General features: G+C 71.6%; 57 protein-coding genes (2 of these 57 running past the window's edge). 22 read left to right on the top strand and 35 right to left on the bottom strand.

Going from position 1 to position 55,209, the window contains the following annotated elements; translation table 11 throughout:
- The 3 genes from IO33_RS0117945 to IO33_RS0117955 all read right to left on the bottom strand — a co-directional run.
- A protein-coding gene (locus IO33_RS0117945) for a hypothetical protein (RefSeq protein ID WP_031165975.1) crosses the window boundary here: on the bottom strand, window positions 1-101 show its start. It extends 169 nt beyond the left edge of the window; 101 of the gene's 270 nt are visible here — the first part of the coding sequence; it begins with the start codon at window positions 99-101; the stop codon falls past the left edge of the window.
- Window positions 102-164: 63 nt separating this feature from the next.
- Window positions 165-470, bottom strand: a complete 306-nt coding sequence (locus IO33_RS0117950) for an antibiotic biosynthesis monooxygenase (protein ID WP_031165979.1) — start codon at window positions 468-470, stop codon at window positions 165-167.
- Between the two features lie 120 nt (window positions 471-590).
- Window positions 591-1,172 (bottom strand): TIGR03086 family metal-binding protein, encoded by a 582-nt coding sequence (locus IO33_RS0117955; RefSeq protein ID WP_031165982.1) that lies wholly within the window; start codon window positions 1,170-1,172, stop codon window positions 591-593.
- Window positions 1,173-1,361: 189 nt separating this feature from the next.
- On the opposite strand from IO33_RS0117955, the gene IO33_RS0117960 reads away from it, so the two are divergent.
- The gene (locus tag IO33_RS0117960; RefSeq protein ID WP_031165984.1) at window positions 1,362-2,594 is read left to right on the top strand and encodes an MFS transporter; all 1,233 of its coding nucleotides are present in this window, start codon (window positions 1,362-1,364) and stop codon (window positions 2,592-2,594) included.
- On the opposite strand, the gene IO33_RS0117965 is transcribed toward IO33_RS0117960, so the two are convergent.
- Window positions 2,531-3,694, bottom strand: coding sequence for a hypothetical protein (locus IO33_RS0117965; protein ID WP_031165987.1), 1,164 nt, complete (start codon window positions 3,692-3,694; stop codon window positions 2,531-2,533). The two genes, IO33_RS0117960 and IO33_RS0117965, sit on opposite strands and share 64 nt — an antisense overlap.
- Window positions 3,691-4,632, bottom strand: coding sequence for a 5-dehydro-4-deoxyglucarate dehydratase (locus IO33_RS0117970; protein WP_031165990.1), 942 nt, complete (start codon window positions 4,630-4,632; stop codon window positions 3,691-3,693). Before IO33_RS0117970 ends, IO33_RS0117965 begins: the two co-directional genes overlap by 4 nt.
- 212 nt (window positions 4,633-4,844) lie before the next feature.
- On the opposite strand from IO33_RS0117970, the gene IO33_RS0117975 reads away from it, so the two are divergent.
- From IO33_RS0117975 to IO33_RS0118005, 7 genes are all read left to right on the top strand, one after another.
- Window positions 4,845-5,654 (top strand): NAD-dependent epimerase/dehydratase family protein, encoded by an 810-nt coding sequence (locus IO33_RS0117975; protein WP_031165993.1) that lies wholly within the window; start codon window positions 4,845-4,847, stop codon window positions 5,652-5,654.
- Between the two features lie 375 nt (window positions 5,655-6,029).
- Entirely contained in the window at window positions 6,030-6,800 is a 771-nt protein-coding gene (locus IO33_RS0117980; protein ID WP_031165995.1) for a DeoR/GlpR family DNA-binding transcription regulator, read from the top strand.
- A 114-nt stretch (window positions 6,801-6,914) separates the two neighbouring features.
- Window positions 6,915-8,285: an ABC transporter substrate-binding protein gene (locus tag IO33_RS0117985; protein ID WP_031165998.1), complete on the top strand. Its 1,371-nt coding sequence runs from the start codon at window positions 6,915-6,917 to the stop codon at window positions 8,283-8,285.
- Window positions 8,282-9,220, top strand: a complete 939-nt coding sequence (locus IO33_RS0117990) for a carbohydrate ABC transporter permease (protein ID WP_031166001.1) — start codon at window positions 8,282-8,284, stop codon at window positions 9,218-9,220. Before IO33_RS0117985 ends, IO33_RS0117990 begins: the two co-directional genes overlap by 4 nt.
- Complete coding sequence (locus IO33_RS0117995; protein WP_031166004.1) at window positions 9,217-10,041, top strand: carbohydrate ABC transporter permease; 825 nt, start codon at window positions 9,217-9,219, stop codon at window positions 10,039-10,041. Before IO33_RS0117990 ends, IO33_RS0117995 begins: the two co-directional genes overlap by 4 nt.
- Window positions 10,038-11,027: a zinc-dependent alcohol dehydrogenase family protein gene (locus IO33_RS0118000; protein WP_031166006.1), complete on the top strand. Its 990-nt coding sequence runs from the start codon at window positions 10,038-10,040 to the stop codon at window positions 11,025-11,027. The genes IO33_RS0117995 and IO33_RS0118000 overlap by 4 nt, the downstream gene beginning before the upstream one ends.
- 70 nt (window positions 11,028-11,097) lie before the next feature.
- Entirely contained in the window at window positions 11,098-12,345 is a 1,248-nt protein-coding gene (locus IO33_RS0118005) for a TerD family protein (RefSeq protein WP_031166008.1), read from the top strand.
- A gap of 83 nt (window positions 12,346-12,428) precedes the next feature.
- Here the strand turns inward: IO33_RS0118005 and IO33_RS0118010 are convergent, their stop codons facing one another.
- The 8 genes from IO33_RS0118010 to IO33_RS0118045 form a co-directional block, all read right to left on the bottom strand.
- Window positions 12,429-12,995: a TetR/AcrR family transcriptional regulator gene (locus IO33_RS0118010; RefSeq protein ID WP_031166010.1), complete on the bottom strand. Its 567-nt coding sequence runs from the start codon at window positions 12,993-12,995 to the stop codon at window positions 12,429-12,431.
- 129 nt (window positions 12,996-13,124) lie between these two features.
- Entirely contained in the window at window positions 13,125-13,763 is a 639-nt protein-coding gene (locus IO33_RS0118015) for a 2'-5' RNA ligase family protein (RefSeq protein ID WP_051926837.1), read from the bottom strand.
- 43 nt (window positions 13,764-13,806) lie between these two features.
- Entirely contained in the window at window positions 13,807-14,583 is a 777-nt protein-coding gene (locus IO33_RS0118020; protein WP_031166015.1) for a hypothetical protein, read from the bottom strand.
- A 144-nt stretch (window positions 14,584-14,727) separates the two neighbouring features.
- Entirely contained in the window at window positions 14,728-15,756 is a 1,029-nt protein-coding gene (locus IO33_RS0118025) for a 1-aminocyclopropane-1-carboxylate deaminase (protein ID WP_031166018.1), read from the bottom strand.
- 13 nt (window positions 15,757-15,769) lie between these two features.
- On the bottom strand, window positions 15,770-16,417 hold the full coding sequence (locus tag IO33_RS0118030; RefSeq protein ID WP_031166020.1) for a GntR family transcriptional regulator: 648 nt from the start codon (window positions 16,415-16,417) through the stop codon (window positions 15,770-15,772).
- Window positions 16,418-16,538: 121 nt separating this feature from the next.
- The gene (locus IO33_RS0118035; protein WP_031166023.1) at window positions 16,539-18,119 is read right to left on the bottom strand and encodes a TROVE domain-containing protein; all 1,581 of its coding nucleotides are present in this window, start codon (window positions 18,117-18,119) and stop codon (window positions 16,539-16,541) included.
- 461 nt (window positions 18,120-18,580) lie between these two features.
- Window positions 18,581-20,032, bottom strand: a complete 1,452-nt coding sequence (locus IO33_RS0118040; protein ID WP_031166026.1) for an alkaline phosphatase PhoX — start codon at window positions 20,030-20,032, stop codon at window positions 18,581-18,583.
- Between the two features lie 551 nt (window positions 20,033-20,583).
- Window positions 20,584-22,011: a hypothetical protein gene (locus tag IO33_RS0118045; RefSeq protein WP_031166028.1), complete on the bottom strand. Its 1,428-nt coding sequence runs from the start codon at window positions 22,009-22,011 to the stop codon at window positions 20,584-20,586.
- A 266-nt stretch (window positions 22,012-22,277) separates the two neighbouring features.
- Between IO33_RS0118045 and IO33_RS0118050 the strand changes: the two genes are divergently transcribed.
- The gene (locus IO33_RS0118050) at window positions 22,278-24,104 is read left to right on the top strand and encodes an endonuclease/exonuclease/phosphatase family protein (protein WP_031166031.1); all 1,827 of its coding nucleotides are present in this window, start codon (window positions 22,278-22,280) and stop codon (window positions 24,102-24,104) included.
- Window positions 24,105-24,113: 9 nt separating this feature from the next.
- On the opposite strand, the gene IO33_RS0118055 is transcribed toward IO33_RS0118050, so the two are convergent.
- The 5 genes from IO33_RS0118055 to IO33_RS51225 form a co-directional block, all read right to left on the bottom strand.
- Entirely contained in the window at window positions 24,114-24,851 is a 738-nt protein-coding gene (locus tag IO33_RS0118055) for an SRPBCC family protein (RefSeq protein ID WP_031166033.1), read from the bottom strand.
- A 14-nt stretch (window positions 24,852-24,865) separates the two neighbouring features.
- Window positions 24,866-25,474 (bottom strand): ArsR/SmtB family transcription factor, encoded by a 609-nt coding sequence (locus IO33_RS0118060; RefSeq protein ID WP_031166035.1) that lies wholly within the window; start codon window positions 25,472-25,474, stop codon window positions 24,866-24,868.
- A gap of 78 nt (window positions 25,475-25,552) precedes the next feature.
- Window positions 25,553-26,044, bottom strand: coding sequence for a DUF3618 domain-containing protein (locus tag IO33_RS0118065; RefSeq protein WP_031166038.1), 492 nt, complete (start codon window positions 26,042-26,044; stop codon window positions 25,553-25,555).
- Window positions 26,045-26,361: 317 nt separating this feature from the next.
- A complete protein-coding gene (locus IO33_RS0118070; RefSeq protein WP_031166040.1) occupies window positions 26,362-27,057 on the bottom strand; it encodes a hypothetical protein in 696 nt (231 codons plus the stop codon).
- On the bottom strand, window positions 27,054-27,206 hold the full coding sequence (locus IO33_RS51225) for a hypothetical protein (RefSeq protein ID WP_167349456.1): 153 nt from the start codon (window positions 27,204-27,206) through the stop codon (window positions 27,054-27,056). Before IO33_RS51225 ends, IO33_RS0118070 begins: the two co-directional genes overlap by 4 nt.
- Before the next feature lie 157 nt (window positions 27,207-27,363).
- Between IO33_RS51225 and dapA the strand changes: the two genes are divergently transcribed.
- Window positions 27,364-28,269 (top strand): 4-hydroxy-tetrahydrodipicolinate synthase, encoded by a 906-nt coding sequence (gene dapA / locus IO33_RS0118080; RefSeq protein WP_031166043.1) that lies wholly within the window; start codon window positions 27,364-27,366, stop codon window positions 28,267-28,269.
- Here the strand turns inward: dapA and IO33_RS0118085 are convergent, their stop codons facing one another.
- Entirely contained in the window at window positions 28,270-29,517 is a 1,248-nt protein-coding gene (locus IO33_RS0118085) for a YncE family protein (protein ID WP_031166046.1), read from the bottom strand.
- Window positions 29,514-30,071, bottom strand: coding sequence for a SigE family RNA polymerase sigma factor (locus IO33_RS0118090; RefSeq protein WP_031166048.1), 558 nt, complete (start codon window positions 30,069-30,071; stop codon window positions 29,514-29,516). Before IO33_RS0118090 ends, IO33_RS0118085 begins: the two co-directional genes overlap by 4 nt.
- A 139-nt stretch (window positions 30,072-30,210) precedes the next feature.
- On the opposite strand from IO33_RS0118090, the gene IO33_RS0118095 reads away from it, so the two are divergent.
- Together IO33_RS0118095 and IO33_RS0118100 are read left to right on the top strand one after the other, a co-directional pair.
- Window positions 30,211-30,714, top strand: coding sequence for a hypothetical protein (locus IO33_RS0118095; protein ID WP_037685631.1), 504 nt, complete (start codon window positions 30,211-30,213; stop codon window positions 30,712-30,714).
- A gap of 93 nt (window positions 30,715-30,807) precedes the next feature.
- Complete coding sequence (locus IO33_RS0118100) at window positions 30,808-31,986, top strand: CapA family protein (protein WP_051926840.1); 1,179 nt, start codon at window positions 30,808-30,810, stop codon at window positions 31,984-31,986.
- A 118-nt stretch (window positions 31,987-32,104) separates the two neighbouring features.
- Here IO33_RS0118100 and dapD read toward each other — a convergent pair whose 3' ends face one another.
- The 11 genes from dapD to IO33_RS0118155 form a co-directional block, all read right to left on the bottom strand.
- Window positions 32,105-33,091, bottom strand: a complete 987-nt coding sequence (gene dapD / locus IO33_RS0118105) for a 2,3,4,5-tetrahydropyridine-2,6-dicarboxylate N-succinyltransferase (protein WP_031166054.1) — start codon at window positions 33,089-33,091, stop codon at window positions 32,105-32,107.
- Between the two features lie 64 nt (window positions 33,092-33,155).
- Window positions 33,156-33,692 carry a TetR/AcrR family transcriptional regulator gene (locus IO33_RS0118110; protein ID WP_031166057.1) on the bottom strand — a complete coding sequence of 179 codons (537 nt, stop codon included), beginning with the start codon at window positions 33,690-33,692 and terminating at the stop codon, window positions 33,156-33,158.
- Window positions 33,692-34,015, bottom strand: coding sequence for a DMT family transporter (locus IO33_RS0118115; RefSeq protein WP_031166060.1), 324 nt, complete (start codon window positions 34,013-34,015; stop codon window positions 33,692-33,694). The genes IO33_RS0118110 and IO33_RS0118115 overlap by 1 nt, the downstream gene beginning before the upstream one ends.
- A 132-nt stretch (window positions 34,016-34,147) precedes the next feature.
- Window positions 34,148-34,480: a metal-sulfur cluster assembly factor gene (locus tag IO33_RS0118120; RefSeq protein ID WP_031166063.1), complete on the bottom strand. Its 333-nt coding sequence runs from the start codon at window positions 34,478-34,480 to the stop codon at window positions 34,148-34,150.
- Window positions 34,477-34,944, bottom strand: a complete 468-nt coding sequence (sufU, locus tag IO33_RS0118125) for a Fe-S cluster assembly sulfur transfer protein SufU (protein WP_031166065.1) — start codon at window positions 34,942-34,944, stop codon at window positions 34,477-34,479. Before sufU ends, IO33_RS0118120 begins: the two co-directional genes overlap by 4 nt.
- An 18-nt stretch (window positions 34,945-34,962) precedes the next feature.
- Complete coding sequence (locus IO33_RS0118130) at window positions 34,963-36,219, bottom strand: cysteine desulfurase (protein ID WP_031166068.1); 1,257 nt, start codon at window positions 36,217-36,219, stop codon at window positions 34,963-34,965.
- Complete coding sequence (gene sufC / locus IO33_RS0118135) at window positions 36,216-36,980, bottom strand: Fe-S cluster assembly ATPase SufC (RefSeq protein ID WP_031166070.1); 765 nt, start codon at window positions 36,978-36,980, stop codon at window positions 36,216-36,218. Before sufC ends, IO33_RS0118130 begins: the two co-directional genes overlap by 4 nt.
- Window positions 36,981-36,987: 7 nt before the next feature.
- On the bottom strand, window positions 36,988-37,305 hold the full coding sequence (locus IO33_RS0118140; RefSeq protein WP_031166073.1) for a non-heme iron oxygenase ferredoxin subunit: 318 nt from the start codon (window positions 37,303-37,305) through the stop codon (window positions 36,988-36,990).
- Window positions 37,302-38,486 (bottom strand): Fe-S cluster assembly protein SufD, encoded by a 1,185-nt coding sequence (sufD, locus tag IO33_RS0118145; protein WP_031166075.1) that lies wholly within the window; start codon window positions 38,484-38,486, stop codon window positions 37,302-37,304. Before sufD ends, IO33_RS0118140 begins: the two co-directional genes overlap by 4 nt.
- A gap of 55 nt (window positions 38,487-38,541) precedes the next feature.
- Complete coding sequence (gene sufB / locus IO33_RS0118150) at window positions 38,542-39,963, bottom strand: Fe-S cluster assembly protein SufB (protein WP_031166078.1); 1,422 nt, start codon at window positions 39,961-39,963, stop codon at window positions 38,542-38,544.
- On the bottom strand, window positions 39,960-40,694 hold the full coding sequence (locus tag IO33_RS0118155; RefSeq protein WP_031166080.1) for a helix-turn-helix transcriptional regulator: 735 nt from the start codon (window positions 40,692-40,694) through the stop codon (window positions 39,960-39,962). The genes sufB and IO33_RS0118155 overlap by 4 nt, the downstream gene beginning before the upstream one ends.
- A gap of 172 nt (window positions 40,695-40,866) precedes the next feature.
- On the opposite strand from IO33_RS0118155, the gene IO33_RS0118160 reads away from it, so the two are divergent.
- The 4 genes from IO33_RS0118160 (at window position 40,867) to IO33_RS0118175 (ending at window position 44,620) form a co-directional block, all read left to right on the top strand.
- Window positions 40,867-41,679, top strand: a complete 813-nt coding sequence (locus IO33_RS0118160) for an AAC(3) family N-acetyltransferase (RefSeq protein ID WP_031166082.1) — start codon at window positions 40,867-40,869, stop codon at window positions 41,677-41,679.
- A 31-nt stretch (window positions 41,680-41,710) separates the two neighbouring features.
- Window positions 41,711-42,688, top strand: coding sequence for an ABC transporter ATP-binding protein (locus IO33_RS0118165; protein WP_425347968.1), 978 nt, complete (start codon window positions 41,711-41,713; stop codon window positions 42,686-42,688).
- An 88-nt stretch (window positions 42,689-42,776) separates the two neighbouring features.
- Window positions 42,777-43,550 carry an ABC transporter permease gene (locus IO33_RS0118170; RefSeq protein ID WP_031166087.1) on the top strand — a complete coding sequence of 258 codons (774 nt, stop codon included), beginning with the start codon at window positions 42,777-42,779 and terminating at the stop codon, window positions 43,548-43,550.
- A 59-nt stretch (window positions 43,551-43,609) separates the two neighbouring features.
- On the top strand, window positions 43,610-44,620 hold the full coding sequence (locus tag IO33_RS0118175; RefSeq protein WP_031166089.1) for a COX15/CtaA family protein: 1,011 nt from the start codon (window positions 43,610-43,612) through the stop codon (window positions 44,618-44,620).
- Window positions 44,621-44,629: 9 nt separating this feature from the next.
- On the opposite strand, the gene IO33_RS0118180 is transcribed toward IO33_RS0118175, so the two are convergent.
- The 4 genes from IO33_RS0118180 to IO33_RS0118195 form a co-directional block, all read right to left on the bottom strand.
- The gene (locus IO33_RS0118180; protein WP_031166091.1) at window positions 44,630-45,370 is read right to left on the bottom strand and encodes a nucleotidyltransferase domain-containing protein; all 741 of its coding nucleotides are present in this window, start codon (window positions 45,368-45,370) and stop codon (window positions 44,630-44,632) included.
- A gap of 18 nt (window positions 45,371-45,388) precedes the next feature.
- A complete protein-coding gene (locus IO33_RS0118185; RefSeq protein ID WP_031166093.1) occupies window positions 45,389-46,495 on the bottom strand; it encodes an amidohydrolase family protein in 1,107 nt (368 codons plus the stop codon).
- A gap of 175 nt (window positions 46,496-46,670) precedes the next feature.
- Window positions 46,671-46,991 (bottom strand): hypothetical protein, encoded by a 321-nt coding sequence (locus tag IO33_RS0118190; protein WP_031166095.1) that lies wholly within the window; start codon window positions 46,989-46,991, stop codon window positions 46,671-46,673.
- A gap of 58 nt (window positions 46,992-47,049) precedes the next feature.
- Window positions 47,050-48,006, bottom strand: a complete 957-nt coding sequence (locus tag IO33_RS0118195) for a heme o synthase (protein ID WP_031166097.1) — start codon at window positions 48,004-48,006, stop codon at window positions 47,050-47,052.
- Between the two features lie 379 nt (window positions 48,007-48,385).
- On the opposite strand from IO33_RS0118195, the gene tkt reads away from it, so the two are divergent.
- The 6 genes from tkt to IO33_RS0118225 form a co-directional block, all read left to right on the top strand.
- The gene (gene tkt, locus IO33_RS0118200) at window positions 48,386-50,473 is read left to right on the top strand and encodes a transketolase (RefSeq protein ID WP_031166099.1); all 2,088 of its coding nucleotides are present in this window, start codon (window positions 48,386-48,388) and stop codon (window positions 50,471-50,473) included.
- Window positions 50,474-50,506: 33 nt separating this feature from the next.
- Entirely contained in the window at window positions 50,507-51,625 is a 1,119-nt protein-coding gene (tal, locus tag IO33_RS0118205; RefSeq protein ID WP_031166101.1) for a transaldolase, read from the top strand.
- Between the two features lies 1 nt (window position 51,626).
- The gene (zwf, locus tag IO33_RS0118210) at window positions 51,627-53,162 is read left to right on the top strand and encodes a glucose-6-phosphate dehydrogenase (RefSeq protein WP_031166103.1); all 1,536 of its coding nucleotides are present in this window, start codon (window positions 51,627-51,629) and stop codon (window positions 53,160-53,162) included.
- Window positions 53,159-54,241 carry a glucose-6-phosphate dehydrogenase assembly protein OpcA gene (opcA, locus tag IO33_RS0118215; protein ID WP_031166106.1) on the top strand — a complete coding sequence of 361 codons (1,083 nt, stop codon included), beginning with the start codon at window positions 53,159-53,161 and terminating at the stop codon, window positions 54,239-54,241. The genes zwf and opcA overlap by 4 nt, the downstream gene beginning before the upstream one ends.
- Complete coding sequence (pgl, locus tag IO33_RS0118220; RefSeq protein WP_031166108.1) at window positions 54,238-55,020, top strand: 6-phosphogluconolactonase; 783 nt, start codon at window positions 54,238-54,240, stop codon at window positions 55,018-55,020. The genes opcA and pgl overlap by 4 nt, the downstream gene beginning before the upstream one ends.
- 175 nt (window positions 55,021-55,195) lie before the next feature.
- Window positions 55,196-55,209, top strand: the 5' portion of a protein-coding gene (locus tag IO33_RS0118225) for a lamin tail domain-containing protein (protein WP_031166111.1). 478 nt of this gene lie beyond the right edge of the window; only the first 14 of its 492 coding nucleotides appear in the window; the start codon lies at window positions 55,196-55,198; its stop codon lies off the right edge, out of view.

Consider the following 55,209-nt stretch of genomic DNA (forward strand, 5'->3'; position numbering starts at 1 on the left):
GTGGGCGCCGCGTGCACCCGGCGGGGGAGCCGTTTCGCGCCGGGCGGGCCGTGCGCGGCCATCGGCTTGTCGAGCTCGTACACGACGACGATCCCGCTCATGTCTCCACCGTAGGCCTCGCGTGTGCGGGCCGTGGGGATCGCGGCGGCGTGCGGCGGCCGCGTTCACCCGCTGGCAGCACTCGGGAGGGTGAGTTCACGGCCGCGGTAGAAGCCTTCCCGTTCCTCGACGACGTACGGGGCCATGGCCGCCCTCCGCTGCGCCTCGGCCTCGGAGCCCCGCCACGCGTCACACGCCTCCCGGGACTCCCAGAGCGAGACGCCGGTGATCTCCTGTCCGTCCTCGGACCAGTACGCATAGGCCCGGTGCAGGCCGTCCGGGGCGGGGGCCGGGCGCCATGCCCGCTCGAACTCCTCCCGTGTGCCGGGCTGAAGGCGGCGCGTCGTCACCCACACGTGGTGCTCCCGCATTGCGGCTCCCTCCGTACCTGTTCCGCTGCCCCCTCTCAGGTTCACCGTAGCCGCGCCACGCCGCTTCCGCCGCCCGGCGGCCCAGGCCCCCGGCGCCGGCGGGATCAGGGGGAGAGGCCCTCAGGGCCGCCACCCCGGCTCCCGTCCGCTCAGGCCCACCGCCCGGTCCAGCAGGGGCGCCTCGGGCGGGACCGGGACGACCGGGCCGAAGATGCCGTCACCGCGGTCCGGGTCCGCGGCGGCCGCCAGCAGGAAGCCGTGGACCGAGTCCAGGGCCGCCGGGTCGGGGGCATAGGGCCGGCCGGTGGCGCGGGCCAGGTCCCAGCCGTGGATGACCAGCTCGTCGGCGACGACGGCGCCGGCGACCTCGCCCGGCAGGTCCACCCCGCCCGCGCGGGTCATACCGGTCCAGGCGGCCGGGTCGCGCCAGGCGTCGGCGAGTTCGTCCAGGGCCTTGGGCAGGTCCGCGCGCCAGCCGGGTGCGATGTCCGGGACGAACGCGTCCGGGCTGGTGTCGGTCGTCGCGCCGAGGTCCTTGCGGGCCGCGTCGCGGAAGGCCACGGAGAGCATGTGGAGATGGCCCAGCAGCTGCCGCACCGCGTACTCGGGGCACGGTGTGGGGGCGGACAGCTGCTCGTCGGTCACGGACTCGGCGAGCCGCGCCACGATCCGGGCCTGCGGGCCGAGGTCGACGATGGTCATGCCGTACTCCTTCAGGGTCGCGCTTCCGGTACACAGGGGTGACCGGCCGGCGGACGGAAACTCATCGGTGCGGGGCGGGTGCGCCCTCGCCGTCCGCGGCGACGGCGCCCTCCGGAAGGGGCCCCGACCCCGGAGACAGGGCACCTTACCGATTCGCGCCCACCCCCCTTAGTCCCACGATGACCAGGCATGACGACTTCCTGGAAGCTGCTTCGCGTGCTGCGGGACCGCAACGCGGGGCTGTACCTCACGGGCCTGTCGGTGTCCGCCTTCGGCACCTCCTCGCTGTCACTGGCGGCGGGGGTGTGGGTCAGGGACCTGACCGGATCCGACGCCCTGCCCGCCCTGTGCGTGCTCGCCGCGTGGGCGCCCACGCTCGCCGGCCCTGCGCTGGGCACGATCGCGGACCGCGTGCGCCGGGTGCCCCTGCTCATCGCCCTGAACCTGACGCTGGCCGCCGCCCTCCCGGCCCTCCTCGCCGTCCGCTCGGCCGACGGCCTGTGGCTGCTGTTCACCGTCCTGTTCCTCTACGGAACCGTCGGCGTCGTCGCCGAGGCCGCCGAGTCGGCCCTGGTCACCGCCGTCGTCGCCGCGGACCTCCGCGGCGACTTCAACGGTCTGCGGATGAGCGTGACGGAGGGCATGAAACTCGTCGCCCCGCTGACCGGGGCGGGCCTGTACGCGGCCTTCGGCGGTCCTGCCGTGGCCTGTCTGGACTCGGCGACCTTCGTGCTCGCCGGCGGACTGTGCGCCCTGCTGGGGGTGCGCGAGGAGCGGCCCGTCCGGTCCGGCGGCGGCTGGCGGCAGGAGACCGCGGAGGGCGTCCGGCACCTGTGGGGACACCCGGGGCTGCGCCCGCTGGTCCGGGCGGGCGGTACGACGATGCTCCTCGCCTCGCTGAGCAGCACGACGGTGTACGCCGTCGTGGACCGGCTCGGCCACTCCCCCGCCTACACGGGCGTGCTCTACGCCGTCCAGGGCGCCGGATCGGTGACGGCCGGCCTCGTCTCGGGATCCGCGCTGCGCCGGCTCGGCGCCCGCCGGTTCGGTGCGGCGGGCATCGCGCTGACGGCGCTCGCGGTGGCCGCGCGTGCGGTGCCGTCGGACGCGGTGGCCCTCGCGTCCAGCGCGGCGATCGGACTCGGCCTGCCCTGTGTGCTCGTCGCGGCGTTCACCGCCGTCCAGCAGCAGACGCCCGGCCCGCTGCTCGGCCGGGCGACGGCCACCGCCAACACCCTGGTGTTCACGCCGAACGTCATCGGACTCGGCGCCGGCGCCGGTCTGCTCGCGATCGCCTCCCCCGGGCTGCTGCTGCCGCTGTACGGCCTCGCGCTGCTCGGGACGGCGGCCTCGCTGGTTCAGCGCGCGGACAGCCCCGCGCGCACCGCGGCGAGGTCCGAGTCGGACGCCAACCCGGCGTGATACAGGCGCAGTTCCGTCGCGCCCCGCGCCCGCGCGCGTGCCGCGTCCGCCGCGAGCGTGCCGGGGCTGCCGCCCATCCCCGAGACGACGGTGAGGTTGGCGGCCAGCACCGTCCGCTCCCCGGCCCGTTCGGCGAACGGCGCCAGCAGGGCCGTACCGCCCGCGCAGGGCACCACCACGCCGTCGGCGGCGGCCAGGACACGGGCGGGGTCGGTGCCGGCGTCGGCACCGCAGTGGTAGGAGACCGGATCGGCGTGCAGCAGGACCTGGAAGCCGGCCGGTGCGGCGGCCCGTACGGCGGCCACGGCCGCCTCCTGGAGGGTGCCGGCGACCTCGTCGCGCCACGCGCGCGTGCGGGCCGCCGTCTCCTCGCCGAGCAGCTTCGCGACCGTGGGCCAGCCCTCGTCGTCCGCCACGCCCCGCCACAGCGGCTCCAGCGCGGCCCGCACCGAACCGGCCAACTCCTCGGGGTCCAGGCCCTGTTCGCCGTACCCGGCGCGGCAGGAGGGACAGAAGCACAGGGACATCAGGTACTGCCCGGCCTCCCCCAGCCCCACCCCGGAGATCTTGTCGTGGGCGTGCAGGTGCCGCAGCCCGTACCAGCCGAGGGACTCCAGCTCGGTGCCGTGCGCCCCGGGGCGCACGGCGGCCTCGGCGGCCAGGTCGACCAGGTACGCGCGCGTGGCGGGCTGGGCGATGCAGGGTGCCCAGGGGTAGTGGTCGCCGTAGGCGTTGACGACCGAGGTGTCCGGGTGTTCGGCGCCGAGCCGGGAGTTGTGGGCGAGGACGACCCAGGTGTGCACCTCCAGGCCCGCCGCGTGCAGGGCCGCCGCCGCCTCGCCGTAGGCGTCACCCGGGGCCCAGCGGCCGGCGGGGTAGGGCCTGAGGCCACGTCCCGCCCAGCGTTCGCCGGCCGGGTAGAGGACGGCCGCGTACTCGGCGGTGACGATGCGGTGGCGGGGGTGGCGGGGGGTCAGGGCGCGGGTGGAGTGGTAGGCGGCGGCGAGGGTCACCTGCTCGACGCCGAGCCCGGCGATGCGCGCCGGGGCCGCGGGGTCCCCGTTGACGTCCCAGGGGTAGACGAACGCCGAGGCCTTCACGCGCCCTCCTCCAGCAGTTCGTATCCCCGCTCGATCAGCTGGGCGAGTTGTTTGACGTGCTCCTCCGCCGGCTCGTGCAGCGGGGGCCGGACCTCGCCGACGTCCAGGCCGCGCAGCCGGACGCCCGCCTTGACGAGTGAGACGGCGTAGCCCCGGCCCTGGGCGCGCAGTTCCACGAAGGGGCGGTAGAAGCCGTCCAGCAGGCGGTGGACGGTCGCCGTGTCGCCCGAGGCCAGGGCCCGGTGGAAGGCGAGGGCGATCTCGGGAGCGAAGCAGAAGACCGCCGAGGAGTACAGGGTGACACCGAGGGCGCGGTAGGCCGGCTGGGTCTGCTCGGCGGTGGGCAGGCCGTTGAAGTACAGGAAGTCACCGGGAGCCTCGGTGCGTACGGCACTGATGATCCGCTGCATCAGGTCGAGGTCGCCGAGGCCGTCCTTGAGACCGGTGATCCCCTCGGTGCGGGCGAGTTCCACCACCGTCCGCGGCGTGAAGACGGCGTTGTCGCGCTGGTAGACGATCACGGGCAGGGCGGTGGCCGCGGCGACCTCCCGGTAGTGCCGCAGCAGGCCCTCCTGTCCGGCGAGGACGAGGTAGGGCGGCATCGCGAGGAGGCCGTCGGCGCCCGCCGCCTCGGCGAGACGCGCGTAGCGCACGGCGAGGGCGGTGCCGTAGCCGGTGCCGGCGACGACCGGCACGCGTCCGCCGGCCGCCTCCACCGCCGCCCGGACGCAGGCCTCGGACTCCTCCGGCAGCAGCGCGTGGAACTCCCCGGTGCCACAGCAGGCGAACACGGCCGCGGCGCCGGCCTCGACACCCCGGCGCACATGGGTGCGGTAGGCGTCGAGATCGAGTGAGCCGTCCGGGCCGAAGGCGGTGACGGGGAAGAACAGCGGCCCGCGCGGATCGCCGAGCCGTGCGGTGAGAGGTGCTGGCGTCACGGGCTCTCCCTTGCGACACGCCGGTGCATGTTTCTGATCCACGTCTACATCTCTGAACGTAACCACGCTAGGGGGGCCACTCGCGGCAGGTCAAGCGGGCGAACCCGCGACACCGAGGCGAATTGGCGCACATCAAGGGACACTTGACGGTGCATGGCGAAGCTCCCTAGCGTGTCCACGCATGTGAATACGGTCCACAAGGAGAATCACGGATGCCCGCTCCCCGCACCGTTCTGCTCACCGGCGCCGCCGGCGGGCTCGGCACCCTCATGCGGTCCCTGCTGCCGGAGTACGGCTACACGCTGCGCCTGTTCGACATGCGCCCGGTCGAGGGCGAGCCGGACGCGATCACCGCCGACCTCGCCGACACACAGGCGCTGCGCGAGGCCGTGCGGGGCGTGGACGCGGTCCTCCACCTCGCGGGCATCTCCCTGGAAGCCCCCTTCGAGAAGATCGTGAAGTCCAACATCGAGGGCACCTACCACCTCTACGAGGCCGCACGCCGCGAAGGCGTGCCCCGGATCGTCTTCGCCTCCTCCAACCACGCGGTCGGGTTCACCCCCGCCCCGCGCGCGGGCGAGCCGCCCATCCCCGTCGACACCCCGCACCGCCCGGACACCTTCTACGGCCTGTCCAAGTCCTTCGGCGAGGACCTCGCCCAGCTCTACTGGGACAGGCACGGCATGGAGACCGTGTCCGTGCGCATCGGCTCCTGCTTCCCGGAACCGACGAGCGTGCGCATGCTCTCGGTGTGGATGAGCCCGGCCGACGGCGCCCGCCTCTTCCACGCGGCACTGACCGCCGAGCACGTCGGCCACAGCGTGGTCTACGGCTCCTCCGCCAACACCCGGCTGTGGTGGGACCTGAGCACCGCGCGGGCGCTCGGCTACGAGCCGCGGGACGACTCCGAGCCGTACGCCGAGAAGCTGATCGCCGAGCAGGGCGAGCTGGACCCCGAGAACCCGGCGCACGGCCACCTCGGCGGGCACTTCGTGAACGACCCGCCCATCTGGCCGTACTGACCCCGAAGCGGAGCCCCCGCCGGCGGGCCGGCGGGGCTCCCTGGCACGCCTTCCACGAGGGTGTGGGCGGCGGAAAACGAACCCTCACACACGCGGGCGGGCACCGAACGGGCCCGCCCGCGCCGCATCCGGGCATCCGAGGCGCCCGCTCCCACCCCGGCCCGCACGGCCCCGCAGGTCCGCGGCGCCCCGCAAACGGGCACACACGGGCAGGATCGGATCCCCAGCAGACCTGGTCAGCGCCGCACACCCGCTGTAGAACTTTGCCGCAGGGCCCGAACGGGCAGCACGCGGGTCAGCCGCGGGGCGCGGCGCCGGCCGAGGCGCCCCTGAGGCGAACGAGCCACGGGACACAGCGGGAAGGCGGGTGACGACATGAGCACCAGGACGGCGGAGGAACGCCGGCGCGAGATCGTGCTGGCCGCGCGTGCGACCGGCTCGGTCGACGTCACCGCGCTGGCCGCGGCGCTGGGCGTGGCCAAGGAGACCATCCGGCGCGATCTGCGCACCCTGGAGGACCACGGTCTGGTTCGTCGCACCCACGGCGGCGCCTGTCCGGTGGAGAGCGCCGGCTTCGAGACGACACTCGCCTTCCGCGCCACCAGCCACGTGCCCGAGAAGCGCCGGATCGCGACCGCCGCGGCCGAGCTGCTCGGGGACGCGGAGACGGTCTTCGTGGACGAGGGCTTCACCCCGCAGCTCATCGCCGAGGCCCTGCCGGCCGACCGGCCGCTGACCGTGGTCACCGCGTCCCTGCCGGTCGCGGGCGCCCTGGCGGAGGCCGAGCAGATCTCGGTGCTGCTGCTCGGCGGCCGGGTGCGGGCCGGCACACTGGCGACCGTCGACCACTGGACGACGAAGATGCTCGCCGGCTTCGTCCTCGACCTCGCCTACATCGGCGCCAACGGCATCTCCCGCGAGCACGGCCTGACCACCCCCGACCCGGCGGTCAGCGAGGTCAAGGCACAGGCCATGCGGGCCGCGCGCCGAGCCGTCTTCGCGGGCGTGCACACCAAGTTCGGCGCGGTCAGCTTCTGCAGGTTCGCCGAGGTCGGCGCCCTGGAGGCGATCGTGACGAGCACCCAGCTGCCGGCCGCCGAAGCCCACCGCTACTCCCTGCTGGGCCCCCAGGTCATCCGGGTCTGACAACTCCACCTCTCCCCCTCCCCACCCCCCTCACGAAAGCTCGCACCCACTCCCCCAGGGGGTGTTCCACACCTCCGAACGCCCCTTATATCCCTAAATCTCCAGGAGCGATCCATGCGTATCCCGAGCCGACGGAGGCCGCGAGCCACGCTCGCCATGGCCGCCGCAGGGACGCTGCTCGCCCCGCTGCTGTCCGGCTGCTGGGCCGGTGCGGGCGGGACCGGTTCCGGCGGCGACTCCATCAACGTGCTGATGGTCAACAACCCCCAGATGACCGAGTTGCAGAAGCTGACCGCCGCGCACTTCACGAAGGAGACCGGCATCAAGGTCAACTTCACCGTCCTGCCCGAGAACGACGTCCGGGACAAGATCAGCCAGGACTTCGCCAACCAGGCCGGCCAGTACGACGTGGCCACCCTGTCCAACTACGAGATACCGATCTACGCCCGCAACGGCTGGCTGCACGAGATGAACACGTACGTGGCGAAGGACCCGGCGTACGACGAACAGGACGTCCTGAAGCCGATGCGCCAGTCCCTCACCGGCGTCGACGGCAGGCTCTACGGGCAGCCCTTCTACGGCGAGTCGTCCTTCCTGATGTACCGCAAGGACGTGTTCGCCGCGAAGGGGCTGACCATGCCGGCCCACCCCACCTGGCAGCAGATCGCCGGCCTGGCCGCGCGGGTGGACGGCGCGCGACCCGGCATGAAGGGCGTCTGCCTGCGCGGGCTGCCGGGCTGGGGCGAGCTGATGGCCCCGCTGACGACGGTCGTGAACACCTTCGGCGGCACCTGGTTCGACAAGGGCTGGAAGGCCCGCCTGGACTCCCCGGAGTTCGAGAAGGCGACAAAGTTCTATGTCGACCTCGTCCGCGCCCACGGCGAGTCAGGCGCCGCGCAGTCCGGGTTCGCCGAGTGCCTGAACGACATGACCCAGGGCAAGGTCGCCATGTGGTACGACGCCACCTCCGCGGCCGGCCTCCTGGAGGCGGCGAACTCCCCGGTCAAGGGCAAGCTCGGCTACGCCCCCGCGCCCGTGGTGAAGACCGGCTCCTCCGGCTGGCTCTACACCTGGGCCTGGGGCATCCAGAAGGCATCCCGCAACCCCGACAAGGCCTGGAAGTTCGTCTCCTGGGCGTCCGGAAAGGGATACGAGCAGCTGGTCGGCAGGACCAGCGGCTGGTCGAACGTCCCCGCGGGCAAGCGGGCGTCGACGTACACGAACGCGGACTACCGCACGTCGGCGGCGGCCTTCCAGGAGATGACCCGGCAGGCCATCGAGGGCGCCCGCCCGAACGACCCCGGTGTGCAGCCGCGGCCCGCGCCCGGCATCCAGTTCGTCGGCATCCCCGAGTTCACCGACCTCGGCACCAAGGTCTCCCAGGAGATCAGCGCGGCCATCGCCGGACGCCAGTCCGTCGCCTCGGCCCTGAAGACATCGCAGGCGCTCGCCGAGAAGATCTCCAAGGAGTACGAGGGACGATGACAGCGACGACCACGGCCCCGTACGCGGCCGCACCGGTGAGGACGTCGAAGCAGCCCTCGGCCAGGCTGCGCGCCTGGGCCACCCGGGCCCCGCTGCTGCCGGCCCTCGTCTTCATGATCGCCGTGACCCAGCTGCCGTTCGTGGCCACGCTGGTGATCTCCTTCTTCGACTGGAACGCCCTCTACCCCAAGGCCCGGCACTTCACCGGCCTCGACAACTACCACCAGGTGCTGACCGACGCCGACCTGCGCCACTCGGTGTGGACGACCGTGCTGCTCACGGTGGCGGTGGTGCTGGCCAGCCTGGTGCTCGGACTGGCGCTGGCGCTGCTGCTGGACCGCAGGTTCCGTGGCCGGGGCGTCGTCCGCACCCTGCTCATCGCGCCGTTCCTGGTGGTGCCGGTGGCCGCGGCGCTGCTCTGGAAGCATGTGCTCTACAACCCCGAATACGGTCTGCTCAATGGGCTGTTGCACTATGTGGGCGGCCCACAGCCCGACTGGATCTCGCACACCCCGCTGCTCGCGGTCGAGGCCTCCCTGGTATGGCAGTGGACGCCGTTCATGATGCTGATCCTGCTCGCCGGGCTGCAGAGCCGGGACCAGCAGCAGATCGAGGCCGCGCGGGTCGACGGCGCGAGCGACTGGCAGATCTTCCGCCATCTGACCCTGCCCCACCTGCGCCGCTATCTGGAGCTGGGCGCCCTGCTGGGCTCGATCTACATCGTGCAGAACTTCGACGCGGTCTTCACGATCACCTCAGGCGGACTGGGGACCGCGAACCTGCCCTACACCGTCTACCAGAGCTTCTACCAGGCCCATGAGAACGGCCTCGCCTCGGCCGCCGGCGTCCTGGTCGTCATCGGCTCGATCGTCATCGCGACCTTCGCCCTGCGCGTGGTGTCGTCCCTGTTCCGCGAGGAGGTGTCCCGCGCATGACCGCCGTACGCAGAAACGGCCTCGGCCTCCTGGCCTGGCTCACCGGGATCGTGTTCTTCCTGCCCATCGCATGGATGGCCCTGACGTCCTTCCACTCCGAGGCGGACGCGGCGACCAACCCGCCGTCCTTCGCGGCGTCGCTGACGCTCGACGGCTACCGCGAGTTCTTCGGCAGCGGCGGCGGGCCCAGCCCGTGGCCCGCGCTGGTCAACTCCACGGTGGCGTCGGTCGTCTCCACCCTCTGCGTCCTCCTGCTGGCCCTTCCGGCGGCGTACGCGCTGTCCATCCGGCCGGTGAAGAAGTGGACGGACGTGCTCTTCTTCTTCCTGTCCACGAAGATGCTGCCGGCCGTGGCGGGCCTGCTGCCGATCTACCTGTTCGCCAGGAACGCCGGGATGCTCGACAACATCTGGCTCCTGGTCGTCCTCTACACCTCCATGAACCTGCCGATCGCGGTGTGGATGATGCAGTCCTTCCTCGCCGAGGTCCCGGTCGCCGTCATCGAGGCGGCCCGAGTGGACGGCGCCCGCCTGCCGACGATCCTCGCCCGCGTGGTCGCCCCCATCGCCCTGCCCGGGATCGCGGCGACGGCCCTGATCTGCTTCATCTTCAGCTGGAACGAGCTGCTGTTCGCCCGGGTCCTCACGGGCGTGGTCGCCGAGACCGCCCCCGTCTTCCTGACCGGCTTCATCACCAGCCAGGGCCTGTTCCTGGCCAAGGTGTGCGCCGCGTCGCTCGTCATCTCCCTGCCGGTGCTCGCCGCGGGGTTCGCCGCCCAGGACAAGCTGGTCCAGGGCCTGTCGTTGGGAGCCGTGAAATGAAGGCCGCCGTCATCGAGTCCGTGGGCCGCGCCGTCGTCACCGAGGTCCCCGACCCGGCACCGGGACCGCGCGAGGTCGTCGTGGAAGTGGCCGCCTGCGGCCTGTGCGGCACCGATCTGCACATCCTCCAGGGCGAGTTCGCGCCCAAGCTGCCGATCGTCCCCGGGCACGAGTTCGCGGGCGAGGTGGTCGCAGTCGGCGGCCAGGTCACCGAGGTCGCGATCGGCGACAGGGTGGCCGTGGACCCCTCGCTGTACTGCTACGAGTGCCGCCACTGCCGTACCGGCCACAACAACCTCTGCGAGCGGTGGGCCGCGATCGGCGTGACCACGGCGGGCGGCGCCGCCCAGTACGCCGTGGCGCCGGTGGCGAACTGCGTGAAACTGCCCGAACACGTGCGCACCGAGGACGCGGCGCTGGTGGAGCCCCTGTCGTGCGCGGTGCGCGGCTACGACGTGCTGCGGTCCCGCCTCGGCGCCCACGTCCTGATCTACGGCTCCGGCACCATGGGCCTGATGATGCTGGAGCTGGCCAAGCGGACGGGCGCGGCGAGCGTGGACATGGTCGACGTGAACCCCGCGCGCCTGGAGACGGCCCGGCAGCTGGGGGTGTCCGCCGCGGCGGCGCGTGCGGACGAGCTGGACCGGCCGCAGGGCTGGGACGTGGTCGTGGACGCGACCGGGAACGCGGCGGCGATCCAGGACGGCCTGGACCGGGTGGCGAAGGCGGGCACGTTCCTGCAGTTCGGGGTGGCCGACTACGCGACCCGGGTGACGATCGACCCGTACCGGATCTACAACCAGGAGATCACGATCACCGGTTCGATGGCCGTCCTGCACAGCTTCGAGCGTGCGGCCGAGCTGTTCGCCAACGGGGTGCTGGATCCGCGGGTGTTCATCAGCGACCGGATCCCGCTGGAGCGGTACCCGCAGGCACTGGAGCAGTTCGCGGCGGGGATCGGACGGAAGATCGTGGTGGTGCCGTAGGCCGTTCGACGGGTTCTGGCTGGTAAGGGAACGGTAAAGCGGTGTCGTTCGTTCACCCGGCATGACAGCTATGACCCCTGGCTCGAACATCCCTCTGTCAGCCGCCCGCGTCACGGTGGACGTGGCCGCACCGGTGCGGCTCGACGTGTCGGGCCTGCTGCTCACCGCCGACGGCAAGGTGCGCTCGGACGACGACTTCATCTTCTACAACCAGCCGACGGGCTCCGGCGTGACCTACGCCTCCGGCGGCGGTGCGGCCCCGGACGCGATCACGGTCGACACCGCGGCCGTCCCGCCGGACATCGAGAAGATCGTGGTCACGGCCAGCCCGGACGCGGCCGGCCAGACCTTCCAGGGCATCGAGCCGACGGCCACGGTCCGCGACGCGGACGGCGGCGCGGTACTGGCCACGTTCACCCCGCCGCAGCTCGGCGCGGAGACGGCGCTGGTCGTCATGGAGATCTACCGGCGGGGCGGCGTCTGGAAGGCCCGCGCCGTCGGCCAGGGGTACGCCGACGGACTGGCCGGCATCGCGACCGACTTCGGAGTGACGGTGGAGGAGCCCACGGCTCCGCCGCAGCCGGCGGCTCCCCCGGCACCCGCCGTACAGACACCGGCCACCCCGCCCGCACCCGGTGGGCAGCCCCCGGTCACCCCGCCCCCGCCGGCCGTGCAGCCCCCGCTCACCCCGCCCGCGCCGCATGTGGCCGCGGCCCCGGCCGCCCCCGCTCCCGGCGCCGGGAAGATCAACCTCGACAAGGGCCGGGTCAGCCTGCGGAAGAACCAGACCGTGTCCCTGATGAAGGGCGGCCGTCCGCTGCTCTCCCAGGTCAAGATGGGACTCGGCTGGGAGCCGGCGTTCGGGGGTGCTGACATCGACCTGGACGCCTCGGTCATCGTCTACGGCCCGCAGCGCAACCACATCGACAGCTGCTACTTCGGCAAGCTGACGGTCCTGAACGGCGCGATCCGGCACTCCGGGGACAACCTCACCGGTGAGGGCTCCGGCGACGACGAGGTGATCACGGTCGACCTGGGCCGCCTCTCGCAGGAGGTCACCGGTCTGGTCTTCACGGTCAACTCCTTCTCCGGCCAGAAGTTCACCGACGTCGCCAAGGCCTACTGCCGCCTGCTGGACGCCACCACCGGCGAGGAACTGGTCCGCTTCGACCTCACCCACGCCGAGCCCCAGACCGGCGTGATGATGGCCAAGCTCATCCGCCAGTTCTCCGGCGAGTGGGACATGACGGCACTGGGCGACTTCGTGAAGGCCCGGACGGTGCGGAACATGGTGGAGCCGGGAGCGAGGGCTCTGTAGTCCTCCGGCGGCGGGCGCGTGGGACCGGTGGCGCAGTGCCCCGCGCCCCCTGGGCACAGGGCACCGCACAAGCGGCCCGCGCGCTACGGCCGCAGGCCATCCACCAGCAGCGTCAGATACCGCCGGATCTCCCGCCCCTGCCCGTCGGCCAGTTCCAACGCGGTGGCCACCCCGTGCACCAGCCGCAGCAACTCGATCGGCTCGAGGTCGGCCCGGACGCTGCCCTCCGCCTGCGCGGCCCGCACCAGCGGGCCCACCGCGCCCTGCACCACAGACCCGCACGCCGTCAGCGCCGCCGCGTCGCCGACCGTGACCGCCTTGCCCAGCAGCGCCCTCATCCCGCGCACCTGAAGCGTCGCGACGCACAACTCGTGCAGCCACTCCATCAGCGCCGCGCCCGGCGGCAGCTCCCGGGCCAGCTCGTCGGCCCGCGTCCCCAGCGCCTCGATCCGGTCCACGTAGGCGGCCTCCAGCAGCTTCTGCCGGGTCGGAAAGTGCCGGTAGAGCGTGCCCGAGCCGACGCCCGCCCGCTTGGCGATGTCGTCGAGCGACGCGTTCTCCCCATGCTCGGCGAAGGCCTCCGCCGCCACCTTCAGCAAGCGCTCGTAATTGCGCCGAGCGTCCGCACGCATGGGCCTCACCTGCGGCATCCCGTCACTCCCCGCTTGTCGCCGTCCGCGTCCTCACCAGCGCCGACAGGACGGTCGGCGCCGACACCCGAGTCTGCACCAGCGGGCCGGTCGAGGGCACCTCCGCCGCGAAGCGCTCGCCGGCGCCGGTCAGTGCCGGTCCGGTGGCTCGTACCCGCCGGTGGCCGGGTCCGGTCCGAGGTGCCGGTGTACGGCGCCGGTGCCCAGACCGATGGTGGCCCGCGTCCGCATGGGGCCGTCGCCGCGGCGGGAAAGCACCTCGATCTCGGCCACACGCGCCCGCAGCACGCCGAGCCGGGCGGCACAGTCGGCCGCGAGGACGCGCGGGACACGGGTGCGGCCCAGCGAGAGATGCGGGGTGAAGCGAGGGAAGCGCTCCGTGCAGGAGGGGAAGGGCTCCGCCAGCGCGCGCTGGAGCCGTGTCCAGGGGGCGAGGCCGGCCGCCGCGGGGTCGAGCCACACGGTGGCGTAGGACCGGTGACGGAAGGCGTGGACTCCGCTGAGCCGGATGTCGAAGGCCTCGCACCCGGCGGCCGCCGCGGCCAGCAGCTGGAACGCCACCGGGAAGTCCTCCTCCGGTACGAAGCCGAAGACCAGGTTCACATGGGGTGGCCAGCGGCGGATCTGCGGGTCGTGCACGGCGCGGATGCGCTGGACGGCGGGCCAGAGTTCGGCCGGGGGAAGCCACGCCACGGCGGTCCGGGGCGTGGGGGCCGATTCGAGGCGGCCGAAGGCCTCGGCCGGACCGGGCGTCGAGGGGCGGGGCACACCGCCATCATGGCCCCGCCCGCCGACGGCCGCCGGGCACAGGTCATTCGGCCGACGTCACCATGGAGGCCCAGGCGCCCGAGAAGCGCTCGACTCCGCGCCCGTGCTTGTGGCTGTGCCCGCGCTCGTGGTGCTTGTGGCTGGGCTTCGCCCCGTGCTGCTTGTGCTCGTGCTTCACCGCCGAGGGCTCGTGGTCGGGCTTCGCCGCCGCAGGCTTCTGGCCAGGCTTCGACGCGGAAGGCTTGTGATCGGGCTTAGACGCGGAAGGCTTCTTACCGGGCTTCGGCGCCACAGGCTTCTTGGCAGGCTTCGACGCCGAGGGCTTCTTGCCGGGCTTGGACACCGAAGGCTTGTCATCGCGCTGCGGCCCCGGACTCCGATGACCCTGCTCCGTCGGCTGCTTCTGCTCGTCCTCGGTCGACTCCTCGGCCGGCGAAGTCGCAGGCGAGTCCGACTGCGAGTCGGCCTGGGAGTCCGACTGCGGGTCCGCCTGGGAATCCGACTGGGAATCCGACTGCGGGTCCGCCTGGGAGTTGGACTGCGAGTCCGACTGCGGGTCCGCCTGGGAGTTGGACTGGGAGTTGGTCTGGGAGGTGGACTGCGAGTCCGACTGCGTATCGGACTGCGTGTCCGACTGCGGTCGGCCGGGCGGGGCGCCCCACGTGACCACGGCGGTGGCCTGCGCGGAAGCCGCCGCCGAGGCCACCACGGAGACCTGGTACGGACCGTCGTCGTCATCGGCGAAGCCGGTGCCGGCGCCAAGGGCGGACAGTCCCGTGACCACGGCGGCCACCAGCGCTGCGCGCTGAAATGTACGCATGATTGACCCTTTCTCACCTGAGCGCACTTGCTCACTTATCGACTACTCAGCGTGAGAAATATAGGCACAGAACGTAGTAATTCGTGATCTAAGATGGAAGGCCGTGTCGACCGCGAAGCGGGCAGCGCTGGACCGGCGCCCGGACTAGAACAGCGCGCTGTAGGCGTTCAGCGCCGGCTGGCCGCCGAGATGGGCGTAGAGGACGGTGGAATCCCTGGCGATCTCGCCGCGCTCGACGAGGTCGATGAGCCCGGCCATGGACTTTCCCTCGTACACCGGGTCGGTGACCATGCCCTCCGTCCGCGCGGCCAGCCGCATCGCCTCCAGGGTGGACTCGTCGGGGATGCCGTACGTGCCCGCGTGGTACCGCGCGTCCAGTTCGACATCCGCTTCCGTCAGCTCTTCCTCGGCTCCGATGAGTTCGCCGGTGGCGCGGGCGATCCGGGTGATCTGCTCATGGGTGGCGGCGGGTTCGGCGGACGCGTCGATGCCGATCACGCGCCGCCGCCGGCCGCCGGCCTCTTCGAGCGCCCGGAACCCCGCGACCATGCCCGCCTGCGTGGACCCGGTCACCGAGCACACGACCACCGTGTCGAAGAAGACGCCCGACTGCCGTTCCTGTGCCGCGACCTCGTACGCCCAGCGGGCGAAGCCGAGGCCGCCGAGCCGGTGGTCGGAGGCGCCCGCGGGGATGGCGTACGGCCTGCCGCCCGCCGCCTCGACGTCCCGCAACGCCTGCTCCCAGCTCTCCTTGAAGTCGATCCCGAACCCCGCCCGCACCAGCCGCACCTCGGCCCCGGCGAGCCGGCTGATCAGGATGTTGCCGACCTTGTCGTACACGGCGTCCGGCCACTCGACCCAACTCTCCTGCACCAGCACGCACCTGAGTCCCACGCGGGCGGCGACGGCCGCGACCTGGCGGGTGTGGTTGGACTGCACCCCGCCGATCGACACCAGCGTGTCGCAGCCCTGGGCGAGTGCGTCGGCGACCAGGTACTCCAGCTTGCGGGTCTTGTTCCCGCCGTAGGCGATCCCGGAGTTGCAGTCCTCCCGCTTGGCCCAGAGACGGGCACCCCCGAGGCGCGCGGTCAGGCGCTCAAGGGGGTGCACCGGGGACGGGCCGAAGAGGAGGGGGTAACGGTCGTAGGACTCCAGCGACGTGGAACGGGACACGGTGCCTCCAGGGTCAGTCGGGGTCGGCCAGGGCGGTGAGCGTGCGCCAGATCTCCTCCGTGACCCGGACCGCCGCGTCCACGTCACCGGCGGCGCAGGCCTCGATCAGCCGCTCGTGCAGTCCGGCCGAGCGGCACGAGCCGCCCTCGCCGAAGCGCCGCCGCTCCAGGCGGCGGATGAGCGGGGTGTAGCGGGCGACGGTGGCGGCGGCGGCGCGGTTGCCCGCCGCCCGGACCAGCACGTCGTGCAGGTCGTCGTCGGCGCGCAGGGCCTCGTCCACGTCACCGGCGCGCACGGCGGCGACGAACCGGCCGTTGGCCGCGCGCATCTCCTCCAGGTCCTCCGGCCGCAGCCGGGGTACGGCGACCCGGGTGACCAGCTCGTGCAGGGCGCCCACGACGGCCGCCGCGTCCCGTACGTCGGCGGCGACGAGCGGGGTGACCCGGGTGTAGCTCTGCGGCTTGCTCTCCAGCAGTCCCTCGTCCACGAGCCGGGAGAAGGCCTCGCGCACCGGCGCCCGGGACAGTCCCAGCTGCTCGGCGAGATCGGCGTCGCGCACCACGGCGCCGGGCTCGATCTCCCCGGCCACGATGGCGTCACGGATCACGGCGTAGGCGCGGTCCCGCAGGAGGGTGCGGGAAACGGGTCGCAGGGCCTGCATGCACTGAAATGTTAGATATCAGCTCGTCGCCGGGCAAGGGTGTGGCCCGCACCCCCCGTACGAGTGCGGGCCACGATCAGGGCCCGGCCCGTCCCCGGGCCGGGTAGGAACCGGGTGCCGCTCAGGCCTGCCACGGCCAGCGGGTGTCACGGGCCGCTTCGAGCAGGGGCACCATCCGGAAGGCCGCGTCCGAGAGGCCGCCGAACGTGTGCCGGTTGCCCGTGCCCGACGGTCCGTGGCCCGCCCGGTAGCCCTCCAGGTTCCAGGTGTAGACGGGCACGTGGGCCGGGATCTGGGCGGTCGGGTCGCCGTGCCGGTTCGGGGCGTACTGCTCGTCGGTGACGATCAGCACCCGGTCGTGCTTCGCGTAGTGCCGGCGCACCGCGTCGGTGGTGTCCGTGCCGCCCAGGTTGCCGAAGCGCTCCAGGATCCTCAGCACCGACTCGCCCCGGCGGAACGGCACCTTGTTGCTGGTCGTACCGAACTCGACGAGGTCGGCGTCGGCCGCCCGCAGCGCGAGCGCGGTGCCGAAGATCGCCGCCGCGTCGGCCCGGGTGAGCTCCGAACGGTCACGCGAGGGCGACCAGAACATCGAGCCCGACCGGTCGACCAGCACCAGCGTGCGGCCCGGCAGCGCGGGCACGTTGGACAGCGAGTGGCCGAGCGCCTGCTCCAGCGGGTACGACCAGCGCAGCGACGGCGCGTGCCGGTGGGCGGCGAGGTAGCGGAACGGGAACTGCCGCGAACGCGCCACCTGCTCCGGGTCGCTGATGCGCGCGGCGACCCGGGCCGCCACCTCGTCGGACACACCGGCCTCGTCGAAGTTGCGCAGGTTGCGGACCAGCGCCATCGCGCCCATGGAGGGGATCACGGCCTCCCAGGCCGCCCTGTCCATCGGTCCCTGGAGCCAGCCGGCCAGCGCCTCCCAGGTGAGGCCGGCCGCCGCGAGCCGCGCGGCGCCCCCGGGTGAGGTGACGACCGCCCGCCGCTCGGCGACGGGCAGCGCCATCAGCTCGCGGTGCGCGGTGAGCACCTGCAGGGACGCGGGCGGCACGGCGGTGTCCGGGTTGTGCCGGCGGTCGAGGGCGTACCGGAACAGCTCGCCCTGCCACGGCTTGTCCGGGTCCGGTGCCGCGTGCACCAGGTTGAGGATGTCGCCGAAGCGGTAGCCCTTGGACGCCGTGTCGTACTTCAGCAGCGACTTGGCGTGGTAGAGCCGTCGTACGGCGTCGGCGACCCCGCGCTTGACGGGCTTGGGGACGGCGCGGCCGTACGTCGACGTCCAGTACGCGAGCAGCTCGCCGGGCTCGTCGGGGCGCTGCAGCACCGCGTCCACGACCTGCCGGTTCGACGGGCCGTCGGTCGCGCCCGCCGCCAGACGCGCGTGCACGTACTCGGCGGCGCCCACGAGCGAGGCGGTCCGCAGGTGCCCCTCGCCACGCAGCCAGCCGAGCAGTCCGGCCGTCCAGTTGGGGTCGGTGACGGCGAGGTCGCGCACGAGTCGGGTGAACCGGTCGTCGCGGTCGGCGCCGGACTCGTAGAAGGTGTTCTGGGCGAAGTGGGAGACGGCGAGCAGGAACAGCTCCGAGCGCGGATCGCGCTCCTGGCCCCGGCCGCCCTCGTAGGTCCGCAGGATCCGGCCCGTCGAGGTCACCGCCGACTTCGGCTGCGCCCTGGTGGTCCGTGTGTTGAATCGCGCCATGGTGAATTCCCCCGAATTCTTTTCGCTTTCGGAGGGAGGCGCAACAAAAAGAGGGTGTCCGAGGTCGGAATCGACTGCGGTTGCTGTAACTGGCGCGTCTTCCGTTCCGCCACACCGACCCTGAGTCGATGACGGGATTCGAACCCGCACGGGTTTCCCCACCAGCCCCCGAAGTATCCGCTGCCTGCGCACCGGGCACCCACCATGAGCTGCGCCTCCCCGAGATCACATGCTTCGCACCGGGAGGTGCATGAAGTTGTGGTGTCCAGAGATCGAGGTCGGCGGAACCGACGTAGGTGCTCTAACCCCTGAGCTACACCGGCCGGTTGTACCGGTGGCGGGACTCGAACCCGCGGCCGCCCCATTATGAGTGGAAGTAGGTCCTGCCTTCGCACCTGGACGTGCATCACTGTAGGAGGACGGCCGCGAGTGGGGCGAACGAATTAATCGGCGTGCGGAGTTCAGCCGCGCTTCTGCCGCTTCCAGGGCCCGGTGACGGCGAGCATGACGCCGGGCGTCTGGATGTTCGCGAACAGGGTCCTGCCGTCGGGCGAGAAGGTGACGCCGGTGAACTCGCTGTATTCCGGGGCGTCCTCGGTGCCGATGTTGAGTTCGTTGCGGGCGATGGGGTAGGTGCGGCCGCTCTCGGTGGCGCCGAACAGGTGCTGCACGCCTTCGCCGTCCTCGGCGATGACGAGGCCGCCGTACGGGGAGACGGTGATGTTGTCCGGGCCGTCGAAGGCGCCGTCGGCGGCCGGGTCAGGGTTCACGCCGAACAGCACCTTCAGGGTGAGGGTGCGACGCCCCGGGTCGTAGAACCACACCTGGCCGTCGTGCTGGACCGGGCTCTCCGCGCGGGCGAAGGAGGAGACGATGTAGGCGCCGCCGTCGCCCCACCACATGCCCTCCAGCTTGCGGGCGCGGGTGACCTGGCCGTCGGTGAACTGCTTGCGGATGGAGACCTGCCGGGCGTCGCGGTCGGGGACGTCCACCCAGTCGACACCGAAGACGGTGCCTGTCCTGGTGGCGCGGGACAGGTCGTCCACGAACCTGCCGCCGGAGTCGAAGCACTTGAAGGCCTGGAGGCTGCCCGCGTCGTCGGCGAGGGTGCGCAGCCTGCCGTGGCCGTGGCGGAAGCCCTCCGGCGGGGTCCAGCGGTAGAGCAGGCCGTTGGGTCCGGACGCGTCCTCGGTGAGGTAGAGGTGGCCGCGCCGGGGATCGACGACGACGGCCTCGTGGGCGAAGCGGCCGAGGGCCTTGACGGGCTTCGGGTCGCGGTTGGCCCGACGGTCCTCGGGGTCGACCTCGAAGACATAGCCGTGGTCCTTGGTGAAACCGTTCTTGCCGGCCTTGTCCTCGGTCTCCTCGCAGGTGAGCCAGGTCCCCCACGGGGTGCTGCCGCCCGCGCAGTTGGTGGCGGTGCCGGCGATGCCCACCCACTCGGCGACCTCGCCGCCGCGGCGGACCTCGACGACGGTGCAGCCGCCGGCCGCGGCCGGGTCGTAGACGAGGCCCTCGGTGAGCGGCACCGGGTGCGGCCACTGGGCGCGGGCGCCGGCCAGTTCGTGGTTGTTGACGAGGAGCGTGGTGCCGCGGGGGCCCTCGAAGGCGGCGGTGCCGTCGTGGTTGGAGGGTGTGAACTCGCCGGACTCCAGCGTGGTCCTGCCGCTGTAGGTGACGATCTCGTACGTGAAGCCCGCGGGCAGGGCCAGGATGCCGGCCGGGTCGGGGTGCAACGGGCCGTAGCCGACGCCGTGGTGGCCGCCGTGCGCCGGCTGCGCCTCGTCGCTGTCGATGTCCGTCGCGGCGAGGGCGTTCGGCGCGGTGGCCAGTGCGCCGACACTGCCCGCCAGGGCGACCCCGGCACCGGTGATCGCGGAGGTTCTGGCGAAGTCCCTGCGGGTGAGCGACATGTGTGTCTCCTGAGACGGTGGGAGTGCCGTGGAGGGTGGCGGACCTCGGTTCGGCGCACACGTTCCCGCCCACTTCTGAACGGCAGTTGAACAACGCCCTACTTCGGCGGCCCGTGTTCAAGAAACCGTATGCACCGCCCCATGGGAAGCCCAAGCACCGGCCATCCGTGATGTCCCGCCCACCGCAGCGGCGCACCCGGGACCCGCCCACCCCGAAGGCAGCGGGAAGGCACCGGCCCGGACGCACCGCGGCCCGGCACCCCCACCGACTCACCCACCGCGGCCCGGCACCCCCACCGAGCGCCGCGACCACACCTCGACGCGCCCCCGCACTCCCGTCGGCTCACCCGCCGTACCGCGACCGCGCCTCCCCGCTGCCCTGCACCCCAGCAACTCACCCGCCGCGCCGCAACCACACCCCGACACGACCCAGCACCCCCGTCAACTCACCCACCGCGCCGCGACCACACCCCGACGCGCCCCTGCACCCCGATCAACTCACCCGCCGTACCGCGACCCACCCCTCGACGCGCCCTCGCACCCCCGTCGCCTCACCCGCCCTGCTGCGACCGCGCCTTGAACGCGGCCTTCCGCGCCTCTTTCGCCACCTTCTTGTCCGGGTGCAGCCGCCCCATCGCCTCCAGCACATCAGCGGTGGCCGGGTGTTCGACCCGCCAGGCCGCGGAGAAGAACCCGCCGTGCTGCGCCGCCAGCCCCTCCACCAGTGCCTGCAGCTCCTCGGAGTTGCCCTCGGCGGCCAGCTGCGCGGCGACCGTGTCGATGGTCAGCCAGAACACCATCGCCTCGGACGGCGCCGGGACCCCCGCGGCCCCCCGTTCGCTCAGCCACACCCGGGCCAGACCGCCCAGCTCGGGATCGTCCAGCACCTCCCGCAGCGCCGGCTCCGCCTCCGCCCCCACCAGGGTCAGCGCCTGCTGACAGCGCAGCCTGCGCAGCGGCGCGCCGGCGTCGGCACCACGGGCCGCTGCCAGCAACTCCCTTGCCGCGGCCAGGGCTTCCCGCCGCGCCAGCCACCGCTCGGTCTCGGCGCGGGCGGCCGCCTGCCCGTACCCCGCCGTCCCGTCGAGCAGCGCGTCCGCGCCCTTGTCGGCGAGTTCACCGACGGCCGGCGCCTGGAACCCGGCCTCCAGCAGCCGCGCCCGCAGCCCGTACACACCGAGCGGGGTGAGCCGGACCATGCCGTAGCGGGAGACGTCGGTGTCGTCCACCGGCGCGGCGGGCTCCTCGTCGGCGTCGGCCATGAGGGCCTCGTCGACCGGCTGGTACTCCACGAGCCCGACCGGTTCGAGGGCGCGGAACTGGTCGTCGAGCCGCATCATCGCGTCGGAGACCTGCTCCAGGACGTCGTTGGTGGGCTCGCCCATGTCGTCGGGGACCAGCATCGAGGCGGCCAGGGCGGGCAGTGGAACCGGACCCTCGCCGGGGCCGTCCTCACTCACCGTCAGCAGATAGAGATTGCCGAGGACGCCGTCGAGGAAGTCCGCCTCGGACTCCGGGTCCCAGTCGAGTGACGAGAAATCGATCTCGCCGCCCTCGTCCAGGGCGTCGACCAGGTCGTCCAGATCGGGGACGCTCGCGTCGGCGACGACGGTCTCCAGTGCGGCGAGCCACACGGCGAGCACATCGGCCGGGGAACCCGCGGTGAGCAGTTGCAGCTCCTCGCCGGCCCGGACGGTCCCGGCCTCCTCGTCCACGATCTCGACCAGCCCGGCGTCCAGGGCGACCCGCCAGGCCTCACTGGCGTACGCGGCGGCGTCGTCGCCGCTCAGTCCGAGCAGTTCGGCGGCGGCCGGAAGCTGGTCCTCGGCCAGTCCGCCGCCGGCGTCCACGCGGGTGTCGGGTCCGGCCCAGCGGGCGAGGCGGGCGGCACGGGAGAGCAACGGCGTGGACAGCGCGGCCCGCGCCAGCTCCGCTTCGGGGTGCAGCCGTACGGGCGGCAGGGGGGAGCTGTCTGACATCGGCTGGTTCTCCTCGGACCGTGAAACGGGCTCAGCCGCTCAGCCTAGACGGATTTCCACCCATGCCGCCCGGTTCATCTCCCCGTCAGCCGTCGTACATGGCCGAAACCTTGACAACTCCCGGCGCCAGGCAGGAGATTGACGCGCGTAGAAGTTGGGGGGACAACTGTTCACTCGGCTCTATGCGTGTCACGGAGGGCTACGACCCCCACACGCTCCCGTTCCACCCTCGTCCCGGCGTTCACGTATGTCCCCGGAGGGAACCCTTGCCGAGCAGGTCTTCCGCGCGCCTCGCCGCGCTCACCGTCGCCGCCGTCTGCAGCGCCGCTTCCGCCGTCGTCCTCACCTCGCCCGCGCACGCCGACTCGGTGCGCATCCACGACATCCAGGGCACGACCCGGATATCCCCGTTCGCCGGGCAGAAGGTGACGGACGTGCCCGGCATCGTCACGGCCACGCGCACGTACGGCTCCTCCAAAGGCTTCTGGATCCAGGACCCGAACCCGGACGACGACCCGGCCACCAGTGAGGGCGTCTTCGTCTTCACCGGCTCCACGCCGAAGGTCGCCGCCGGCGACTCGGTGACGGTGACCGGAACGGTCTCCGAGTTCGTCCCGGGTGGCGCCTCCTCGGGCAACCAGTCGGTGACGGAGATCACCAAGCCGACGGTCACCACCGTCTCCACCGGCAACCCGGTCCCGGCGCCGGTCGTGATCGACGAGAACTCCGTGCCGGACGAGTACGCCCCCGGGGGCGACACCGCGGCGAACGGCTCCGTCAACGGCCTGGCCCTGGACCCGTCGACGTACGCCCTGGACTACTACGAGTCCCTTGAGGGCATGAACGTCCAGGTCGCCGACACCCGCGTGGTCACCGCGACCGACCCGTACAGCGAGCTGTGGGTCACCGTGAAGCCGTGGGAGCACCGCAACCGCCGCGGCGGCACGGTCTACGGCTCCTACGACTCGCAGAACACCGGCCGGCTGCAGATCCAGTCGCTGGGCGCGACCGCCGACTTCCCGAAGGCGAACGTCGGCGACACCCTGGAGGGCACCACCACCGGCCCGCTGGACTTCAACCAGTTCGGCGGCTACACGCTGGTCGCGAGCAAGCTCGGCACGCTCGAGAGCGGCGGCCTGGAGCGCGAGACGACGCGCAAGCAGTCGAGCCGCGAGCTGGCGGTCGCGACCTACAACGTCGAGAACCTCGACCCGTCGGACGCCACCTTCGACAAGCACGCCGCCGCGATCGTGAACAACCTCCAGTCGCCGGACATCGTGTCCCTGGAGGAGATCCAGGACGACAACGGCGCCAAGGACGACGGCACGGTCGACGCGAGCCAGACCGTGAACAAGCTGATCGACGCGATCGTCGCGGCGGGCGGCCCGAAGTACGACTGGCGCTCGATCAACCCGGTCAACGACCAGGACGGCGGCGAGCCGGGCGGCAACATCCGCCAGGTGCTCCTGTTCAACCCCGAGCGGGTGTCCTTCGTGGACCGCGCGGGCGGCGACTCCACCACGGCGGTCGGCGTCACGAAGGTGCACGGCAAGGCCGAGCTGACGGCCTCCCCGGGCCGGATCGACCCGGCGAACGCGGCCTGGGCCAACAGCCGCAAGCCGCTGGCCGGCGAGTTCGTCTTCCGCGGCAAGACCGTGTTCGTGATCGCCAACCACCTCAACTCCAAGGGCGGCGACCAGGGCCTGACGTCCCAGTACCAGCCGCCGGTGCGCAGCTCGGAGATCCAGCGCCACGCCCAGGCGACCGAGGTGAACGCGTTCGTCAAGAGCATCCTGGACGTCCAGAAGAACGCGGACGTCATCACGCTCGGCGACATGAACGACTTCGAGTTCTCCGAGACCGCGAAGATCCTGGAGGGTGACGGCGAACTGTGGTCGGCGATCAAGTCGCTGCCCAGGAGCGAGCGTTACACCTACGACTACCAGGGCAACCAGCAGGTCCTGGACCAGATCCTGATCAGCCCGGCGATCCGGCGCGGCTGCGACTTCGACTACGACAGCGTGCACGTCAACTCGGAGTTCAACGACCAGATCAGCGACCACGACCCGCAGGTGCTGCGCTTCCGCCCGTGACCGGGGCGCTCAGGACCGGCTGAACACGCCGTTCAGCCAGCCCTGCCAGGCACTCTCGTTCACCTGGGCATCGGCGTCCGGCGCGAAGTCGTGCACGCTGATGCCCAGCGGGGCGCCCCAGTGACCGCGGCCGAAGAAGCGGATGAGGGCGCTGTCGGTGCGCAGCCCGATGAAGTACGGGTTCCGGTAGTCGACCACGGCGTCCAGGGTCCGCCCGCCGGGTCCCCGGACGCTCGCCTTCGTCCCGGCGGCCGCGTCGTCCGCCAGCCCGAGGGCGTGCCCGACGGCGGCGAGCGCCCCCGCCGTCGCCGAGCTCGCGGGCCCGTCGAGCTGGGCGAAGGTGACCGGGCGGGGCGCGAAGTGCGTGAGGTACTCGCACAGGGTGTGCAGATAGAAGTTGGTGTGCTTGCTCGCACCGTCGTACTGGTTGTTCCAGTCGTCCGTAAAAATGCCGCTGTGGACGTAGCGGACCCAGGCCCGGCGGCCCTCCTCGCGCGGCTCGATGGTGTAGTCCAGCTGGTTGACCGACTGGACCGGGAAGCCGACGTCCTCGCTGCGGTTGGTGTAGCGGTGGGGCGGATCCCAGGCGGTGACCGTCGACCCGAAGGGCCCCCGGCCGCCTTCGCGGGGCTCCGGCGGGTCCATCGGCCACAGATACCCACCGGTACCGGTGGTGACGGCCTCCCAGACCTCCTCCGGAGGGACGTCGACCTCGAACTCGCGGACGATCTCGAATTCCTTGGACATGGCGGAGCTCCTGCTCACTGATCCGGTGCGGGGGTGGGCTGGTCCTTGACCGTGGGGTGGAGGGCGACGACGATCCGGTGGTCGCGGCCGTCCTCGACATCCGGGGCGTCGTACTTGCGGATCAGCGCGCTCACGCCCGCCGTCAGCTCCTGCACGAAGGCCGCCCGGTCGGCGGCGGAGGCGAAGCGGACCTGGCCGTCCAGGGCGTAGGTCGCCAGTCGCTTGCGGGCCTTGGCCGCGCCGGAGATCAGCGCGCCGACGTCCCGCACCAGGCGGGCGCCGAGCGCGAGCAGCCAGCGCGCGGACAGCTGGTCGCGGAAGCGGTCCGGGTCCGGCTGTACGGCGGGCAGGGCGGCGGGCGAGATGACGTACGAAGCGGCGGTGGCGCGCATCAGCCGCTCGGTGACGTTGCCCTTGCGGCGCTCTCCGGCCAGCTCGACCAGGCCGTGCCGCTCCAGCGCCTTGAGGTGGTAGTTCACCTTCTGCCTGGGCAGTCCGACCTTGCCGGCCAGCATCGCCGCCGAGGCGGGTTCGGCGGCCAGCTCGGCGAGCAGCCGGGCCCGCACGGGGTCCAGCGACACGGCCGCCGCCTCGGGGTCCTCGATCACGGTCACGTCCAGCATGCGTCCACCCTCCCACCGAAAACTTTTTTTGTCCAGACAGACAAAGTAATCGGTGAGAGGGTGGTCCCGAAGCCGCCTTCAGTGGTGACGCATCCGGCGCCAGGCGATGCCGGCCGTCACCGCGGCCGCGCCCAGCACACCCACGGCGAGGATCGGCCCCGGGTGACGCATACCCCGGCGCACCGCACCGCGCAGCGGCTGCGGAACGGCTTCCTCCACGGCGTGCCCCACACGCCCGGCCCGCCCCTGGACCACATGCCCGGCCTGCGCGGCCCGCCCCTGCACCGCGTGCCCAGCCTGCGCGGCCCGCCCCTGCACCGCGTGCCCGGCCTTGGCGGCCCGCCCCTGCATGTCGTGTCCGGCCTGCGCGGCGCTCACCCGCAGCTGTACGGTCATGGCGCCGGCCTTGTCCTTCAGGTCGGCGGCCCGCACCCGGGCCCGCTCGGCGACATCCGCCTTACCCACCAACTGGGCGACGGTGTGCCCGAGTTGGTGTCGTGCCTGCTCGATCTGCTGCCGCAGCTCGTCGGGCCCCTTGGCGCCCGAGCCGTGCGGGATCCTGTGCCTCATCGGTGTGCCCTTTCCCTGATCACGTCGACGTCCGCGCCACGCCCCCGAGGCCGCACACGGCGGGAGGGGACGCGGCGGGTGGTGTCCGCCCGCAGCGGCCGGCGAAAACGCCGGGTGCCCCGGGGAAGACAGTGCGCCGGACCGAGGACGGACACCACCCGGCGCGGCGCCGACTCACAAACCACCGTAGGCGCGACCTGGCCCACAACGCACCCGCACGGGCCGCCGCAGGCATCCACCCCCACAACGCACCGCACGCCACACACCCGCACGGACCACCGCAGATGCGGGTACCCCGGCCGAGGCCCGCCAATCCGTCAGCCCCGCCCCACTCCCCCGTTTCCCCGCTCGCCGAGCCGCGCGAGTTGGCTCTGGAACCAGTCGAGGCGGGCCTGCAACAGCGCGGCCTCGGCGACGAGTTCGGGCACGCCCAGCTCCGCCGCGTCCGCCGACTCGGCGGACGCGGCTCCCGTACCGCCACCCCGCACCCCCACCCGCAGCCCCTCCCCGGCCAGCCGGGCGAAGCCGGCGAGCGAGAGGGACGTACGGCCGCGTACACAGCCGGCGCAGACCGGGGCGAGGGCGAGCCAGCCCGGCCTGCCCCAGCCGGCGTCGGCCAGGCCGACGGCGGTGGCACCGCACGCGCACGGACCGGCGGTCGCCGTGCGCACCCGCTGCCGGGCATAGCGGAAGCCGCGCTCGAAGCGGATGTAGGCGCCGAGCACCGAGACCTCCAGCAGGAGCGCCGTCCGGTGCTCGGCGGTGCACAGCATGGCCTCGGCGGCGCCCCGCTCATGGACGCAGTGGAACCCGCAGTCGCACAGGCGCGCGGGCGGGCGGTGCCGCCGGCCGTAGACACAGGAGGCGTCGTCGAGCACGCCGTAGGGCAGCGCGCCACCGAGCGACACTCCGGTGAACCCGGCCCGGGTGCCGTCCTGGGCCAGCACCGGGTGGGCGATCTTGTATCCGGTCGGCGGCTCCGTCGGCCGTTCCGCCGGGAGCCGCAGCCTCATCGGGCGGCCGGGACCTCTTCGCGGGCCGGTTCGGCCGGCTCGACGTGGACGGTCTTGTCGGGAACCGGGATCTCTTCCTCGCGCACGGGCTGCCGCTCCTCGGCGACTCCGGTGGCCAGTGCCTTGCCGAGCTTCATGGTGCCTCCCATGACTGACGACGTAGGTGACCCTCCGGCCATAGTGACGCATGAGGAGCCGAAGTGGACACACCGACTACGGCCACCCCCCAACCCATCAGCAACGCTTACCAATACAACGTAGAAGAATTAAGTAGAGCTTCACCAACGGGTCGCCGAGACTACTCCCATGACGAGCACCCGCACCACCACCCGTCGCCCCTTCGGCCGGACCCTCTGCGCGATGATCACGCCGTTCACCGAGGCGGGAGACCTCGACCTGGACGGGGCCCGGGAGCTGGCCGCGTGGCTGGTGGCCGAGGGCTGCGACGGCCTGGTGCTGAGCGGCACCACCGGCGAGTCCCCCACCACCACGGACACCGAGAAGGCGGAGCTGGTCGCGGCCGTCCGGGACGCGGTCGGGGACCGGGCGTCCCTGGTCGCGGGCGTGGGGACGGCCGACACCCGGCACACCGTCGAGCTGGCGCTCGCGGCGGGGAAGGCGGGCGCCGACGGGGTGCTCGTGGTGGCGCCGTACTACAGCAAGCCGCCGCAGGAAGCGGTGGAGGCGCACTTCCGGGCGGTGGCCGACGCGAGCGGCGTGCCCGTGATGCTGTACGACATCCCGGGCCGCACCGGCACCCGGATCGAGCCGGAGACCATGATCCGCCTCGCCGGGCACCCGAGGATCGTGGCCGTCAAGGACTGCTCGTACGACTTCCTCGGAACCCAGAAGGTGCTGGCCCACACGGACCTGGCGTACTACGCGGGCTGCGACGAACACGTGCTCGCGCTGTCCGCGGTCGGCGCCGCGGGCTGTGTGAGCACGGTCGCGAACGCCGTGCCGGGCCACATCACCGCGATCCTCGACGCCTTCGACGCGGGCGACACCGTAGGCGCGACGGAACGGCAGCTGCGGGCCACGCCGTTGATCGAGGCGATGATGGGCGCGGGCCTGCCGGGCACGGTCACCGCCAAGGCGCTCCTCGCCCGGCTGGGCCGGCCCGCGGGCCCGGTGCGCGCACCGCTGCTGCCCGCCGGCCGGGAGGCGGCCGACGGGCTGTGGGCGCGGTACGAGGCGCTCACCGCCGGCTGATCAGCGGCGGGCGAAGACGGGCTCCCAGGGCTCCACCACGTCGGTGGGCTTGGCGGGCTCCTGGACCCCGCTGAGCGGTACGACCTTGTCACTGCCGATCGTGACCAGCACGAGCTGGGGCCGGTACTCCTCCTCCAGGCTCGTCACCCGCTCCCAGGCGATGAGGTGCTTCTCGTCCGCCCAGGCGAGCAGATGGCCGCCGCGCACCTTGGTGATCTCCTTGCCCGTGCGGGGATCACGGACGGAGGAGTAGGACCTGCCGGGATGGCCGCCGACCTCCTTCGTCAGGCCCAGGGCGGCGAGCCTGCCGGTCGGGGACAGCCGCGCGGGGACGTCCGACCGCAGGTACTTCTCGTCCGCGGGCGCGGCGACCTTGTCGCCCTTGAGGTCGTAGAACTGCTGGAGGCCGTCCCGCCCGCCGATGCGCTGCCCGTACACCAGTTCACCGGTACGGCTGAAGGCGAAGTCCGCGCGGGAGTTGATGTCGCGGCCGGACGCGACCGGGCTCCAGGAGCCGGCGCCGGAGGCCACGTCGAGGTCGTAGAACCCGGACCGGCTCGACTCGCCGAACCTGACCCCCCACATCCACCCGTCCCTCTTGCCTTTGCCGCGGAACAGCTTCTCCCTGACGCGCAGATCGGGGCTCTCGTCGTACGTCGTCGCGACGAGCCGGGTGCCGTCGTACGAGAACGCGAGACCACCCACCCCGTGCCGGACCGGGATCCACCGCTCGACCTTCCGCGTCGCGAGGTCGAGCAGGCCGATCCGGTGGGCGGGCAGGTCGCGCTCCAGCACCGCGGCGGTCCTCAGACCCGGAGCGACGGCGACGAAGGACCAGCGGGAGTCCTTCTCGTACTTCCCGGTCTTCGGGTCGAGCAGCCAGTAGGTACGCGCCGATACGGCCCGCTTGTCGGTCTGCGGCTGGATCTTCGCCGTGTAGTAGGCGGCCAGTACGGCGTCCCCGGCGCCGATCAGCTCCCGCGGCGGCGACTGGTCCGGGTGGGCCTGCACCTCACCGGAGCCCACCGTTCTGGCCGGCCGTACGTGGTTCTTGTGGCCGGAATCCAGCAGCGGCACGCCCACGGCGATCGCGACCACGGCGGCGGTGGCCAGGGCGACGGACGCCAGCCGGCGGGTACGGCGGCGCCGGCGGACGCCGAGCACCCGGTCGGCGAACCCCGCCGGCGCCGGCGGCTGCTGTACGGCCTGCTCGCGCAGCGCGTCACGCACGAGTTCCTCGACGTTCACGGGCGCACCTCCACGGGCGAGAAGTCACGGGACGGCCGGGGCTGCCGGGGAGCCAGCGCCGCCAACTCGGGGGCCAGCTCACGGAGTCTGGCCAGGGACCGGTGGGTGGTGGACCGTACGGTGCCCACGGAGCAGCCGAGGAGCCGGGCCACGTCGGCCTCGGGCAGGTCCTCGAAGTAGCGCAGCACCAGCACGGTGCGCTGGCGGGCGGTGAGCCGGGACAGGGCCGTGCGCAGCACGAGCCGCAGCTCGGCGGCGCCCGAGGCGTCCTGGCTGTGTCCGGCGCCGCTCTCCGGCGGCTCGGCGACCATGACCTCCCGCCGCCGCCACTTCAGCCGCCACCGGCTGATCTGCTGCCGGTACAGGATCCGCCGGACGTAGGCCTCCGGCTCGTCGATCCGCTGCCAGCGTCCGGCCGCCTTGACCAGCGCGTTCTGCAGCAGGTCCTCGGCGGCGTGCCGGTCGCCGCCGGCCAGCAGGACGGCCGTCTTCAACAGGGCCGTGGATCTGCCGGCCACGAACTGTCGAAAACTCTCCTGCGCCTCGGCATCCATCGTCACCTTCTCTTTCCCCCGGGCCCCTCGGTGTCCGGGCCCTGCACCCCTCCTGACGCGCCGGCCGGGCGCACGCTATGCCTCGCCCCGCAAGAAATTTCCGGCTGGCCCGCCGTCCCCTCTGCCGTACGGTGGCTCCGTGAGCCGCCCTCTGCTGTTCCTGGACGTCGACGGCCCCCTCAACCCGTACGCGGCCCAGCCGGAGGGCCGGCCCGAGGGCTATACGACGATCCTGGTGCCGCTGGACTCCCGGCGTCCGCTGCGGGTGTGGCTGAACCCGGCCCACGGCCCGGCGCTGCTCGGGCTCGGCTACGACCTGTGCTGGGCGACGAGCTGGATGGCCGAGGCCAACGTCTGGATCGCCCCCGTCGTCGGCCTGCCCGAGCTGCCGTACGTCGACTTCGGCAGGGGCCTGTTCGCCGAGCGCCCCGACGGTGTGCACTGGAAGACGGAGGCGATCGTGGCGCACGCCGGGGACCGCCCGTTCGCCTGGGTGGACGACGAGCAGAGCCCGGCGGACACGCGGTACGTCAGGGCCCGCCACCCGGGCCCGGCCCTGCTCCATCACGTGCATCCCGGGACCGGCCTGCGCGACGCCGACTTCACCGCGCTCCGCAAGTTCGCCTCCACCCTGCCCGGCTGACCGGTCCTGCCGGGGCGGACGGTGCGGCGTCGGAGAACACGCCGGTGGACGACCCTGCGTGAAGGAGGGGTACCCGCTTCGTAGCATGAACCGATGATCACATCCGGCAGACAGCGTCCTCGGCAGCGGCGCGAGCGGCAGAAGGTGGTGGGCCGTCACCGCCTGCTCGCCCTCGGCCTGGCCGGGACCGGTGTGGTGGTCGCCGCGGCGTTCGTGTTCCGCGCCGGCTCCGGGGGCGCAGCCTCCATCGGCCCCGCCCAGGCCCCCCTACGGACGAAGGGGACCACGGCGTCCGGTGCACCGGCGGCGCCGCGCCCCATGGGCAACGTGCGGATCGCCGCCGTGGGGGACATCGTGATGGGCTCGCTGCCGGACGACCTGCCGCCGGATGGCGGCGCCTCCTTCTTCGACCCTGTCAGGGATCTGCTCGCCGGTGATGTGGTGCTCGGAAACCTGGAGGGCACGCTCACCACCGGCGGCTCCAGCAAGTGCGACGACATCGACGGCCCGAACTGCTTCGCGTTCCGCGCCCCGCCGTCCTACAGCCGCTGGCTCAAAGAGGCCGGGTTCACGGCCATGAACATGGCGAACAATCACGTCGACGACTTCGGGGCGGAGGGGCGGCGCGATACGTTCGCCGCCCTGCGCTCCATGAACCTGCAGTTCACCGGCCGCCTGGGCCAGATCACCATCCAGCGGACACACGGTATCCGGGTCGCACTCATCGGGTTCGCTCCCGACCAAGGGGCGAACGACCTCACGGACATCCCCGCCGCACAACGACTCACCGCCCGCGCGGCAAAGATGGCGGACCTCGTGATCGTCACGATGCACGCCGGCGCGGAGGGCTCGGACCGCACCCACGTGGAACCCGGCACCGAGTACTTCCTCGGCGAGAACCGCGGCGACAGCTACCGCTTCAGCCGTGCGGTGATCGACGCGGGCGCCGACCTGGTCGTGGGCAGCGGCCCGCACGTGATGCGGGGAATGGAGTTCTACAAGGGCCGGCTGATCGCCTACAGCCTGGGCAACTTCACCGGCTACAAGGTGCTCGGCCTCGGCGGCACGCTCTCCACCAGCGGCGTACTGCAGGTCACCCTCCGCGCCGACGGCACCTACGTGTCCGGGCGCCTGCGCCCGACCCAGATCGTGGAGCCCGGCACGCCGGAGCCGGGCGGCGAGGCGATCGACCTCGTCTCCAGCGTGTCGGAGGAGGACTTCGGCCCGCACGCCGCCCACATCTCGCCGGACGGCACGATCCAGCACCCGTAGTGGGCGGCCTCGCCGAGCCCGGCCCGCCCCTCAGACCCCCAAGACCTGCCGCCGACAGCTCGGCAGCAGGTCAGGGCGTTGACGGACAAAGGCGGCCGCACGTCACGGCCGCCGTGCGTCAGTTGTGGCTGTGCAGGATGTCGTTCAGGCCGCCCCAGACCGCGTTGTTCGGGCGGGCCTCGACCTTGCCGCTGACCGAGTTGCGGCGGAAGAGGATGTTGGAGGCGCCGTTGAGCTCGCGGGCCTTGACGATCTGGCCGTCGGGCATGGTGATGCGGGTGCCCGCGGTGATGTAGAGGCCGGCCTCGACCACGCACTCGTCGCCGAGCGCGATGCCGACGCCCGCCTCGGCGCCGATCAGGCAGCGCTCGCCGATGGAGATGATCACGTTGCCGCCGCCGGACAGGGTGCCCATGGTGGAGGCGCCGCCGCCGATGTCGGAGCCGTTGCCGACCACGACGCCCGCGGAGATCCGGCCCTCGACCATGGAGGTGCCGAGCGTGCCGGCGTTGAAGTTGACGAAGCCCTCGTGCATGACCGTGGTGCCCTCGGCGAGGTGCGCGCCGAGGCGGACCCGGTCGGCGTCGGCGATGCGGACGCCCTTGGGGGCGACGTAGTCCGTCATGCGCGGGAACTTGTCGATAGAGGTGACCTGGAGGTGCAGGCCCTCGGCGCGGGCGTTCAGCCGCACCTTCTCGATGTCGTCCACGGCGACCGGGCCGAGCGAGGTCCAGGCGACGTTGGCGAGGTGGCCGAAGATGCCGTCCAGGCTCTGGCCGTGCGGCTTGACCAGGCGGTGCGAGAGCAGGTGCAGGCGCAGATAGACGTCGTGCGCGTCGAGCGGCTTCTCGTCGAGGGAGGCGATGACCGTACGGACCGCGACCCCCTCGACGCCCCGGCGGGCGTCCGGGCCGGTCGCCGCGGTGGCGCCGCCGCCCAGCAGCTCCGCCGCCTGCTCGGCGGTGAGCCGCTCGGTGCCGGCCGGGCCGGGCTCCTCGACCAGCTCGGGGGCCGGGAACCAGGTGTCGAGGACGGTGCCGTCGGAGGCGATGGTGGCGAGGCCGGCGGCGACGGCGCCGGTGGTACGGGAAGCAGACTCGGTCATGGGAGAAAACCTAACGTGAGCGGGGCCGTGAGGGCGAACCGCGTCTCACGTGCCGGGCGCACCTTCAGGGGATCAGCCGAGCCAGCGCGGCGCGGGCGTACTCCGCGTCGTACGAACCGCCGGTCAGCAGCACCTGGAGGCAGATCCCGTCCAGCAGCGCGAGCAGGGCGCGGGCCGTGACCGGGTCCGTGCGCCGGGCCAGCAGCGCTGCCGCGTCCTCGGTCCACTCGGCGGCGACGGGGCGCAGCGCGGGCCGGCGCAGCGCCGCCAGATACAGCTCGTACTCCAGCTCCACGCCGGTGCGGTCGCCGCCGAGCCACTCGCCGAGCGCCCCGGCGAGGTCCGCGGCGAGGTCCCCGCTGTCGCCGTCCGGGGGCAGTCGCTCGGCCAGCACCCTGGCGAAGTTCTCGTTCACCTGCCGCAGCGCGGCCACCATCAGCTCTTCCAGGGTGGCGAAGTGGTACGTCGTGGAGCCGAGCGGGACGTCGGCCTCGGCGGCGACCGAGCGGTGGCTCAGGCCGGCCATGCCGTCCCGGCCGACCACGCGGACCGCGGCGTCGATGATGCGCCGGCGCCGGTCGGGGTCGTAGCGGCGGGGCATCAGTGGCTCGCCCCGCCCAGGTTCAGCACGACCACTCCCCCGATGATCAGCAGGATCCCGCCCACCTTGGCGACGCTCAGCCCCTCGCCGAACAGCAGCAGGCCGAGGACGGCGATGGTCGCGGTGCCCACCCCGGCCCAGATCGCGTACGCGGTGCCGATCTGGACGGTCTTCAGCGTCTGGGCGAGCAGGGCGAAGGAGACGAGGTAGCCCAGAGCCGTCACGAGCGAGGGCCAGAACCGGCTGAACCCCTCGCTGTACTTCATCGCCGTGGTCGCGGCGACCTCGGCGGCTATGGCGCCGGCGAGTGTCAGGTATCCCATGTGTACGAGCGTACACAACGGTTGCGTACGGTCGTACACAACCGCGGCGGCGCACCCGCCCGCGCATCCGGGGCCGCGCACACGAGAAGGGGCCGCGGCGTGCTGCCGCGGCCCCTTCTCGCAGGCTCTGTCTCAGACGTTGAAGCCGAGCGCCCGAAGCTGCTCGCGACCGTCGTCCGTGATCTTGTCGGGGCCCCACGGGGGCATCCAGACCCAGTTGATGCGCAGTTCGTTGACAAGGCCGTCCGTGGCGGACTTGGCCTGGTCCTCGATGACGTCCGTCAGCGGGCAGGCCGCGGAGGTCAGGGTCATGTCGATCGTCGCGATGTTCGCGTCGTCGATGTGGATGCCGTAGATCAGGCCGAGGTTGACGACGTCGATGCCCAGCTCGGGGTCGACGACGTCGTACAGCGCCTCGCGGAGTTCTTCCTCCGAGGCCGGCTTCATCTCAGCGGTCTCGCTCATGCCGTCTTCCTTTCGGCGTCGGCGCCACCCAGCGCCTGGGCCGTCGCGTCCTTCCACGCCATCCAGCTCAGGAGGGCGCACTTGACCCGCGCGGGGTACTTGGAGACACCGGCGAATGCGACCGCGTCCTCCAGGATGTCCTCCATCGCGTCGTCCGGCTCGATCCTGCCCTTGGACTGCATCAGCTCCAGGAAGGTCTCCTGGATCTTCTGCGCCTCGGCCAGGTCCTTGCCGACCAGCAGCTCGTTCAGCACGGAGGCGGAGGCCTGGCTGATGGAGCAGCCCTGGCCCTCGTACGAGACATCCGCGATCTTCGTGCCGTCGTACTTCACGCGGAGGGTGATCTCGTCGCCGCACGTCGGGTTCACATGGTGCACCTCGGCGTCGCCATCCCGAAGACCACGCCCGTGCGGGTTCTTGTAGTGGTCCAGGATGACTTCCTGGTACATCGAGTCCAGCTTCACTGTGTCAGCTCACGCCTCTCAGCCGAAGAAGTTCCGTACGTGCTCCAGCCCCTCGACCAGTGCGTCGATCTCGGCCGGCGTGGAGTACAGATAGAACGACGCTCGCGTGGTCGCAGGAATTCCGTAGCGGAGGCAGACGGGGCGGGCGCAGTGGTGGCCGACGCGGACCGCGATGCCCTGCTCGTCCAGAACCTGGCCCACGTCGTGCGGGTGGATGTCGCCGAGGGTGAAGGAGATCGCCGCACCGCGGTCCTCGGCCGTCGTCGGGCCGATGATCCGCAGGTCCGGGACCTCGCTCAGCTTCTGCACCGCGTACTCGGTGAGCGCGTGCTCATGGGCGAGGATCTTGTCCATGCCGATCGACTGGAGGTAGTCGATCGCCGCACCCAGGCCGACCGCCTGCGCGATCGGCGGCGTGCCCGCCTCGAACTTGTGCGGAGCCGGGGCGTACGTCGAGGAATGCATCGAGACGGTCTCGATCATCTCGCCGCCGCCCAGGAACGGAGGCAGGTCCTCCAGCAGCTCCTGGCGGCCCCACAGGACGCCGATGCCGGTCGGGGCGCACATCTTGTGGCCGGTGAAGGCCACGAAGTCGGCCTGCAGGGCCTGCACGTCCAGCGGCATGTGCGGGGCGGCCTGGGAGGCGTCGATGCAGACCAGCGCGCCGACTTCCTGCGCGCGGCGCACTATCGCCTCGACCGGGTTGACCGTGCCCAGGATGTTCGACACCAGCACGAAGGAGACGATCTTCGTCTTCTCCGTGATGATCTCGTCGATGTTGGAGAGGTCGAGCCGGCCGTCGTCGGTCAGGCCGAACCACTTCAGCTTCGCGCCCGTGCGCTGCGCGAGCAGCTGCCACGGCACGATGTTGGAGTGGTGCTCCATCTCCGTGATGACGATCTCGGTCTCGTGGTCCACCCGGTAGGGCTCGTCGGCCCACCCGAGCATGTTCGCCACGAGGTTCAGCGATTCGGAGGCGTTCTTGGTGAAGATCACCTCGTCGCGGCTGGGCGCGTTGATGAAAGCGGCGACCTTGTCGCGCGCGCCCTCGTACAGCGCCGTGGCCTCCTCGGCGAGCACATGCACACCGCGGTGGACGTTGGCGTTGTAGCGCTCGTAGTACTCGCTCAGGGCGTCCAGTACCTGGCGCGGCTTCTGCGAGGTCGCCGCATTGTCCAGGTACACGAGCTTCTTGCCGTCGTGGACGACTCGGTCCAGAACGGGGAAGTCCTTGCGGATCGCCTCGGTGTCGAGGAGGCCCGGCAGCTGTGTCACGCGGATGCGCCACCCTTCACGTATGCCTCGTAGCCCTCGTTCTCCAGCTTGTCCGCGAGCTCGGGGCCGCCGGACTCGACGATGCGGCCGCCGGCGAAGACGTGGACGTGGTCGGGCTTGATGTAGCGCAGGATGCGCGTGTAGTGCGTGATCAGCAGGGTGCCGACCTCGCCGGTCTCGCGGACGCGGTTGACGCCCTCGGAGACGATGCGGAGGGCGTCGACGTCCAGGCCGGAGTCGGTCTCGTCCAGGATCGCGACCTTCGGCTTGAGCAGCTCCAGCTGAAGGATCTCGTGGCGCTTCTTCTCACCGCCGGAGAAGCCCTCGTTGACGTTGCGCTCGGCGAAGGCCGGGTCCATGTTGAGGCGCTCCATGGCCTCCTTGACCTCCTTCACCCAGGTGCGCAGCTTGGGGGCCTCGCCGCGGATGGCGGTGGCGGAGGTGCGCAGGAAGTTGGAGACCGAGACGCCGGGGACCTCGACCGGGTACTGCATCGCCAGGAACAGGCCCGCGCGGGCGCGCTCGTCGACGGACATCTCCAGGACGTCCTCGCCGTCGAGCAGCACGGTGCCGCTGGTGATCGTGTACTTCGGGTGACCCGCGAGCGAGTAGGCGAGGGTCGACTTGCCCGAGCCGTTGGGGCCCATGATGGCGTGCGTCTCGCCCTGCTTCACGGTGAGGTCGACGCCCTTGAGGATCTCCTTCGTGGCGTTGTCGGCCTCGACGGTGACGTGCAGGTCTCGGATTTCAAGCGTTGCCATGGGTGCCTCAGGACTCCTGGGTGACGGAGACGAGAACGTCGTCCCCTTCGATCTTTACGGGGTATACGGGGACGGGGCGCGTGGCCGGGAGGCCGGACGGCTTGCCGGTGCGCAGGTCGAAGGAGGAGCCGTGCAGCCAGCACTCGATCTGGCAGTCCTCCACCTCGCCCTCGGAGAGCGAGACGTTCGCGTGGGAGCAGATGTCGTAGATGGCGAACACCTCCCCCTCGGTGCGGACGACCGAGACCGGCGTGCCGTCGAGTTCCACCCGCTTCGGGGTGTCCTCCTCCAGCTCGCTCAGCCCGCAGGCGCGTACGAAGGTCATGCGACCGAAGCCTCCAGCTCCTGCTCGATCTTGGCGAGCAGGCGCTCCTCGATGTCGGCGACACCGATCTGCTGGACCAGTTCGGCGAAGAAGCCGCGGACCACGAGGCGGCGGGCCTCGTGCTCCGGGATGCCGCGCGCCATCAGGTAGAAGAGCTGCTCGTCGTCGAAGCGGCCGGTGGCGGAGGCGTGGCCGGCGCCCACGATCTCACCGGTCTCGATCTCCAGGTTCGGCACCGAGTCGACGCGCGCGCCGTCCGTGAGGACCAGGTTGCGGTTCATCTCGTAGGTGTCCGTGCCCTCGGCCTTGGCCTCGATGAGCACGTCACCGATCCAGACCGCGTGCGCGTCGTCGCCCTGGAGCGCGCCCTTGTAGACGACGTTCGACTTACAGTGCGGGGTGTTGTGGGTGACCAGCAGGCGGTGCTCCTGGTGCTGCCCGGCGTCGGTGAAGTACAGGCCGAACAGCTCGGCCTCGCCGCCGGTGCCGGCGTAGGCGACGCGCGGGTGCAGGCGGACGAGGTCGCCGCCGAAGGTGACCACGAACGACTTGAAGGTGGCGTCCCGGCCGATCAGCGCGTTGTGCTGGCCCACGTGCACGGCCTTGTCGTCCCAGTCCTGGACGGAGACGACGGTCAGCTTGGCGCCGTCGCCCAGGACGTAGTCGACGTTGGCGGCGAGCACCGCGTCACCGGTGTGGTCGATGACGACGACGGCCTCGGCGAAGGCACCCAGCTCGATCACCTGGTGGCCGTAGGCGACCCCGCCCGCGCCGTGCACGGCGATACGGATCGGCTCGGTGAGCACCGTCTCCTTGGGGACGGTGACCACGCCGGCCTGCTCGAAGGCGGAGTACGCCTGGGCGGCGACGCGGTCCACCGGGGTGCCGGCCCTGCCGATGCGGGCGTCGTCGCGGCCGACGGTCTCGACGGTGACGCCCTCGGGGGCCTGGACGTCCACCTTCACGCCGTCGCCGGTGGCGACCGCGGTGCCGTCGTGCAGCCCGCGCAGCCGCTCCAGCGGGGTGAACCGCCATTCCTCCTCACGACCGTGCGGGACCGGGAAGTCCGCCACGTCGAAGGACGGGGGCGCGCTCATGCGCGAGACGACGGTCGACTCGGCGGCGACCGCGATCTGGCCGGCGGTGGTGGAGCCCACCGGGATGTTCTGGGCCTCAGCCATGGCTGTCGTAGTGCTCTCTTTCTGAGTAAGACGTCTGCTGGCGATGGGGGCGGTCCTAGCCGACCGCGCCCTCCATCTGCAGCTCGATCAGCCGGTTGAGCTCCAGCGCGTACTCCATGGGCAGCTCCTTGGCGATCGGCTCGACGAAGCCGCGCACGATCATCGCCATCGCCTCGAACTCGGTCAGGCCGCGGCTCATCAGGTAGAAGAGCTGGTCCTCGGAGACCTTGGAGACGGTCGCCTCGTGCCCCATGGACACGTCGTCCTCGCGGACGTCGACGTAGGGGTACGTGTCGGAGCGCGAGATGGTGTCGACCAGCAGCGCGTCGCACAGCACGTTGGACTTGGAGCCGTGGGCACCCTCGCCGATCTCGACCAGGCCGCGGTACGAGGTGCGGCCGCCGCCGCGCGCCACCGACTTGGAGACGATGTTGGACGAGGTGTTCGGGGCCATGTGGACCATCTTCGAACCGGCGTCCTGGTGCTGGCCCTCGCCCGCGAAGGCGATGGACAGCGTCTCGCCCTTGGCGTGCTCGCCCATCAGGTAGACGGCCGGGTACTTCATCGTCACCTTGGAGCCGATGTTGCCGTCGATCCACTCCATGGTCGCGCCCTCGTAGGCCACGGCGCGCTTGGTGACCAGGTTGTAGACGTTGTTCGACCAGTTCTGGATGGTCGTGTAACGGCAGCGGGCGTTCTTCTTGACGATGATCTCGACGACCGCGCTGTGCAGCGAGTCCGACTTGTAGATCGGGGCCGTGCAGCCCTCGACGTAGTGCACGTAGGCACCCTCGTCGACGATGATCAGGGTCCGCTCGAACTGGCCCATGTTCTCCGTGTTGATGCGGAAGTAGGCCTGCAGCGGGATCTCGACGTGGACGCCCTTGGGCACGTAGATGAAGGAGCCGCCGGACCACACGGCGGTGTTCAGCGCGGCGAACTTGTTGTCACCGGCCGGGATGACCGTGCCGAAGTACTCCTTGAAGAGCTCCGGGTGCTCCTTCAGGGCGGTGTCGGTGTCGAGGAAGATGACGCCCTGCTCCTCCAGGTCCTCGCGGATCTGGTGGTAGACGACCTCCGACTCGTACTGGGCGGCGACGCCGGCGACCAGGCGCTGCTTCTCGGCCTCCGGGATACCCAGCTTGTCGTAGGTGTTCTTGATGTCCTCGGGCAGGTCCTCCCAGGACTCCGCCTGCTTCTCCGTGGAGCGCACGAAGTACTTGATGTTGTCGAAGTCGATGCCCGAGAGGTCGGAGCCCCAGTTCGGCATCGGCTTCTTCTCGAAGAGCTTCAGGCCCTTCAGGCGCAGCTTGGTCATCCACTCCGGCTCCGACTTCTTGCCGGAGATGTCGCGGACGACCTCCTCGTTCAGGCCGCGCCTGGCGGAGGCACCGGCCACGTCGGAGTCGGCCCAGCCGTATTCGTACTTGCCCAGGCCCTCGAGTTCGGGGTGGGCAGTCTCCGTGGGGAGAGTCATGCGGGGTTCCTCCCGGCCGTGCTTGCAGGTGCGTCGGTGGATGTCTTGGGGATGAACGTCGTGCAGACGCCGTCGCCGTGCGCGATGGTCGCCAGTCGCTGGACATGGGTACCCAGCAGCTCCGCGAAGATCTCCGTCTCCGCCTCGCACAGCTGCGGGAACTGCTCGGCGACATGGGCGACCGGGCAGTGGTGCTGGCACAGCTGCTCGCCGACCGGTGCGCTGCGCGCCGTTGCAGCGTACCCGTCGACGCTCAAGGCCTTGGCCAGTGCTTCGGCGCGCTTGTCGGGCGTCACGGCCTCGATCGCCTTGCGGTACGCGCTCGCCTGGGCGGCGATCCGGGCGCGGGCGAAGGCGGCGACCGCCTCGGGGCCGCCCCCCTGCTCGGCGATCCAGCGGAGCGCGTCCACGGCGAGCTTGTCGTACGACTGGTCGAAGGCGTCCCGGCCGCAGTCGGTCAGCGCGAAGACCTTGGCGGGGCGGCCGCGCGTGCGCGTGCCGTAGACCCGCTGCTCGCGCGCCTCCACGACGTCGTCGGCGACCAGTGCGTCCAGGTGACGACGGACGGCCGCCTGGGTCAGTCCCAGCCGGCCGGCGAGATCGGCGACGGTCGACGGGCCGTGGTCCAGGATGGAGCGCGCGACGCGGTTGCGCGTGGAGCGCTCACCGGTCGCGAGTTCCTCCTGCGGGGCCCCCAGGGGGGTCTCCCGAGCCTCGCCGACGTTTTTCACAACGCCATTGTTGCGTAATTCCGCAGAACCTGACAAGCGCCGTTCGGATCATCGAGCGGTGCCCTGCGTCACTTAGGCATACCTAATCTGACCTGCGAAAACGATCTTTGATCGATCATCCGGCACGTAATCGGGTGGCATCGCGGAGGCCCGCGGAGGAGACTCCCGGACCATGCCCACACCCCCTCCGACCGGCCCTCTTGTCTCCCGGGACACCGTCGCCACCCAGCTGCGCGCGCTGGGTGTCGAGCCCGGCGAGATCCTCCTCGTCCACGCCTCCCTCAGCTCCCTCGGCTGGGTCAACGGAGGCGCCGTCGCGGTCGTCCAGGGACTTCTCGACGCCCTCGGCCCGACGGGCACGCTGGTCGTCCCGACCCAGTCCGCGGACCTGTCCGACCCGGCCGTGTGGGGGAACCCGCCCGTGCCCGAGGAGTGGTGGGACCGGATCCGCGCCACGATGCCCGCCTACGACCCGCTGGTCACCCCCGCCCGGGGGGTCGGTGTGCTCCCGGAGACCGTGCGCACCTGGCCCGGGGCGCTGCGCAGCGCCCATCCGCAGACCTCGTTCGCCGCGCTCGGTCCGCGCGCCCGTGACATCACCGAGGGCCACGCGCCCGACTGCCGCCTCGGCGAGCGGAGCCCGCTGTCCCGGCTGGAGCAGCTGGGCGCCCGGGTGCTGCTGCTCGGCGCGGGCTACGACGCCTGCACCAGCTTCCACCTCGCCGAGTACCGCATACCCGGGCCGCTGGTGGGGGTGGGGCGGCCCGGGCCCGGCGGCTGGGAGACGGTGACGGAGGTGTCGATCACCTCGGACCGGTTCGACGAGCTGGGCCACGACTTCGAACGGGACCGGCCCGTCGTGCGCGCGAAGGTGGGCGCGGCGGACGTACGGCTCTTCCCGGTGGCGGACGCCGTGGCCTACGCGGAGCGGTGGCTTCCACTGCACCGGCCCCGTGCGGAGGAGTTCCCCCACCCCCGCGCCTGATCGGCCGGCGGTCTCCCTAGACTCTGGGTTCATGCGCAGTGAGCCCGCCCGCCCGTCTCCCGACCACCGCCCCTCACCGGGACGCTTCGCGTCGCACCCGCTGATCGAGGTCCAGGCCCTGGTGAAGCGGTACGGCACGAAGACCGCGGTGGACGGCCTCGACCTGGTGGCCGGGGCGGGCGTGACCGCCGTCCTCGGTCCCAACGGGGCGGGGAAGACGACCACGGTCGAGACCTGCGAGGGGTACCGGAAGCCGGATTCCGGCACGGTGCGCGTCCTGGGTCTCGACCCGGTGCGCCAGTCCGCCGAGCTGCGTCCCCGTATCGGTGTGATGCTCCAGTCCGGCGGGGTGTACTCCGGAGCCCGCGCCGACGAGATGCTCCGGCACGTCGCCAGGCTGCACGCGCACCCCCTGGACGTGGACGCGCTGATCGAGCGGCTGGGGCTGGGCAGCTGCGGGCGGACCGGCTACCGGCGGCTGTCCGGCGGCCAGCAGCAGCGGCTCGCGCTCGCCATGGCCGTCGTGGGACGCCCGGAGCTGGTCTTCCTGGACGAGCCGACGGCAGGCCTGGACCCGCAGGCCCGCCGGGCCACCTGGGACCTGGTGAAGGACCTGCGCGCCGACGGTGTCTCGGTGATCCTCACCACGCACTACATGGAAGAGGCCGAGCAGCTCGCCGACGACGTGGCGATCATCGACGGCGGCCGGGTCATCGCCCAGGGCTCCCCGGAGGGGCTGTGCAAGGGCGGCGCCGAGAACACCCTGCGCTTCACCGGCCGCCCCGGCCTCGACGTGGGCTCCCTGCTGAAGGCGCTCCCCGCCGACTGCACGGCCGCCGAGCTGACCCCGGGCAGCTACCGGGTCGTCGGCAAGGTCGACCCGCAGCTGCTGGCCACCGTGACCTCGTGGTGTGCCCAGCACGGCGTGATGCCGGACCGGATCTCGGTGGAGCGGCACACCCTGGAGGACGTCTTTTTGGAGCTGACAGGCAAGGAGCTGCGCTCATGATCCCGTCCCGCACCGAGACCGGCCGGGGGTCCGGGGGTCGCCCCCCGGAAGGACACAGCTTGGAGCTGACAGGCAAGGAGCTGCGTTCATGACCACCGCCACGGGTGCCTACGCCCCGAAGCCCGGCGCGGCGCCGCTCCCCCGCATGATCGCGGCGCAGGCGGCGCTGGAGACGAAGATGCTGCTGCGCAACGGCGAGCAGCTGCTGCTGACGGTCGTCATCCCGACGCTGCTGCTGGTGCTGTTCAGCTCCGTGGACATCGTCGACACCGGCAAGGGCGCGGCGGTGGACTTCCTGGCCCCCGGCATCCTGGCGCTGGCCGTGATGTCGACGGCGTTCACCGGGCAGGCCATCGCGACCGGCTTCGAGCGCCGCTACGGCGTGCTCAAGCGGCTCGCCTCCTCACCACTGCCCCGCTGGGGCCTGATGACCGCCAAGACGGCGTCCGTGCTGGTCACGGAGGTTCTGCAGGTGCTCCTGCTGACGGTGATCGCCTTCGCGCTCGGCTGGTCCCCGCACGGCAACCCCGCCGCGGTCCTGCTCCTGCTGGTCCTCGGTACGGCCGCCTTCTCCGGGCTCGGTCTGCTGATGGCGGGCACGCTGAAGGCGGAGGCGACGCTGGCCGCCGCCAACCTGGTCTTCCTGCTGCTGCTCGTCGGCGGCGGCGTCATCGTGCCGCTGGAGAAGTTCGGCCCGGCCGCACAGCACGTGCTCGGCCTGCTGCCCATCTCCGCGCTGTCGGACGGCCTGCGGGACGTCCTCCAGCACGGCGCCGGGATGCCGTGGGGCGACCTGGGTGTCCTCGCCGCGTGGGCGGTCGTCGGGCTGGCCGCGGCCGGGAAGTTCTTCCGCTGGGAGTGAGCAGGACGACAGCGCGGGACCGGGCCCCTCGTGAACGCATGCACAAGCGGCGGCCTACGATGGTGCGCGTGCCAAAGCTGAACCGCGCCGATGCCGTAGCGGCCCTGCGCAACCCGCTCGCCTTCATCGCCGACCGCTGGACCCCGGAGCCCCGGACCGTCCAGCGGGCGGCCCTCGCCGCGCTCGTCATGTCGGTGGTCATCGTCGTCACCGGCGGTGTGGTCCGGCTGACCGCCTCGGGCCTCGGCTGCCCGACCTGGCCCGAGTGCACCGACGGCTCGCTGACCCCGACCCAGGCGCTGAGCTATCACAGCGCCATCGAGTTCGGCAATCGCATGCTGACGTACGTGCTGTGCGCCGCGGTCGGCTGGGCGATCATCGCCGCCCGCTCCGCGAAGCCGTACCGGCGCAGCCTGACCCGGCTGGGCTGGGCCCAGTTCTGGCTCGTGATGAGCAACGCGGTCATCGGCGGCATCGTGGTGCTCGTGGGCCTCAATCCGTACACCGTCGCGGTCCACTTCCTGTCGGCGACGGCTCTCGTGGCGGTCGCCGCGGTGATGTGGCAGCGCACCCGCGAGGGCGACGGCGCTCCCCGGCCGCTGGTCGGCAAGGCCGTACAGCAGCTCGTGTGGTTCCTGGTGGCCGCGTCCCTGCTGCTGATCGTGGCCGGCACGGTGGTCACGGGAGCCGGGCCGCACGCGGGCGACTCCAGCGACGTCAAGCGGATCCCCGTCGACTGGGAGACCGTGGCCAAGATGCACGCGGTGCTGGCCTGGATCGTGGTGACGCTGACGTTCGCGCTGTGGTTCGTCCTGAAGGCGGTGGACGCCCCCAGGGGTCCGCTGTCGCGGACCCGGGAGCTGTTCGTCGTGCTGCTGTGCCAGGGGGTGGTGGGGTACGTCCAGTACTTCACGCATCTCCCGGAGGCCCTGGTCGCCGTGCACATGCTCGGCTCCTGCGTGATGTGGATCTGGGCTCTGCGCGTCCTTCTGTCCTTGCGGGAGCGCCCGGAAGCCGCCGTGGACCTGCCGGGCCCTTCCGCCGAGGTGACGGTCGGCACCCGCGCGTGAGCCGACGCGTCAGCCGTACGTGCTGACCAGCGCGTCGATCGCGGGCCCCAGGTAGGCGCGGGTCAGCTCGGCGCGGCGGGCCGGCCAGTCCGGTGCGGCCGGTGCGGACGCGCCGTCGTAGCGCCGGCGGGTGATGTCGTCGACGATCTCGGCGGGAGCTCCGAGCGAGGCGAGCTCGGTCAGTGCCTCCCCCTTGGAGATCAGCCGCCCGTCGCGCAGGGTCACGGTGGCGCGGGCGAAGGTCAGCAGCCCCAGGTCGACCCACACGTCCTGCCGCCACAGCCGCGCCCTGTCGACCGCCGGCCGCCAGTAGTCGCGCTGGTCCCGGACGACGAAGGCGTCGAGCTGCCGGTCGGGCACCGGAGGGAGCAGGCCGCCGGGAGGCTCGCCGTGCAGCACCCGGCCGAAGTCGTGCAGCTCGCGCCGGGTGACGGGGGTGACGGGGCGGCGCATCACCCGCGCGTGCGCCCAGGTGAGATGCGCGCGGTCCGGGTCGTCCAGGGCGGCCGGGGCGAGATAGCTGCAGTGGAGCTTCGCGGCGAGCGGTTCGGCCCGCAGGCGGCGGTGCAGGCCCGCCACCCGCCGCACCGTCCGCAGGTCCACCGGCCCCGGCAGGACGGCGATCAGGTCCAGGTCGCTGCGGCCCTCCCGGTAGTCCCCGCCGGCCAGGGAGCCGTGCGCCCAGACGGCGCGGGGTCCGAGGTCCGACAGGTCGCGGACAAAGCGGGCGAGGAGCTTCTCGGTCTGCATCCGCCCAGTCTGGACAGCTCACCCCAGGCCGTAAACCCGGCGCGCGTTGTCCGCCGCGACCATCCGGGCCACCCGCTGGGCGTCCTCCAGGGACCAGGCGCCGTCGGCCACCCAGGTGCCCAGGATCCGGGCCAGGGCCTCGCGGAAGAGGTGGGCGCCGACGACGTGCAGCTCGGGCAGGCCGTGCGCGCCGGTGGAGAAGAGGATCTTGCCGAAGGGCGCCAGCTCCAGGATCTCGGCGAGGACCGGGGCCGCGCGGGCGCCGGTGCGCACGAGGGCCGCACCGGAGTCGGTGTAGACGTGCGGGAAGACCCCGGCCAGGTGGGCGGCGTGGCGGTGGTACGGATAGCCGTGCAGGAGGATCAGGTCGGTGCCGAGGCCGGCCGTGGCCCGCACGAAGTCGGTGAGCAGCACGGGGTCGGTGCGGTCGATGCGGGAGCCCGGCTCGCCCAGCCCGGCGTGCAGTTGCAGGGGCAGGCCGGAGGCGACCGCGTTCCACAGCAGGTGCCGGAGCAGCACGGGATCGGTGAGTGTCCCGCCGACCCGCCGCCCGGCCAGCCAGCGGCCCGCCGCGCCCCGTACCTCCCCCGGCCCCGGTGGCTCGGGGGCGAGGGCCAGGCCGTGGCGCAGGCCGGCGACGGAGGTGAAGGCGACGGCGTTCGCGGCGGCGCCGTGCACGGACTCGGCGAGGTTGGCGAGGAAGGACTCGACGGTGCCGGAGGTGTCGGCGACCTGCTCGGCGAGCAGCTCCAGCCGGACGATCTCGCGGGCCTGGGCGTCTCCGTCGCAGGCCATCTCGGCGGGGCCGGTGAGGTCGCCGGGCAGGCCGGTGTCGACCAGGTACGTGGTGATGCCGCTGCCGCGCAGCAGCCTGCGGCCGGCCTCCAGTACGCCCAGTTCGCGGCGCCGGGCCAGATAGCGGGCGGGCGGGCAGTGCGGTTCCAGGCCGAGCAGGGGCGGGCACCAGCGCCGTACGGCGAAGCCCGTCTGGGTGTCGAAGAGGGTGGTGCCGGGCGCGGGCGGGCCCTCGGTGCGGGCGAGCTGGGCCTCGAAGGTGCCGAGGCCCAGTTCCGTGCGGAGCACTCCGTGGCAGTACTGGTCCACCAGGGACGGCGTTTCGATCATTCCGGCTCCCCGTAGGACGCGGGTCTTGCACGTCCTAACGGGTGAACGGGGTATGAGGTCGCGGATCAGCTCGGGGCTGCGGGTTGTTTGGCGGCTTCGGACCGTATGTGGCTGATCGCGCCCCCGCGGCGGAGCCGCGTGTCGATACGGTCCCGCGCCTTTCGGGCGCGGGAGATCAACCGCCGATCTGTATGCCGGCCATCCGCTTCCACTCGTACGCGCCGGTCGTCACCTTCGCCGCGAACTCGCCGTCGAAGGACTCGTGGACCGTGATGCCAGACTTCTCCACGGCCTTCTCGGCGATCTCGGTGCTGGGGGCCACGAGGTCGCCCCAGCCTCCGTCCTCGCCCACGAGCACGATACGGGCGCCGCGCTCGCCGATGTGGGCCACCTGTCCCTCGGCGCCGCCGTGGGCCTTGGCGAAGGTGCTGATCTGGTGGGCGAGCTTCGCCGCCGTGCGCTCGGCCTTCGGGTCAACCTGCTGCGTGTCTGCCATGCCCAGGATGCTACTCATGAGTAGATCGACTGGCGAGGGCAGACCCGTGTGACGTGTGTCAGCGCAGGAAGGGGTCCACCGCGACGGCGACGAACAGGATCGACACGTAGGTGATCGACCAGTGGAAGAGCCGCATCTCCTTCAGCTTCACGCCGGTCACCTCGGCCTTCGCCCGGTTCTGCAGCCCGTGCGCCTCCCAGAGCCAGAAGCCGCCGGCCGCGAGGGCGACCACCGTGTAGAACCAGCCGGTGTAGCCGAGCGGGGTGAGGAGCAGGGAGACCAGGACCATCACCCAGCTGTAGATGACGATCTGCCGGGCGACGACCTTGTTGGAGGCGATGACCGGGAGCATCGGCACGCCCACGCGCGCGTAGTCCTCCTTGACCTTCATGGACAGCGGCCAGTAGTGCGGCGGCGTCCAGAAGAACATGACGAGGAAGAGGATGACCGGCGCCCAGGACATCGAGTTCGTGACCGAGGACCAGCCGATGAGCACCGGGAGGCAGCCGGCGATGCCTCCCCACACGATGTTCTGCGAGGTACGCCGCTTGAGGATCATCGTGTAGACGACGACGTAGAAAAGCAGCGCTCCGAGTGAGAGCCAGGCGCTCAGCCAGTTGACGGTGAACCCGAACAGCAGCGTGGACACGACCGCCAGGGTGATGCCGAAGGCCAGGCACTCGGGCGGGCTGACCATGCCGGTCACCAGCGGCCGCTGCGAGGTGCGGTCCATCAGGGCGTCGATGTCCCGGTCGATGTACATGTTCAGGGCGTTGGCGCCGCCCGCCGACAGGTAGCCGCCGACGCAGGTCAGCAGGACCAGCCCCAGGTCGGGCACACCCCGCTGGGCCAGGAACATCACCGGAACGGTGGTGATGAGCAGCAGCTCGATGATCCGCGGCTTGGTCAGCGCCACGAACGCCTTGACACGGGCCCCGAACGGCCGGTGAACCGGGCCCTGGTTCGCCCCACGAACCACACCCGCTGGACGGGATTCGACGGCCGTCACGCACACCCCTGACAGAGACATCCCAGCAAGCCTGCCCGTGTGAAGTACCGGTAAAGGCTCGCGCGTACCACGCCACTTTAGACGTTGCCCATACCCCGGCCTTCGCGGGGGTGGGGTCGTGTTGGCGCACACCCCATAAGAGGGGACCCGCCACTCGATTGAGCGCTCAGATGACCCCCGCCGTATTCATGTGCCAAATGGCGCGTTCGGCCAGTCGGGAGGCGGATCGCGCGCAGTCCCTGCAGTCTGGAAACACTCGAAAAAATGCACGTCCTCACGGGGGTAGGCTCGACAGCGGCCGGTGGGCGCCAAGCACGCCGGCGGCCGGGTGGGCGCATGCCCCGAAGACCGGCGACCGACATGTGGAGAGGAGCCCTGACCCAGGGTGAGCACCAAGCCGACCACCACAGACCTTGAGTGGACCGAGCTGGACCAGCGGGCCGTGGACACCGCCCGGATCCTGGCCGCAGACGCCGTACAGAAGGTCGGCAACGGCCATCCCGGTACGGCGATGAGCCTGGCTCCGGCCGCCTACACCCTCTTCCAGAAGGTGATGCGGCACGACCCGGCCGACCCCGAGTGGGTGGGACGCGACCGCTTCGTGCTGTCCGCCGGCCACTCGTCCCTGACCCTCTACACCCAGCTGTACCTGGCCGGCTTCGGCCTGGAGCTGGACGACCTGAAGGCCTTCCGCACCTGGGGTTCGAAGACCCCGGGCCACCCGGAGTACGGGCACACCAAGGGCGTGGAGACCACCACCGGCCCGCTCGGGCAGGGTGTGGCCAACGCCGTGGGCATGGCGATGGCCGCCCGCTACGAGCGCGGTCTGTTCGACCCCGAGGCCCCGCAGGGCGAGTCGCCCTTCGACCACTTCGTCTACTGCATCGCCGGTGACGGCTGTCTGCAGGAGGGCATCTCCGCCGAGGCCTCCTCGCTGGCCGGGCACCAGAAGCTCGGCAACCTGATCCTGCTGTGGGACGACAACCACATCTCGATCGAGGGCGACACCGAGACCGCCGTCTCCGAGGACACCGTCAAGCGGTACGAGGCCTACGGCTGGCACGTGCAGCGCGTCGAGGCCCAGGACAACGGCGACCTGGACCCGGCTGCCATCTACGACGCCGTCCAGAAGGCCAAGGCGGTCACCGACCGGCCGTCCTTCATCGCGATGCGCTCGATCATCGCCTGGCCGGCCCCGAGCGCCCAGAACACCGAGGCCGCCCACGGCTCGGCGCTGGGCGAGGAGGAGGTCGCGGCCACCAAGCGCGTCCTCGGCTTCGACCCCGAGCAGAGCTTCCAGGTCGAGGACGAGGTGATCGCCCACACCCGCAGGGCCCTGGAGCGCGGCGCCCAGGCGAAGGCCGAGTGGGAGAAGTCCCTGCAGCTGTGGCGGGACGACAACCCGGAGCGCTCGGCCGAGTTCGACCGGATCAGCAGGGGTGAGCTGCCCACCGGCTGGGAGGAGAAGATCCCGGTCTTCGAGCCCGGCAAGGGCATCGCCACCCGTGCCGCCTCCGGCAAGGTGCTGCAGGCGCTCGGCGCGGTCGTCCCCGAGCTGTGGGGCGGCTCCGCCGACCTCGCCGGCTCGAACAACACGACCATCGACAAGGACAGCTCCTTCCTGCCCGAGGGCAACCCGCTGCCCGAGGCCAACCCCTACGGCCGCACCATCCACTTCGGCATCCGCGAGCACTCCATGGGCGCGGAGCTGAACGGCATCGCCCTGCACGGGAACACCCGCGTCTACGGCGGCACCTTCCTGGTCTTCTCCGACTACATGCGCAACGCCGTGCGCCTGTCGGCCCTGATGCACCTGCCGGTGACGTACGTGTGGACGCACGACTCCATCGGCCTCGGCGAGGACGGCCCGACCCACCAGCCGGTCGAGCACCTGGCCTCGCTGCGCGCGATCCCGGGCCTGAACGTCGTCCGCCCGGCCGACGCCAACGAGACGGCGATCGCCTGGCGCGAGATCCTGGCGCGCTACACCAAGGAGTTCGGCAAGGGCCAGCCGCACGGCCTCGCCCTCACCCGCCAGGGCGTGCCGACGTACGAGCCCAACGAGGATGCCGCGCGCGGCGGTTATGTCCTCTTCGAGGCGGAGGGCGGCGAGCCGCAGGTGATCCTGATCGCCACCGGTTCCGAGGTGCACGTGGCCGTCGAGGCGCGGGAGCAGCTGCAGGCCGACGGCGTTCCCACCCGTGTGGTGTCCATGCCGTCCGTGGAGTGGTTCGAGCAGCAGGACCAGGGGTACCGGGACTCGGTGCTGCCGCCGTCCGTCAAGGCCCGTGTCGCCGTGGAGGCGGGCATCGGGCTGACCTGGCACAAGTACGTGGGGGACGCCGGCCGCATCGTTTCCCTGGAGCACTTCGGTGCTTCCGCCGACGGCAAGGTGCTCTTCCGCGAGTTCGGCTTCACTGCGGAGAACGTGGCCGCCCAGGCCCGGGAATCCCTCGCCGCCGCCCAGCGCTGACGCTCATATACGACACGTAGGAGATGTAATTCCATGACAGACGCACTCAAGCGCCTCTCCGAGGAAGGCGTCGCGATCTGGCTGGACGACCTGTCGCGCAAGCGGATCACGTCCGGCAACCTCGCCGAACTGATCGACCAGCAGCACGTCGTGGGCGTCACCACCAACCCGACGATCTTCCAGAAGGCGATCTCGCAGGGCGACGGCTACGACCAGCAGCTGTCCGACCTCGCCGCCCGCAAGGTCACCGTCGAAGAGGCCATCCGCATGATCACCACGGCGGACGTCCGCGACGCCGCCGACATCCTGCGCCCCGTCTTCGACGCCACCGGCGGCAAGGACGGCCGGGTCTCCATCGAGGTCGACCCGCGCCTGGCGCACCACACCAAGGCCACCGTCGCCGAGGCCAAGCAGCTCGCCTGGCTCGTCGACCGCCCCAACACGCTGATCAAGATCCCGGCCACCCGGGCGGGTCTGCCGGCCATCGCCGAGACGATCGGCCTCGGCATCAGCGTCAACGTCACCCTGATCTTCTCGCTGGAGCGGTACCGGGCCGTCATGGACGCCTACCTCTCCGGTCTGGAGAAGGCCCGGGAGCGCGGCCTGGACCTGTCGCTGATCCACTCGGTGGCGTCCTTCTTCGTGTCCCGTGTGGACACCGAGATCGACAAGCGCCTGGACGGTCTCGGCACGGACGAGGCCAAGGCGCTGCGCGGCAAGGCCGCCGTCGCCAACGCGCGTCTCGCCTACCAGGCGTACGAGGAGGTCTTCTCCTCCGACCGCTGGCAGGCGCTGGAGAACGCGGGCGCCAACAAGCAGCGTCCGCTGTGGGCGTCGACCGGCGTGAAGGACCCGGCGTACCAGGACACGATGTACGTCACCGACCTGGTCGCGCCGAACACGGTCAACACCATGCCGGAGGCCACGCTGGAAGCCACCGAGGACCACGGCGAGATCAGCGGCGACACCGTATCCGGCACCTTCGAGCAGGCGCGTGCGGACCTCGACGCGCTGGAGCGGCTCGGCATCTCGTACGACGACGTCGTGCAGGTGCTGGAGGACGAGGGCGTGGAGAAGTTCGAGGCGTCCTGGAACGACCTGCTGAAGTCCACCCAGGCGGAGCTCGAGCGCCTCGCCCCTTCGGAGGGCTGACTTGTCACCCGTTTCCGGTTCCGGAGCGAACCCGCTTCGTGACCCGGCCGACCGACGGCTCCCGCGCATCGCGGGGCCGTCGGGTCTGGTCATCTTCGGTGTCACGGGCGACCTGTCGCGCAAGAAGCTGATGCCCGCGGTGTACGACCTCGCCAACCGGGGCCTGCTGCCGCCGGGCTTCTCGCTGGTGGGCTTCGCCCGCCGCGACTGGGAGCACGAGGACTTCGCCGAGGTCGTGCACGACGCGGTGAAGGAGCACTCGCGCACGCCGTTCCGTGAGGAGGTCTGGCAGCAGCTCATCCAGGGGATGCGCTTCGTCCAGGGCACCTTCGACGACGACGCCTTCGACCGGCTGCGGGCCACCATCGAGGAGCTCGACAAGGCGCAGGGCACGGGCGGCAACTTCGCCTTCTACCTGTCGGTGCCGCCGCGCTCCTTCCCGGTGGTCATCCAGCAGCTGAAGAAACACGGTCTGGCCGACCAGTCGGGCGGCTCCTGGCGGCGCGCGGTCATCGAGAAGCCCTTCGGACACGACCTGAAGTCGGCCGAGGAGCTGAACAAGGTCGTGCACGAGGTGTTCTCGTCGGACCAGGTCTTCCGGATCGACCACTACCTCGGCAAGGAGACCGTCCAGAACATCCTGGCGCTGCGCTTCGCCAACACGATGTTCGAGCCGATCTGGAACCGGTCCTTCGTGGACCACGTGCAGATCACCATGGCCGAGGACATCGGCATCGGCGGCCGGGCCGGCTACTACGACGGCATCGGCGCCGCCCGTGACGTCATCCAGAACCACCTGCTGCAGCTCATGGCCCTCACGGCCATGGAGGAGCCGGCCTCCTTCGGCGCGGACGCCCTGGCCGCGGAGAAGGAGAAGGTCCTCGGTGCGGTCCGGCTGCCCAGGGACCTGGGCCGCAGCACCGTGCGCGGGCAGTACGCGGGCGGCTGGCAGGGCGGTGAGAAGGTCATCGGCTACCTCGAAGAGGAGGGCATCGACCCGAAGTCGAAGACCGACACCTACGCGGCGATCAAGCTGGAGATCGACAACCGCCGCTGGGCGGGCGTCCCCTTCTACCTGCGCACCGGCAAGCGCCTCGGCCGCCGCGTGACGGAGATCGCCGTCGTCTTCCAGCGGGCCCCGCACTCCCCCTTCGACACCACGGCGACGGAGGAGCTCGGCCAGAACGCGATCGTCATCCGCGTCCAGCCGGACGAGGGCGTGACCGTGCGGTTCGGCTCCAAGGTGCCGGGCACCTCGATGGAGATCCGGGACGTCTCGATGGACTTCGCCTACGGCGAGTCGTTCACGGAGTCCAGCCCGGAGGCGTACGAGCGGCTCATCCTGGACGTGCTGCTCGGCGACGCCAACCTCTTCCCGCGCACGGAGGAGGTCGAGCTGTCCTGGAAGATCCTCGACCCGATCGAGCAGTACTGGGACAAGCACGGCAGGCCCGCGCAGTACCCGTCGGGCACCTGGGGCCCCGCCGAGGCCGACGAGATGCTCGCACGAGACGGACGGAGCTGGCGCCGGCCATGAAGATAGACCTGACCGACACCACCGCCGGCGAGATCAACAAGGCGCTCGTGCAGGGCCGCCGTGCCATCGGCACCCCCGCCGTCGGCATGGTCCTGACCCTTGTCATCGTCACCGACGAGGAGAACGCCTACGACGCCCTGAAGGCCGCCAACGAAGCGTCGCGCGAGCACCCGTCGCGCACGCTGGTGGTCATCAGGCGGGTCTCCCGCACCCCGCGCGGCCGCACGTCCTCGCGGCTGGACGCCGAGGTGCGAGTGGGCGCGGACGCGGGCACCGGTGAGACGGTGATCCTGCGGCTGTACGGCGAGGTCACCGGCCACGCCGACTCGGTCGTACTGCCGCTGCTGCTGCCGGACGCGCCGGTGGTCGTGTGGTGGCCGGTGACCGCCCCGCTGGACCCGGCGAAGGACCCGCTGGGCGCGCTGGCCCAGCGCCGGGTCACCGACACCTACGCCGCCGAGCAGCCGGTGCGGGAGCTGTCGGCCCGCGCCGCGGCCTACACGCCCGGCGACACCGACCTGTCCTGGACCCGGATCACGCCGTGGCGCTCGATGCTCGCGGCGGCCCTGGACCAGGTCACCTGCGAGGTGCAGGCCGTCGAGGTGGAGGGCGAGGAGTTCAACCCGAGCTGCGAGCTGCTGGCGATGTGGCTCGCGGACCGGCTGGACGTGCCGGTGAAACGCTCGCTGTCGTCCGGCCCGGGCCTCACGGCCGTCCGCATGGACACCGACTGCGGCCCGATCGTGCTGGACCGGGCGGACGGTTCGCTGGCCACCCTGTCCATCGAGGGCCAGCCGGCCCGCGCGGTGGCGCTGAAGCGGCGGGAGACCGCCGAGCTGATCGCGGAGGAGCTGCGCCGGCTCGACCCGGACGACACCTACGCCTCGGCACTGCGCTACGGCGTGGAGCGGCTGAGCTCGGTTCCGGAGCAGGCTTCCGCTTCCGAGGCGGCCGCGCAGGAGGCGGCCGGGCCGGTCGCCGAGCCGGAGCCGGTCGAGGAGGCCGCGAAGGCGCCCGCGAAGAAGGCCGCGGCCAAGACCGCGAAGAAGGCACCGGCGAGGAAGGCGGCGGCGAAGTGAGCACTCCTCAGCTGGTCGTCCACGGCGACAAGGAACTGATGGCCCAGGCCGCCGCGGCCCGCCTGATCACGAAGATCGTGGACGCGCAGGCCTCCCGGGGCGCCGCGTCCGTGGTCCTCACCGGTGGGCGCAACGGCAACGGCCTGCTGGCCGCGCTGGCGGCGGCACCCGCGCGGGACGCCATCGACTGGGGCCGTCTCGACCTGTGGTGGGGCGACGAGCGCTACCTGCCCGAGGGCGACCCCGAGCGCAACGTCACGCAGGCCCGCGCGGCGCTGCTGGACGCCGTACCGCTGGCCCCGGAGCGCGTGCACGCCATGCCCGCCTCCGACGGCCCGTACGGCAAGGACGTCGACGCGGCCGCCGAGGCGTACGCGACGGAGCTGGCGAAGGCGGCCGGGCCGGAGAACCACGGCTCGGTGCCCACCTTCGACGTGCTCATGCTGGGCGTCGGCCCGGACACCCATGTGGCCTCGCTCTTCCCGGAGTTGCCGGCCGTACGGGAGACCGAGCGCACGGTGGTCGGCGTGCACGGCGCGCCCAAGCCGCCGCCCACCCGGATCAGCCTGACCCTGCCGGCGATCCGGTCGGCCCGCGAGGTGTGGCTGCTCGCGGCCGGCGAGGACAAGGCGGAGGCCGCGGCCATCGCGCTGTCGGGCGCCGGGGAGATCCAGGCACCGGCAGCGGGGGCGCGGGGCCGCTCGCGCACGCTGTGGCTCCTGGACTCGGCTGCCGCTTCACAGCTGCCGAGGTCGCTGTATCCGCCGGCGTCGCCGTGAGCCGGTGAATCGCTGAACGACGAGGGCGGCAGGGGATCACTCCCCTGCCGCCCTCGTCGTCTGTGACGACACCCCCCGACCAGGTCCGCCACTATTTCTGCGCCAAATATTCATACAACACTCAACTTTTGTGTAAGCTCCTGCCGCTGCATCCGCACCACTGAGGGGGGACCTCATGCGTATACGCTT

Source organism: Streptomyces durhamensis (assembly GCF_000725475.1).
Lineage (GTDB): Bacteria > Actinomycetota > Actinomycetes > Streptomycetales > Streptomycetaceae > Streptomyces > Streptomyces filipinensis.

Coding starts and splice junctions, on each gene's coding strand:
- IO33_RS0117950 (WP_031165979.1), bottom strand. CDS start 470: ATGCGGGAGCACCACGTGTGGGTGACGACGCGCCGCCTTCAGCCCGGC.
- IO33_RS0117955 (WP_031165982.1), bottom strand. CDS start 1,172: ATGACCATCGTCGACCTCGGCCCGCAGGCCCGGATCGTGGCGCGGCTC.
- IO33_RS0117960 (WP_031165984.1), top strand. CDS start 1,362: ATGACGACTTCCTGGAAGCTGCTTCGCGTGCTGCGGGACCGCAACGCG.
- IO33_RS0117975 (WP_031165993.1), top strand. CDS start 4,845: ATGCCCGCTCCCCGCACCGTTCTGCTCACCGGCGCCGCCGGCGGGCTC.
- IO33_RS0117980 (WP_031165995.1), top strand. CDS start 6,030: ATGAGCACCAGGACGGCGGAGGAACGCCGGCGCGAGATCGTGCTGGCC.
- IO33_RS0117985 (WP_031165998.1), top strand. CDS start 6,915: ATGCGTATCCCGAGCCGACGGAGGCCGCGAGCCACGCTCGCCATGGCC.
- IO33_RS0117990 (WP_031166001.1), top strand. CDS start 8,282: ATGACAGCGACGACCACGGCCCCGTACGCGGCCGCACCGGTGAGGACG.
- IO33_RS0117995 (WP_031166004.1), top strand. CDS start 9,217: ATGACCGCCGTACGCAGAAACGGCCTCGGCCTCCTGGCCTGGCTCACC.
- IO33_RS0118000 (WP_031166006.1), top strand. CDS start 10,038: ATGAAGGCCGCCGTCATCGAGTCCGTGGGCCGCGCCGTCGTCACCGAG.
- IO33_RS0118005 (WP_031166008.1), top strand. CDS start 11,098: ATGACCCCTGGCTCGAACATCCCTCTGTCAGCCGCCCGCGTCACGGTG.
- IO33_RS0118010 (WP_031166010.1), bottom strand. CDS start 12,995: ATGCCGCAGGTGAGGCCCATGCGTGCGGACGCTCGGCGCAATTACGAG.
- IO33_RS0118020 (WP_031166015.1), bottom strand. CDS start 14,583: ATGCGTACATTTCAGCGCGCAGCGCTGGTGGCCGCCGTGGTCACGGGA.
- IO33_RS0118030 (WP_031166020.1), bottom strand. CDS start 16,417: ATGCAGGCCCTGCGACCCGTTTCCCGCACCCTCCTGCGGGACCGCGCC.
- IO33_RS0118035 (WP_031166023.1), bottom strand. CDS start 18,119: ATGGCGCGATTCAACACACGGACCACCAGGGCGCAGCCGAAGTCGGCG.
- IO33_RS0118040 (WP_031166026.1), bottom strand. CDS start 20,032: ATGTCGCTCACCCGCAGGGACTTCGCCAGAACCTCCGCGATCACCGGT.
- IO33_RS0118045 (WP_031166028.1), bottom strand. CDS start 22,011: ATGTCAGACAGCTCCCCCCTGCCGCCCGTACGGCTGCACCCCGAAGCG.
- IO33_RS0118055 (WP_031166033.1), bottom strand. CDS start 24,851: ATGTCCAAGGAATTCGAGATCGTCCGCGAGTTCGAGGTCGACGTCCCT.
- IO33_RS0118060 (WP_031166035.1), bottom strand. CDS start 25,474: ATGCTGGACGTGACCGTGATCGAGGACCCCGAGGCGGCGGCCGTGTCG.
- IO33_RS0118065 (WP_031166038.1), bottom strand. CDS start 26,044: ATGAGGCACAGGATCCCGCACGGCTCGGGCGCCAAGGGGCCCGACGAG.
- IO33_RS0118070 (WP_031166040.1), bottom strand. CDS start 27,057: ATGAGGCTGCGGCTCCCGGCGGAACGGCCGACGGAGCCGCCGACCGGA.
- IO33_RS51225 (WP_167349456.1), bottom strand. CDS start 27,206: ATGGGAGGCACCATGAAGCTCGGCAAGGCACTGGCCACCGGAGTCGCC.
- dapA (WP_031166043.1), top strand. CDS start 27,364: ATGACGAGCACCCGCACCACCACCCGTCGCCCCTTCGGCCGGACCCTC.
- IO33_RS0118090 (WP_031166048.1), bottom strand. CDS start 30,071: ATGGATGCCGAGGCGCAGGAGAGTTTTCGACAGTTCGTGGCCGGCAGA.
- IO33_RS0118100 (WP_051926840.1), top strand. CDS start 30,808: ATGATCACATCCGGCAGACAGCGTCCTCGGCAGCGGCGCGAGCGGCAG.
- dapD (WP_031166054.1), bottom strand. CDS start 33,091: ATGACCGAGTCTGCTTCCCGTACCACCGGCGCCGTCGCCGCCGGCCTC.
- IO33_RS0118110 (WP_031166057.1), bottom strand. CDS start 33,692: ATGCCCCGCCGCTACGACCCCGACCGGCGCCGGCGCATCATCGACGCC.
- IO33_RS0118115 (WP_031166060.1), bottom strand. CDS start 34,015: ATGGGATACCTGACACTCGCCGGCGCCATAGCCGCCGAGGTCGCCGCG.
- IO33_RS0118120 (WP_031166063.1), bottom strand. CDS start 34,480: ATGAGCGAGACCGCTGAGATGAAGCCGGCCTCGGAGGAAGAACTCCGC.
- sufC (WP_031166070.1), bottom strand. CDS start 36,980: ATGGCAACGCTTGAAATCCGAGACCTGCACGTCACCGTCGAGGCCGAC.
- IO33_RS0118140 (WP_031166073.1), bottom strand. CDS start 37,305: ATGACCTTCGTACGCGCCTGCGGGCTGAGCGAGCTGGAGGAGGACACC.
- sufD (WP_031166075.1), bottom strand. CDS start 38,486: ATGGCTGAGGCCCAGAACATCCCGGTGGGCTCCACCACCGCCGGCCAG.
- sufB (WP_031166078.1), bottom strand. CDS start 39,963: ATGACTCTCCCCACGGAGACTGCCCACCCCGAACTCGAGGGCCTGGGC.
- IO33_RS0118160 (WP_031166082.1), top strand. CDS start 40,867: ATGCCCACACCCCCTCCGACCGGCCCTCTTGTCTCCCGGGACACCGTC.
- IO33_RS0118165 (WP_425347968.1), top strand. CDS start 41,711: ATGCGCAGTGAGCCCGCCCGCCCGTCTCCCGACCACCGCCCCTCACCG.
- IO33_RS0118170 (WP_031166087.1), top strand. CDS start 42,777: ATGACCACCGCCACGGGTGCCTACGCCCCGAAGCCCGGCGCGGCGCCG.
- IO33_RS0118175 (WP_031166089.1), top strand. CDS start 43,610: ATGGTGCGCGTGCCAAAGCTGAACCGCGCCGATGCCGTAGCGGCCCTG.
- IO33_RS0118180 (WP_031166091.1), bottom strand. CDS start 45,370: ATGCAGACCGAGAAGCTCCTCGCCCGCTTTGTCCGCGACCTGTCGGAC.
- IO33_RS0118185 (WP_031166093.1), bottom strand. CDS start 46,495: ATGATCGAAACGCCGTCCCTGGTGGACCAGTACTGCCACGGAGTGCTC.
- IO33_RS0118190 (WP_031166095.1), bottom strand. CDS start 46,991: ATGGCAGACACGCAGCAGGTTGACCCGAAGGCCGAGCGCACGGCGGCG.
- tal (WP_031166101.1), top strand. CDS start 50,507: ATGACAGACGCACTCAAGCGCCTCTCCGAGGAAGGCGTCGCGATCTGG.
- opcA (WP_031166106.1), top strand. CDS start 53,159: ATGAAGATAGACCTGACCGACACCACCGCCGGCGAGATCAACAAGGCG.